Raw genomic sequence first — 57,472 nt, 5'->3', positions numbered from 1 at the left:
AATCTCGCATCGGTCTGGCGCGCATTGCATGGACTGGGCTACCGCTGCCGGATCAGCCGGGACCGGGACGTGCTCGCCGCGACCGACGTCCTGCTGCTACCGGGCGTCGGCGCATTTCCGGCGGCGATGCAAGCCTTGCATCATCACGACATGGCCGATTTCGTGCAGGTCAACGCCCGCGCCGGAAAACCGGTAGTCGGCATCTGCCTGGGCATGCAATTGCTAGCGGACACTTCCGACGAAATCCGGCCGACCGCCGGCCTGGGCCTGATCCCCGGCACCGTAGGGGAACTGTCCGATCCTGCCACCAAATGGCATATAGGCTGGAACAGCATGGAAGTCACCAGTGATGACCCGGCGTTTACGTCCAGCGACGGATTGTCGTTCTACTTCAACCATTCATTCGTATTCCATGCGCCAGCCGAATACGTCTCGGGTGTTGCGCGCATTACCCAGGGCCAGGACGCCTTCCCTGTCGCCGTACGCCGCAACAATATCGTCGGCCTGCAGTTCCACCCCGAGAAAAGCCAAACGCCAGGCAGGCAATTGCTTGGACACGTCATTGAAGGGGTCTGCCGTGCTTAAGAAACGTTTGATCGGCGTCATCACCGTCAAATCTGGATGGGCCGTACAATCCTTCGGCTATCAACGCTACCTGCCGCTGGGCCGCCCTGAAATCCTGGCCGAAAACCTCGACCGCTGGGGCGCCGATGAAATCATCGTGCAGTGCATCGACCGCAGCAAAGAACAAGCAGGCCCGGATCTGCAGCTTTTGGAGAAACTCTCCTCGATCGGGCTCTCGACTCCGCTCATCTATGCCGGCGGCATCCGCAACGAGGAAGACGGCATCCGCGTCATTCAGGGCGGCGCCGACCGCATCGGCCTTGACGCGCTACTGCATGACGCTCCGGCAGAGGTCGAGCGGCTTTCATCCAAATTGGGGGCCCAGGCGCTCATTGCCGCTTTGCCCATGGCCGCAACCGGCAATGGCCATCCGCAGTGGTACGACTACCGCGCCGCCAGGCAGACTGGCCCGCTGGACGACAAGGTGGCGGGCATGCTGCGCTCCGGGACCGTTTCCGAGGCCATGATCATCGATTACAGCAATGAGGGAAAGGACGGCGGCTTCAACCCGCAACTGGCTGAGCAACTGGATCTTGGCGCCACGCCGCTGATCGTCTTCGGCGGCATCAGCCGCGCCTCGCAGATGGAAACGCTGCTGTCCCATCCGAAAGTGGTCGGGGTTGCCATCGGCAACTTCCTGAGCTATCGCGAACATGCGATCCGCTATTTCAAGCAACAGTTGGGCAGCGCCCCGCTGCGCGCCATCAGCTGATGAATACCGCAGAGAAAAATATGAAATACGTTCCGACTTGCAAACGCTGCCTCTATCCGGCCACCCACCCGCTGGGATTGATGCTGGACGACGAAGGCATCTGTTCGGGTTGCCGTATCCATGAGGAAAAGGATAGGCTCGATTGGGAAAGCCGCTGGAAAAAACTCGAAGACCTCGTCGCCCCCTATCGCAGCCCGTCGGGAAAGAGCTACGACTGCATCGTTCCGGTGACCGGTGCCAACGATTCGTACTACATCGTTCATCTCGTCAAGGAGCGCCTGAAGCTCAATCCCTTGCTGGTGACGTACAACAAGTATTTCAATACCCCGTTGGGGATATGGAACCTGGCCAATCTGCGCATCCGTTTCGATTGCGACATTCTGGTTCAGAACGTCAACCCGATCTCCGTCAAAAAGATCACCCGGACGACCTTGCGCGAGATCGGCAGCCTTTACTGGCCTTGCCTGGCGGGGCAAACCGTCTTCCCGGTCCAGACCGCCGTGCGTTATGGCGTCCCGCTGATCATCTGGGGAGCACACCAAGGCCTGGAACAGGTCGGGATGTTCTCCCATGAACACGAAGTCGAGATGGCCAGGCGGTACCGCAAGGACCACGACTTGATGGGCAAGGAAGCGGACGATCTGCTTTCCATCTTCGATACGCTCAACGAAGACGATGTCTGGCAGTACCGCTATCCGGACGATCCCGACCTGCAACGGGTCGGTGTACGCGGCATCTACCTCGGCAATTTCGTCCGCTGGGACCCCAAGGCGCAGCACGAGCAGATGATGGCCATGCATGGCTACCGGACCACGGTATTCGATCGCACGTTCGATTGCTACGACCATGGCGATTGCTATAACTACATGGGCCTGCACGACCAGCTCAAGCTATACAAGCACGGTTATTCCAAAGCAACCGACCATGCCAGCCGCGAAATCCGGCATGGGCGCATCACGCGCGAACAAGGCCTAGCCCTGGTGCGAAGTCGCGAAACGGCAGTGCCGCCGAGCGCAGACAAGTTCTGCGAATGGCTGGGACTGGATCGCCGCGGGCTACAGTTCGTCATGGACCAACATCGCAACCCGGCATTCTGGACGCAAACCGCCCCCAACACTTGGGAATTTCATTCGCCTCAAGGCCGGCCGGCCGCAGAAGCCGTCGCCGCCACGCCTGGCAAACCGGCATTTTCCGCCACTCATTCGTTTACGATGGGCGAACAAGACCGCTACATCACCATCGGCAAGGGCTACCCCTGAACATGTCCACGAAAAAACAACTGCTGTGCCTCTCCCGCTCCTACTTGTCGCACCTGTTACCGACATTGGGACAGAAGCACGCTGACGCAGCCGAGTATCACCACATCGTCCAGACCGACAAGGAGGAGGCGCAAGTGCGCAGCCTGGGCGGCAACGTCGTCCTGAACATGCAAGCGGTGGTGCGCGATGCCCTTGCCACGCCTGGCGGCCCGGTCTGGGAAGAGCCGGCGGATATGCGCAAGGTCACCGGCTTCGGCTGGTCCGCCATCCAGTCCGACCGCTATCTTCCGACGTTCGATGCGGCGACCCGGGCGCGCATTGCGGGCGCGCTGCAGCGGGCCGTGCAACGGCTGTTCGAACAGCAGCATTTCGACGGGTTCCTGAGCGAGCCGGTAGCGCTGTTCATCACGCACCTGATTTTCTACCACTGCAGAAAAAGCGGCACCAAGCCCCTGCTTTGGTGCAATACCTATTTCTCAGGTTATTTCTATTTTGCGGATCAGGCGGAAATTTCCCGCCCGGTTCGGCTGCGCCCCATCTCCGCAAGCGAAACCCAGCAATTGCGGGAAAGCATCGCGTCGTACGCGCATGGGGTGGCGGGAGACAGGACAGGTCCGGTCTACCACCATGCCTTCATGGGAACCAAGTCCACCCGGCTCGGTTATTTCAAGCAACGCAGCGGACGCTCTCCGCTGGTGCTAAGGCCGGGCCTGGTCAGCCGCCTGATCCAGGCCGGGCGGCTTGGGCGCGCGATACTGAGCCGCCTCGCTTTCCCGCGCGGCAGCAATTTCATGACGGCAGGTTCAGTTGCAGAACACCGTTTCTATCTGCGCTGCCTGTTCGCCCCGGCATCGATTTACGATGCCCCGCCGCAGCAATTCTTGGCCGACAACGTCGTCTATCCGCTGCAATATGAACCGGAAGCCTCGTTGCTCTATTTCGCTCCGCATCATGTCGACCAGGTATCGTTCGTGGAAACCATTCTGCGCGCCCTGCCTCACGGCAAGATACTCTGGGTGAAGGAACACCCAAATCAGTTCGGCGCACTTAGCGAAGCGCCATGGCGCGCGTTGAAGAAGCGCTATGACAATCTTCGGTTCGTCCATGGCCGCCAGAACGGCCGCGAGCTGATCAAGAAGTCGACGCTGCTGGTCACCATCAGCAGCACCATGGGCCTGGACGGCTTGCTACTGGGCCGCCGCGTCCTCGTCGGCGGGAACGTGTTCTACAGTTCATTCACGGGCGCCATTCGCGTAGGCTCCTATCTGGAACTGGCGGACCAACTCAACAACGAAGCCAACTACAAGATTGCCGAACATCTCGAAGCCAACATCGATGAGCTCGTCGAATTCGGCCGCCATGCCTATCCCGGCGATCCCCAGCCTTCCCATTACCTCTTCTCCGACGAAAACCTGGGATACCTGATCACCGCAATCGGCACGGAACTGGATAGCGCGGGCTGCGAACGGAAGTCGGCATGAGAGGCCTGAAACTGATTGCGTTGAAGTTATGGTCAGTCGAAGGGCATATCCGCGCGCACATCCGTATCGCCAGATGGCTCCGGCGCAATGTGCCCGTATTGGGAAAAGCGCTCTCCATGCTGCTGGACAGGGCGCTGCTTTGCCTGTACGGGATCGACCTCACTTCGAACTCGATCAACATCGCCGCTCTGTCCATATCGCACCCGGTCGGCGTCTTACTGGGAGGAAACGGCATGTCATCCCCCGGACGCGTTGCGATCATGGCCGGAGTCAAATTCGTCGCGCATTCCCCGTCGCATGAAGAGTATCTGCGCAGGCACAAGGAACAACGCGTCTTCGAATTCGGCGACAACGTCGTCATCGGCGCAAATTCGGTTGTAATCGGCCCCGTACGCATCTGCGACAACGTCATAATCGGCGCCATGAGCCTGGTCAACCGCGACATCGACGAACCCGGCATTTACGTAGGTTCTCCGGCAAGGAAAATCTCAGACGCGATTTCCGAGGAATGGGTCAGTCATCTGCAAGGAAATCTTAAAGGATAATCATGAGCACTGTTCGCAAGATTGCTAGTTTCGCCAGATGGCGCATCGTCCCCATACGCTATGCAACAATGGTCGGCGGCATGAAATGGGGCAAGCTGTTCGCCCATCCCCCCGCCAAGTCGGCGACCACTGAAAAAATCCGGATGCGCGGATATGCGCCGGGACCGGTTATGCCCGCTGCGCTGCTGCAGCAAGCCCGCGAAATCTACGAACCGCGCGGCAGCCTGGTCAAGCCGAAAGAAAGCGGACACCCTTTCATCAACCTGTTCCAGGCGGAAGATATCTCCGCCGACAATCCGGTGTTTTCCTTTGCCTTTTCCGCCCCGGTCCTGGAAGCGGCGTCCGATTACTTCGGCGGGAAACTGATCCTGGATAGTATCCAGGTACTTTACTCCTGGCCGACCGACGGGCCGCTGCGGGAAAGCCAATATTGGCATCTCGACTATGGCGACCGCAAATCCTTCCATTGCGTCGGCTATCTCAAAGACGTTCTCACTCCCGAGGACGGACCGTTTGTCCATGTCAGCAAGGAGGCCACTCAAAAGATCGGCCGCTCGATGATCATTCGACGTATCGGCGACGAGCAATTCGATCGCGAGCTGGGTGACGGAAAAATCGAAAAGTTCTATGGCAAGGCCGGAAGCTCGGTACTGGTGGATCCATCGACTTGCTACCATTACGGCAGCCGCTGCAAAATACCGCGGCTGGCGGTCTTCGTCACGTTCAGCACCTGGTTTCCCTTTGTCCAGCCGATTCCGCTCATCACTCAGAATGCGGAAAAAATCCTGGCCGAAGCACGCAAGGTTCGCCCTGACCTGAGCCTGCCCTTCCTGCAGGCCCTGCTGCAATTGAACTAAGATCGTACAGGGCTACACGTGACCCGTTTCGTCTTCTGGATGCTGCTTGCATCGGCGCTGGGCTTCATCAAGCTCATCGCGCTGGCCTATGCCATGCCGCCGCATGACTATGGGCAGTATGTGGCGCATTTCGGCATTGCCACCTTGTCCGGCTCGCTGATGAGCGCCGGCCTGATCGAAAAGACGATCAAGGCCTACCCGAGGCAATGGGTGACCGGACAACGCCGCGTAGTGCTTGCCGATGCACTGCAAATCGCACGCACTCTGGGGTTGCGCTTCCTGATCGCAGGCGCCCTGGGCGCTTTGGCCTCCGTCGCGGGCTGGGTTCCCTTTACGCTGGGCGAAGTGGTATGGACCACCGGTCTTGGCGCTTGTACCGCCTGGCTCGCACTCCTAGCTTCGCTGTACCGGGCCGTCGGATCGCAAAAAGCACTGCAGAATTTCACCTGGTGGCGTAGCGCCGCGACCTTGGCGTTTTCCCTTCCGGCCGGCTGGCTGCTCGGATGGCAAGGAGCCATGGGAGGGGACATTATCGCCAACCTGCTGGGCGTCGTGATTGGGCTGTGCCAATTGCCGCGCCTGTACCATGACGAACCGGCGCCCGCTCAGCAAGCGAGCGAATCTTCCGAGCCGGAGAAGGGACGCGACATCGGTCATCATCAGCTTTACCTAGCCAATCTTGCCGTTTCCGCCGTCACCATGGCCGACAAAGCATGGGTCAGCGCCGCCATCGGCGCCACACTGGCGGGCACTTATGGCGTGGTAATGCTGATCCCTCAAATCGCACAGTTACTGGTGAACGTGGTGGTACAGCATATCGGCCCGCTGGTGATCAAGTTCGCCCACCTCAAGCAGCGCGACACCGGCCGCGTCAGCGCAGTCGGTCTGCAAGCCTCGCTGCTGGCGCTGTTCTCACTGTTGTTAACTGCCGGTGTATTGGCGGCCAAGCACTTGCCCTATCTGGATCATCTCTTTGCCAAATTCGACATATCCGATCTGTCATTGATCCTGGCAGGGATGATCGCTGCCGGGCAAATCTATAGCGTCATCGAATTCCATCTGATTGCGCGGGACCGCGAACGCGACGTACTGGCAGCCAGCGCAATATCAGGGCTCATTTTCGTCTGCTTGTTCAGCATGGCGGCACTGCTTCATGCAAAGACCGAATGGTTCATCGCCGCGGCCGGAATCTCCAGGTGGAGCCAAGTATGGATACTAAGAAGAGCCTATCTACGCCATGACTGAGCACGTGACATCCCTCAAGAAATTGCTCCGCGATCCGTCGGGCCTGCTCGGCGCCGCCCTGCTATTGCTGATCGCGTTTCCTTACGTGCAATTTGTCCCGTCCCCCAGCTATACGCAGCCTTTTTCCTTGCTGCTTGGCTCGGCTCTTTTCCTGATGCAGTTCACGCTACTCTGGAGATTGCCGTTTACAGACCGTGCTGCATTAATCGGACTGGCGATGCTTGGAACCGTTCTCTTTCTGGTGACGTGCATCCCCTATACCGATGTTCAAGAATACAAATACCTGCTTAACTACATCACCCCGCTTTTTGTGACGGTGACTGCGCTACGGTATATTGAAAGCAACCCGCGCATGGCATTGCGTCTGCTCAGATTGGCGATCTTGGCATGGATTGCAGTGGCCGCCCTTCAAAAATTCTGGAATCCTGGTTTTGCTACCTTCCTGCTTGGCGAATGGGGTACACATTCGCTGGATATCGTTCAATCTGGCAGAGGCGTTATCAGCCTCGCCCCCGAACCGACCCATCATGCCTTTCACATCCTGCTGCTGGCGGCTTGCGTAGCATTGCTGGACTTCGGCGGGCGCAGCCGATGGCTACTGTTACTGTGCATCGCCGATGCCGTGCTCCTAGCGGCATCAAGCAGCGCAATACTCGTTCTTGGCATAGCGGGCTTAGTATGGCTGGTCGCTTGTCGACCGCGCTGGATCATACTGGCTGCGATAATGGCGGCGTTGGCTTGGTCATCGGGAGTCTCGGTGGACTGGTTCCTCGCCAGCGGTACTCGGGCACACACGCTCATCAGCGAGGTTCTCGCCGATCCAGCCAACCTGATGAACATCGACTACAGCCTCAACATACGCTTGGGCGGCATGTCTTCCGTATTGATAGACACGGTACAGAACGCCTTCGCTCCGCACGGCATATCGAAAGATGCCTGGAACGACGCACGTGGCGAATTGCTAAACCAGATGACATGGCTGAAGGATTTGAGCGCATCCGGACCGCCATCAGGAATCGGACTGCTTCTGTTTCAGACAGGCCTCTTCGGCATCCCGTTCATCTGGCTCATTTTCAGACGTATCGTAACGCCGCGTACCGGCATGATAGAACGAGTTCTATTACTGGCTACGCCTTTCATCTTTCTTAGCCAATACTATATTTCCGCGCCAAGCTTCTCATTGCTGTATGCATGCGCCCTTTTCCGTTTAGGAATGGCGGCAAACACGCAAAAATGCCAGATGGAAGCAAGACAAGAACCTCAGCCACATGAGCGGCTGTGTTGATATAAACACAAAAAAGACAAGATTTATTGCAAAGAGATTTACGCAAGGATCCCAGGTTCCCTAGGATCACGCCGCATCAAAACATATAAATATGCGTGTCTTCAAGACATCCACAAATTAATACTGAAAGGATATTGAACGATGAGAATCGTCATCACAGGTGGTATGGGATTCATTGGCATTACGCTTGCCAGGAGACTGGTGGCGGATGGCCATGACGTGGCGCTGCTGGACAATCTGACCGTGCAGATCCATGGCGAACTCCCCTGGGTCGACGTCCCTGAGGGCGTTACCATCCATCGTATGGATGTACGGCAACTAACCGATCATCCTGAGATTCTTGAAGGCGTGGATGCGGTATTCCATCTTGCAGCCGAAACGGGCACTGCGCAATCGATGTATCGCATTGCCGAATATGTCAGCGTCAACGAGCTCGGTACGGCGACCTTGCTGCAAGCCATTGCAAAATGCACAGTAAAACCACGCCAGGTCATTCTTGCCTCCAGCAGAAGCGTCTATGGCGAAGGCGCCTATGTTTCCGAAAGCAATCCTGAACACATCCTGCAACCCGCTCCTCGCACCAAAGAGCAAATGCTCAAGGGAATCTGGGAGCCAACGGATAATCGCGGCGCTAACCTGAAGGCGGTAGCGACCCCGGAGTCACTTGCATTCGCGCCGGGCTCCGTCTACGCGGCGACCAAGGCGTCGCAGGAACTCCTGCTGAATTCAGCCGCGCTCGCGCTCGGTTTCCGCTCGACGATTTTCCGCTTCCAGAATGTCTACGGAGAAGGACAATCGCTGCAGAACCCGTACACGGGGATCATTTCGATTTTCTTCAACCGCGCGCGGCAAGGCCGCGACATCCCTATTTACGAAGATGGCCTGGAATCCCGCGACTTCATCCACATCAGCGACATCGTCGATGGCCTGGTCGCATCCCTGGAAGCCGATCTGCCCCCGGGAGCGGTAATGAACCTGGGAGCCGGCGAACCGACCTCCGTGAAGGACTTGGCGAGCGCATTGCTGAATGCGGCCGGGCTGGACGTCGCGACGCGGGTAACCGGGCAATTCCGTGTGGGCGACATCCGCCATTGCTATGCCGATCTCGCCCGCGCGCGCGCTTTGATCGGGTTCCAGCCGAAGATCAGTCTGGCGGCAGGGCTAAAGCGCTTCTGCGACTGGGCGGCCGGCCAACCGATCCATGTCGACAAGCTCGACAGCGCCACAGAAGAACTGCGAAAAAAAGGATTGACCAATTGAAAGGCCAGCTTCGTCCGCTGCTGGATGCCGATTGGGCCCGGCTCATGTCGGCTTGCGGCACACCGCAGCGCAAGCGCCCGGTCACGAGCTATCTGTCACCCAGATTCGCGCCCGTCGCCCTGATCCGCATCGCTGCGGCATTGGCTGCGAACGGATGGAAGAGGAGCGCCAAGCTGTTTAGCCTCCTCAACTTCCTCCTCTTCGGCATTGAAGTGCCCGCTCATCTGGATATCGGGCCGGGACTGATCATCGCGCATACCCAAGGCACGGTGCTTGGAGCCGCCAGGATCGGCGCCAATCTGACCTTGTTCCATCAGGTCACGCTGGGAGCGAAACTCGCCGACTATGGCTATAACCTGGAACTGCGCCCGACGGTTGGCGACAATGTCACGCTTTGCGTCGGGGCAAAGGTGCTCGGCCCTGTCAGCATAGGCGACGGCGCCGTGGTCGGCGCCAACGCCGTCGTGCTCAACGACGTTCCCCCCGGGATGTTGGCGGTCGGCGTGCCGGCAAAAAACATAACCGCCTGATCCTGGCGGCTGCAGACAAGATCATGAAAACAAAAATCGCATTGGTAGGACCGAATTTCTTTTCCTATATCCAGGCCATTCGCCAAAGCCTGATGAAGAAGGGATATGAATCGCAATTCTTTGACGAACGTCACAAGAACACCATCATCGTCAAGATACTTTACCGTCTCGGCTTCTATGAATGGTTTCCTGCCGTCAAGCGCAGGTATCTCGACGGCGTGGCGCAAGCCATCCTGGCGCAGAAATGCACGGATGCACTGTTGATCGGCGTGGAAGTATGCGATGAGGATTTCGTGCAAAAGCTGAAGAAAGCAGGAGTACGAGTTCACCTCTACATGTGGGACAGTGCGCGCAACAAGCCGCGTTACCTCAAATATTTGCCTTGGCTCGATGGCAAGAGCAGCTTCGACCCGATCGATTGTGCCGAGCATGGTTTGACCTATATCCCACTGTTTTCAGAGAGTGTCTTCAGTCAGGCCATACAGGTCGAGAAGGCCGATAAGGACGTTGATATTTCCTTCTGCGGCACTTTACACTCGAATCGTGCGGATTGGCTCAATGCCATCCGCCGTTTTGGCAACAAGTACAAGCTCAAGGTGGTGTTCTATATATTTTTCCACTCCCGCCCCCTGCTATTCATTAAATCAATAGCGCGGCCTAGCAACGCAAACTTCCTCCGTTCGATGTCGACTGCTGGTTTTTCAAAGCAGGAAATCGCGGCACTTTTCCGGCGTTCCAAATTTGTCTTCGACATCCAGCATCCTGGGCAAATCGGACTGACGGCCCGCACATTCGAGGTGCTACGCAGTGGTACCAAGCTAATCACCTCCAACCGATTTTCTTCCGAGCTGCCGCTTGACCTTGCCGAGCGAGTGATTGTCATCGATAACGTACAGCAGTTGGAATCGGTTGATTTCTCCTGTGGCTTCAGCGTGCCTCCACTGACTGAGGAGCAGGACTATTTCCTTTCGATCGAGCGTTTCACCGACCAATTAATCGACATCATGGGAGTAGACCGCGAACATCATGCAACCAGCACCCAAGAGGTCGCTTAACCATGAATGTCCAACCTACTCAAATGTGACCGCAAAAAACGCTCCTCAAAGCACACCGACATCCAAGGTTACAGTAATGAAACGACTGATGGATCTGATTTTGGCAATAGCTGCCGGGATCATACTGATTGTTCCCATACTACTGGTGACGCTGCTGGTACGACTCACCTCGTCCGGCCCCGCGCTATACTGGAGCGATCGGATAGGCAAGGGCAACAAGATTTTCCGCATGCCAAAGTTCCGCAGCATGCGTACGGACACGCCAGCAGTAGCCACACATTTGCTTGCCGACCCGAAATCCTTCCTGACACCGATAGGCTCTTTCCTGCGCAAAAGCAGCCTGGATGAGCTCCCCCAATTGTGGAGCATACTAAAAGGCGACATGAGTTTTGTCGGCCCACGCCCTGCGCTTTTCAACCAGGACGATCTGATTGAGCTACGCACCCAGCAAGGTGTACACGAACTTGTGCCAGGACTTACTGGCTGGGCGCAGATCAATGGGCGCGACGAGCTTCCCATCCCCGACAAGGTAAAACTAGACGTGGAATATTTGCGACGCAAGTCCATTGCTTTAGATATACAAATTCTCTGGTTGACCTTTATCAAAGTTATTCGCCGAGACGGCGTCTCGCATTAATCATCAGGCACAAAATCAATCAGACTGGAGTAATCCAATGCAAGACAAAAATGGCATGGCCTATCCCTCGGACGATATCGACTTTTTCGATATCGTCTCATTCGTTGTCGACTACTGGAAAATCATCGCAGCATGCCTCATCGCTGGCTTGGCAATAGCGGCCGGCTACCTTACGTGGACGCCAAAGCAGTTCGAGGCCCGGGCATTGGTAAAAGTCGCTCAAGTATTGAGCATGCCTTTCATCGCCAGACAGAACAATGGAAATATCGGCGACTCAGGGAAACTCGCTAGTGTGAATTTAGAAGCACCATCGACTGTTGCTGAGCAATTCCGCCAGCCAACGGCATTTTCTTCCGACACGGTCAAAGCTTGCGGCGTCGATAGTGGTGAAACGCTTGTGTCAAAGGTGCTGTTGCTTCCATCCAAAACAGCCTCGGAAATACTTGAAATATCAACCCGTGCCGACACACCTCAGACTGCAGAACACTGCGCTACTGCTGTGTTTCAGCAAATTCTCCTGCAACAGCAGCAGCAACTGCTTCCTTATAAAGCCGAACTGATTCGCATCCAGAAAGATCTGGAATTACGCTATCTGGACAATCAAGAACTGCTCGAAAAAATGGAGAAAGTCGGCGCCTTCCATAACATGTATTTTTCCCGCAAAGACACTGCGCAAATGCTGCACAATCAGCTAGATATGATCAAACAGAGTATGAAATTCAATGCAGACCCGCATCTACTGGCGCCTGTCTACGCACCGAAACATCCGGTCTCCCCTGTTCGTTCAAAAACGATTGTATTTGGAGCAATGTCTGGTCTGCTACTCGGATTATTCTTGGCACTTTCTCGCCTTGCCTACGGAAAATGGCGCACACGCATCCGATCTGCCTGAAAAACTAATATGTTTTCCAATGCCAAATTTCTGGCCGAACCCGTTCTGGGACTGCCCAGAGCCGCCAAACGGCTGATCGTACTCATGGTCGATGCCAGCCTTTGCATACTTACAGTATGGCTATCTTTCTATCTGCGTTTGGGCGAACTCATTGCCCTCTCTGACTCGGCACTACTGGCGGCGATAGTTTCCATCATCATCGCTTTACCCATCTTCATCACCTTCGGCTTTTACCGAGCCATTTTCCGTTATTCCGGATGGTCCGCCCTAATGACGGTCAGCAAGGCCATATCGATCTACGCACTGATTTATGCCTCTATCTATACGGCCGTAGGAATAGATGGTGTCCCACGCACTATAGGGCTGATCCAACCCATACTGCTGCTGCTTTTCGTCGGTGCCTCGCGCGCCGCTGCTCGTTATTGGCTGGGTGGAATCTACAAGAACAAGCTGAAGCTCGCGGCCTTACCGAAGGTACTGATCTATGGTGCGGGAACCGCTGGCAGACAACTCGCCGCGGCTATGTCCAATAACCACGAAATGCGCGTGGTAGGTTTCATTGATGATGATGACCGCTTGCATGGCCACATCCTTAATGGATATCCGATCTATGGAGCTGCAGACCTTCCTGGTCTGGTCGAATCAGTGAACGTAAGTGATGTACTGCTTGCTCTGCCATCAGCTAGCCGCAAGCGCCGCAATGAAATCCTAAATGAAATGCTTCATGCTAAGGTTTCGGTGCGCACCTTACCCAGCGTGACGGAACTAGCCCAAGGGAAAGTCAGTATTTCGCTGCTGAGAGAACTGGACATCGACGACTTGCTAGGGAGGGAACCGGTCAACCCAAACCATATCCTCCTTGGGAAAATCGTGTCGGAAAAGGTGGTGCTGGTCACCGGCGCTGGCGGGTCGATAGGCAGCGAACTGTGCCGGCAAATCCTGAAAATCGGTCCATCGGCGCTCTTGCTGATCGAACAAAGCGAATATGCCTTGTATCAGATTCATCAGGAACTGCAAAGCCTGCACAATGAGCATGTCCAACTCGTCCCCCTACTGGCTTCGGTAAGGGACGAGGGGCGCATGCGCGAGATCATGTCGACGTGGAAACCTGATACTGTCTACCACACCGCTGCTTATAAACATGTGCCATTGGTTGAACACAACCCGGCGGAAGGTATTAAAAACAACGTATTAGGAACCTTAACTGCGGCCAGAATGGCAGCCGAACAAGGTGTCACCGATTTTGTCCTGATCAGTACCGACAAGGCCGTTCGTCCAACAAACATTATGGGCGCAAGCAAACGCCTAGCCGAGATGGTACTGCAAGCACTTGCCGAAAATTCAAACGGAACCAAATTCACAATGGTCCGTTTCGGCAACGTACTGGGGTCATCCGGTTCAGTTGTCCCAAAGTTCCGCGAACAAATACGCAATGGTGGTCCAATCACCTTGACCCATCCGGAAATCACGCGCTATTTCATGACCATCCCAGAAGCTGCACAACTCGTCATCCAAGCCGGTGCAATGGCCCGCGGCGGCGAGGTGTTTGTTCTGGATATGGGGCAACCGGTGAAAATCATGAATTTGGCAGTGCGCATGATCGAACTAAGCGGATTGTCCGTCAGGAACGAAGACCATCCGGAAGGTGATATCGAAATACAAATCACATCGCTACGCCCAGGCGAAAAACTCTACGAGGAATTACTGATCGGAGACAATCCCAAGCCCACCTCGCATCCACGCATTATGAAAGCACATGAGGAATTCGTCCCGTGGAACTTGCTCGAAGAAAAGCTTGACGCTCTCAAGACTGCGCTCGACATCAATGATGTCGGCGTCATCCGATATATTCTGCAGCAACTGGTTTCCGGCTACGCTCCCAATGAAGAAATTGTAGACTGGGTGCATATGGCACAAGAAGCGGAAGCTGGTGCTCTCGAATGAGGCAAGGGGAAATATGCCATCCTGGGTAATAGGTGATGTACAAGGTTGCAGTGTCCAAATGGGACTCTTGATGCGCAGCATCGATGCCACCGCTCAGAGCAACAGTAAGATCATCCTCGCCGGCGACCTCATCAACCGCGGACCCCAATCCCTGCAAACCCTGCGCACCGTCATGGCCATGGGCGACCGGGCGCGAACGGTGCTGGGCAACCACGACCTGCACCTGCTGGCAGTGTCGCAGGGCATCCGCCCCCTGCACAAGGATGACACCCTGCACGACATCCTCGACGCGCCCGACCGCGAGGAATTGATCAACTGGCTACGCCACCGGCCGCTGGCGATCCATGAACAAAATCACCTGATCGTACATGCCGGCGTGTTGCCGCAATGGAATCTCGAACAAGCCCTGGCCTTGGCTGGCGAAGTGGAATCCATGCTGCAAAGCGACCGCTGGATAGACTTCCTCACGCACATGTACGGCAACCAGCCGGCGCGCTGGAGCGATGACCTGGCCGGTTATGACCGCCTGCGCTGCATCATCAATGCCTTCACGCGGGTGCGTTTCTGCCAAGCCGATGGGACGATGGATTTTTCAGTAAAGGAAGGGGCCGATGCGGCGCCGGAGGGGCTGATGCCCTGGTTTGAGGTGCCGGGCCGCCGCACCGAGGATGTGACCGTGGTGTTCGGCCACTGGTCGACGCTGGGGCTGGTGCTGCGCCCCAACCTGATCGCGCTGGATACCGGCTGCGTCTGGGGCGGCAAGCTTACTGCGGTGCGACTTGAGGATCGGGCGCTGTTCCAGGTGCAATGTCCGCAGGCGCAGAAACCGGGCTGAGCTCCTCCACCGCGTAACCCAGGCCGCCGGCGATGACGGCGTGCGAAACGCGCGCCAGGTCGCGGCGATGCGCGCCTTCAGTCGGGATGATCGGGAGCTGCTTCAGTTCGGCTGTCATGCCTCGCGACTTCAGGATGGCCAGGATACTCTCCACGATGCTCATGTCGCCAATGAAGTCGGCGGCCGGATGCAGCTTGCCCTGACTATCCACATAACGCAGCGCATACGGCTGCACCGGCGCCTTGGCGTCGATCGCCGCCTCGAACAGGTTGGCGTGGAACGGCAGCAGCGTACCCTGTGGCGCCGTCGTGCCTTCGGGGAAAAAGGCCACCACCTCACCCTTTTCGATGCTTTCCACCAGTCCCTTGAAGATGCGCCGCACATCGCTGGCCTTGCCGCGCGAGATGAAAATGGTGCCGGTCTTGGCGCATAGCCAGCCGATCAGCGGCCAGCCGCGAATATCGGACTTGGCCACGAAACGGCAAGGCTGCAGCGAATTGACCACGAAGATGTCCAGCCAGCTGATGTGGTTGGCCACCAGCAGCGCGCGCGGGATCGGTTGCGGGCTGTCGATCTTCACGGAGATGCCGCAGACGCTCAGCAGCTTGCGCGACCAGCGGCGGATATGCGCCTCCTGTCCCTTGGCCGAGGTGAACGGGAACAGGATGGCGCAGATCGCCATGCCGAGGAACAAATGCGCAATCAGGCGCAGCAGACGAAAGACGAACATGGCGATTCTGGCTGGCGTGGCTTCAGTGGCTGTGGCGGGGATCAGCGCTCGAACGCGATATGGCCGGAAACGATGGTGGCCTTGACCACACCGGGCAGTTCATAGCCGAGGAAAGGCGTGTGCTTGCCCTGGCTGGCCAGTGCCGCGCCTTCCACCTTCCACATCGCATTGGGGTCGAACAGGCACAGGTCGGCCGGGCTGCCCAACGCCAGGTTGCCGGCCTTCAGGCCAGCCACCTTGGCCGCGCGGTGGGTGATCTTGGCGATCGCCTTGGACAGCACGTCCTTGCCTTCGCCATCGGACTCCAGCGCCCATTTCAGCGACAGCGACAGCAGCAGTTCCAGACCGGTGGCGCCGGGCGAGGCTTCACCGAAAGGCAGCAGCTTCTCGTCATCATCAACCGGGGTGTGATCGGAGCAGACCGCATCGATGGTGCCGTCCAGCAGCGCCGCGCGGATTGCCTCGCGGTCGCGCTGCGAGCGCAGCGGCGGGGTCAGGCGGGCGTTGGAGTCGAAGAATCCGATGTCCAGGTCGCACAAGTGAATATGGTGCACGCCGACGTCGCAGGTGACCGGCAGGCCTTCGCTCTTGGCCTGGCGCACCAGCTCCAGGCCGGCAGCCGAGGAGATGCGACACAGGTGCACCCGCGCGCCGGTGGCGCGCATCAGCTCGAACAGCGTGTACAGCGCGATGGTTTCCGACATCACCGGCACGCCCGAGAGACCCAGGCGCGACGCTGCCGGGCCGCTGTGGGCAATACCGAAGCGGCCCAGGTGCGGATCCTGCGGGCGCAGCCAGACGGTGTAGTTGAAGGTCTTGGCGTATTGCAGCGCACTCATCAACACGGTGGTGTCGGTGATCGGTTCTTCAGCCTGCGAGAAGCCGATGCAACCGGCCTCGGTCAGCTCGGCCATTTCGGTCAGCGCATGGCCCTTGAGGCCGGCGGTCAACGCGCCCAACGGGTAGACGTGCGCCTGGTTGAGCGACTTGGCGCGATGTTTCAGCATCTCCACTAGGCCCGGCTCGTCCAGCACCGGATCGGTATCCGGCGGACACACCAGGCTGGTCACGCCGCCCTGCATCGCAGCCTGCATTTCGGATTCCAGCGTGGCCTTGTATTCGTAGCCCGGCTCGCGCAGGCGCGCCGAGAGGTCGACCAGGCCGGGCGAGACTACCAGGCCGGTGGCGTCGAGCGTCTTGTTGGCGGTGAAGTCGGCAGGCGCCTGGCCGATGCCGACGATCTTGCCGGCCGCCACATACACATCCTGTTGCGCATCGATGCCGTTGGCCGGGTCGATCAGCCGGCCGTTCTTGATATGCAGTTTCATCAGTTCAGTATTTTCTTAACGAGGTCGTCCAAAACATCGCTGTTATGTCGCTTGTGTTGCTGTGTCCGGTAATTCAGTTGCCCGCCACGATGCCCATCACCGCCATGCGCACCGCGATGCCGAAGGTCACCTGCGGCAGGATCACCGCCTGGGCGCCGTCGGCCACGGCCGAGTCGATTTCCACGCCGCGGTTCATCGGGCCCGGGTGCATTACGATCGCATCCGGCTTGGCCAGCGCCAGGCGCTCGGGCGTCAGGCCGTAGCTCTTGAAGAACTCTTGCGCCGAAGGCAGCAGGGCGCCGCTCATGCGCTCGTTCTGCAAGCGCAGCATGATGATCACGTCGACGTCCTTCAAGCCCTCTTCCATGTTGTGGAACACGCGCACGCCCATCTGCTCCAGGCCGCTGGGCAGCAAGGTGCGCGGGCCGATGGCGCGCACTTCGGGCACACCCAGCGTGGTCAGCGCATGGATGTCGGAACGCGCCACCCGGCTGTGCAGGATGTCGCCCACGATCGCCACGCGCAGGTTGGTGAAGTCCTTCTTGTAGTGGCGGATGGTGTACATGTCCAGCAGGCCCTGGGTCGGGTGCGCGTGGCGGCCGTCACCGGCGTTGACCACGTGGACGTGCGACTGCCTGGTGTCGATCAGGTGCTTGGCGATCAGGAACGGCGCGCCGGACTGCGCGTGGCGCACCACGAACATGTCGGCATGCATCGCCGCCAGGTTGTCGATGGTGTCCAACAGCGACTCGCCCTTGCTGGTGCTCGATGCCTGGATGTTCAGGTTGATCACGTCGGCCGACAGGCGCTTGGAGGCGATCTCGAAGGTGGTGCGGGTGCGCGTGGAGTTCTCGAAGAACAGGTTGAACACGCTTTTTCCCCGCATCAGCGGCACCTTCTTCACTTCGCGGTCGCCGATGCTGACGAAGGACGAGGCGGTGTCGAGGATGTGGTTCAGGATCGCTTTGGGCAGACCTTCAATGGTCAACAGGTGTTGCAGTTCGCCGTTTTTGTTCAGTTGTGGATTAAGCATGGACCACCGTCAGGGAGAATCGGCCATCGTCGGCGCGTTGCAATTGCAGGTTTTCTTGTTTGGAAAGGGTGACCGTCTCGGCCAGGAAATCGGCGGCGATCGGCAGCTCGCGCCCGCCGCGGTCGACCAGCGCTGCCAGCAGCACGCGCGCCGGACGGCCGTAGTCGAACAGTTCGTTGACCGCCGCGCGCGTGGTGCGCCCGGTATAGAGCACATCGTCGATCAGCACGATGGTCGCGCCTTCGACATCGAACGGGATCTGGCTGGGCTTGACGTCGGAGCGCAGGCCCTTCTCGGCGAAATCGTCACGGTAGAAGGAAACGTCGATGAAGCCCAGGCGTTCGCCCAGCTTCAGCTCATCGGCCAGGCGCTCGGCCAGCCAGGCGCCGCCGGAATGGATGCCGACCAGCGCGACATTGGGTGCGCCCTGCAAGCCGGCTTTGACCTGCTGTGCCAGCTTCCGGTACAGCGCTTCTGCGTCGAGCGCAGAGGGCGTAGGGGTTGTTGTACTCATGAGTCGGACTCGTCAAAGTATTGCTGCAAAATGATGGCGGCCGCCTGGTCGTCGATCTGCTCGCCGCGCTGCTGCGCGATCACGGCCGACGAGTAGCGCTCATCGACCAACGCCACCTCGACGCCGAAGCGGCCATGCAATTGGTTCGCGAAACGCCGGCAGCGCACGCTCATCTCATGCTCGGCGCCGTCCGGATGCAGCGGCAGGCCGACCACGCAGCGGCTGGGCTGCCATTCTGCGATCAGCCGGCCGACAGCGGCAAACTTGCCGTCGTTGGTCGGCTCGCTGATCACCGCCAGCGGCTGCGCCTGTTTCAAACCGGTGTTGCCCACGGCCACGCCGATGCGTTTCAGGCCGAAATCGAAGGCAAGCAAAGTCTCCAAGTAGCGCGCTCCGAACCTAGGCGCGCCCGGCATCGCCGGACAGCATCACCGGGTCGATGCCCAGCAAGGCCAGCGCGGCAGTGAAACGCTCTTCCACCGGCATCTCGAAGATGATGGCCGGGTCGGCCTTCACCGTCAGCCAGCCGTTGCGGCCGAGTTCATCTTCCAGTTGGCCGGCGCTCCAGCCCGAGCACCCCAGGCTGACCAGCACCTGCGTCGGGCCGTTGCCATGCGCCACCGCTTCCAGCACGTCCTTGGACGTGGTCAGGGCGATGTCGTCGGTCACCTGCAGCGTGGAAGAAAACTGGTCCGGCGTCGAATGCTGCACGGAATGCAGTACAAAGCCGCGCTCCACCTGCACCGGGCCGCCGAACATCACCGGGCGCCGGTATACCTCGGGCATGGCGTCAGGCGTGTCGGGCTTGATTTCGAGCTTGAGGTTGATGCGGTCCAACAGCACGTCCATGGTCATGTCGGTCGGCTTGTTGATGACCACGCCGAGCGCGCCGTTATGGTTGTGTTCGCACAGGTAGACCACGGTGCCGCCGAAGATCGGGTCCAGCATGGACGGCATGGCGATCAGGAAATGGTTGGTCAGGTCCAGGTCCAACGGAGCCTTGGCCTCTTCGTCGGCGGCGCTGTCGCCTGCCGCATCGTCTTCACTTGCCGCTGCTGCAGCGGCGGCCGCGCGACGGGCCTGGATGCGGCCGAAAGGATCGAAACCGCCAAAGGAATCCGCGGATTCGTCGAAATCCTCGGCAGAGAAGCTAAAGGGAACGTTACGTCTCTTGATCATCCCCGCATTTTAGCAGTTTTGGCCGCTGCCCCGCGTGGGCAAGCCGGTAAAACGGCGCAACCGGGAATGGCGGCAGCAATATCAAACCGTCAAGATTGGTCCGCAGTTTCCACGCAGCATCGCGCGGTTGCCGTCCCGGCGTTGCCTGCTCGACGCCGGCAATAGCGTCGTCGAGCACCCATACAGAGGTCAGATCACGCCGTGGCTCTTGAACCAGGCCACCACATGCGCCCAGGCATCCTTGGCGTCAGCCTCGACATAACTCGGCCGGTAGTCGGCATTGAAGGCGTGGCCGGAATTCGGGTAGACGTGGAATTCCGACTTGTTGCCGGCCTTCTGCAGCGCTTCCTTCATCTGCTCGACGGTAGACACCGGAATACCCTGGTCCTTGCCGCCGTACAAACCGATCACCGGCACCTTTAGCGAGGGAGCGATGTCGATCGGGTTCTGCGGGAACAGCGCGCTCTTGTCGCCGACGATGCGGCCGTACCAGGCCGCACCGGCCTTGACCTTGGGGTTGTGCGCACTGTACAGCCAGACGATGCGGCCGCCCCAGCAAAAACCGTTGATGCCCAGGCGGCTGATGTCGCCGCCGTTTTCGCCGGCCCATTTCACGTAGGCGTCAATGTCGCCCATGACTTGCTCGTCGGGCACCTTGGAGATGATGTCCTTCTGCAGCTCGGCGATCGAGGTGTAGGCCATCGGGTTGCCCTGGCGGATGAAGAAGTCCGGCGCGATGGCGAGATAGCCGAGCTTGGCGAAACGGCGGGCGATATCGGCGATATGCTCATGCACGCCGAAGATCTCCGACACCACGATCACCACCGGCAGGTTGGTCTTGCCTTCAGGCTGGGCGCGATAGGCCGGCACGCGCTGGCCGTTGACGGTGATCGCCACCTCGCCCGCGGTCAGGCCGGCGGTGTCGGTCTTGATCATGGTCTGCGCGCACACCGGCAGCACCGCGGCGGCAAATCCCGTGCCCAGGGCGGTCTTGAGGAAAGTACGGCGATCTGGGGTGCCGGACAGGCGGCTCTCGCCAAGCAGGCTGTCGAGGTCTTTACGAAGGTCGTTCATCGGATTCTCCATTGTTCGGGCTGAGTTGAGTCGGTTGTCCTGAAGCCTGCTGAAAATCGACAATACCGGAAATGCTGGCGGGCGGCGCATGCCAGCCGCTCCAATGAAAAAGCGGCCTGCATGCAGGCCGCTTTGATGGAATAAAGACGTCTTTGCTACAGCGCCTCACATCCCTTGCTGACCGGCTTGCATCCCAAGCCGGATACTACCCGCAAACGGGCGCACGATGTCAACCTCAGCCCTGCACCGCCAACACCTTGCCGCCAACCGCCAGTTCCGGCGCCGCCGGCGTGATGTCGATGGTGCGCTCATCGCTGGCGTAGGCCTGCGTCGCCAGGCCCTGATTGGCGTCCAGGCGGAACACGCTGACCAGTTGCTGCAGACCGGAAGCCTGTTCCTGCAGCGAGCGTGCGGCTGCCGCGGCCTGCTCCACCAGCGCCGCGTTCTGCTGGGTCATGTCGTCGATCTGGATGATCGCTTCATTGACCTGCTCGATGCCGCTGCTCTGTTCGCGGTTGGCGTGGGTGATCTCGGTCATCACATCGGTCACGCGCTTGATACTGGTAACGATGTCGTTCATGGTGCTGCCGGCCTGCTCAACCAGCTTGCTGCCGTTCTCGACCTTGCCCACCGAGTCGCCGATCAATACCTTGATCTCCTTGGCGGCGGCAGCCGAACGTTGCGCCAGCGAGCGCACTTCGGAAGCCACCACGGCGAAGCCGCGGCCCTGCTCGCCGGCGCGGGCCGCTTCCACCGCGGCATTGAGCGCCAGGATGTTGGTCTGGAAGGCGATGCCGTCGATCACGCTGACGATGTCGGCCACCTTTTGCGAAGAGGCATTGATCGATTGCATGGTCTCCACCACCTGCGACACGATGGAACCGCCTTGCACCGCCACGTCGGACGCTGCCAGGGCCAGGCCATTGGCCTGATGCGCATTCTCGGCATTCTGCTTGACGGTGGAATTGAGCTGCTCCATCGAAGAGGCGGTCTCTTCCAGTGCGCCGGCCTGCTGCTCGGTGCGCGAAGACAAATCGAGGTTGCCGCGCGCGATTTCCGAGGAGGCGGTCGTGATGGTTTCCGACCCCACGCGCACCTCGGCGACGATGGCCGCCAGCTTGTCGCGCATGACGCGCATGGCCACCATCAGGCTGTCGGTGTCGCCGGGACGGGTGTTGATACGCACCGCCAGGTCACCCTCGGCGATCTGGCCGGCGATCTTCACCGCATAGTCAGGCTCGCCGCCCAGCTTGCGCAACAGGTGGCGGGTCAGCCAAATGGCAGCCAGGATGGCGGTCACCACACCGATGGCGCTGGTAATTAGCATCAACAGGCGCGCCTGGGCATAGGCTGCGGCGCTGGAGGCGGCAGCCTCCTTATTGAGCTTGTCTTCCAGCACGGCGAGCGACTTCAACTCGACTTGCCATGACTTCTGCACCGGCAGGTATTGCTCCTTCAGGAACTGCGCCAGCTCATAGGCTTCGCGGCGCTGGCCGAACTCTACCGCCTGGACGATCAGTTTTTCAGCATTGTCGGCGTGGACCTTGATTTTAGGCAGCGCGGCCTTTTCCTCGTCAGTGGTGCCGGGTGATTCCTCAAACAGCTTCTGCAGCTTTTGCGCCGACATCTTGTACTTGAGGGTCTGTGCGTCGATGTATTGCGCTTCGATATCGACATCCTCGGGCGCGGCCGGCAGCATCAGGTTGCGCAGCGAGATGGAACGCTCGGCCACGGTGTCCATCATGTCCTTGACCAGCGCACTTTCGGGGTTCTTGATCTCCACCACATTATTGAAACGCGCCTGCACCTGATGCATGTTGTAGATGCCGAAAGCAGTCACCAGCACCAGCAGCAACACCACCCACGCAAACCCGAGCCCCAGGCGCGTACCCACTTTGATCCCTGACTTCATCACGTCTCCTCCTAGTGTCATCACCGGGGGCATTGAACGAAAAGCCGGGGAGAATCGGCACACGCTGCGCGCTATCCCTGCGCGCATGCCCGCCTTGATGAATCCTGATCCCCTGCCGGCGCCTTCGCCGCAGCCTCCTTCCTGTGCCGGACGCGGTCCGGCCTTCCCTCCATCCGTACGCGCCGTCTTGTGGTTGTTGGGCGGTCGCGGCGGATGTTTCTTGATTTATTGTTATTGATGCTGCGGTACTACGGCCCTGCGGTGTCTTGCCGTTTGTTCTGGCCGGTATGCCATGTGTACTTGCAGGGCCGGCTTATTCGAATGGCATGATTCTTTTGTTATACAACTTATGCCAGATGGAAATTAATGCGCCTCGTCCCAATTCTTACCGATTCCGACCTCTGCTAGCAAGGGGACTTTCAGTTCCGCAACATTTTTCATCAGTTCCGGCAGCTTTTCACGCACCCGTTCCAGTTCTTGTTGCGGGACTTCCAACACCAGTTCGTCGTGCACCTGCATGATCATGCGCGTGTCCAGCTTTTCCGATTCCAGCCAGCCCTGTACCGCAATCATCGCCAGCTTGATCAGATCGGCGGCGGTGCCCTGCATTGGTGCGTTGATCGCCGCACGTTCGGCGCCCTGGCGGCGCGGGCCGTTGGGCGAGTTGATTTCGGGCAGCCACAGGCGGCGGCCGAACACGGTTTCGACGTAACCGCGCGCCTTGGCCTGCATGCGCGTCTCGTCCATGTAGCGCTTCACGCCGGAGAACCGCTGAAAATATTTGTCGATGTACATCTGCGCAGCGGAACGCTCGATGCCGAGGTTGCCAGCCAGGCCGAAGGCGCTCATGCCGTAGATCAGGCCGAAGTTGATCACCTTGGCGTAGCGGCGCTGCTCGGACTCGACCTTGTCAGGCGCAATGCCGAAGATCTCGGCGGCGGTGGCGCGGTGGATGTCTTCGCCGTCGGCGAAGGCCTTGAGCATGTTTTCGTCTTCCGAGATGTGCGCCATGATGCGCAGTTCGATCTGCGAATAGTCGGCCGAGACGATCACGCTGCCCTCCGGCGCCACGAAGGCTTCGCGGATACGGCGGCCTTCGGCGGTGCGGGTGGGGATGTTCTGCAGGGTGGGATCGTTGGAGGCCAGACGGCCGGTCACCGCCACTGCCTGCGCATAGTTGGTATGCACGCGGCCGGTGTCCGGGTTGACCATCTTGGGCAGCTTGTCGGTATAGGTCGACTTCAGCTTGGCCAGGCCGCGGTAATCGAGCAGCACCTTGGGCAACGGATAATCCTCGGCCAGCTTTTGCAGCACTTCCTCGTCGGTCGACGGCGCGCCGGAGGCGGTCTTCTTCACGGGCGGCAGCTCCAGCTTGCCGAACAGGATCTCGCCGAGCTGCTTGGGCGAGTTCAGGTTGAACGGCTGGCCGGCCAGGTCGTAGGCCTGCTGCTCGATCTCCAGCATGCGCTTGCCAAGGTCGTTCGATTGCTGCGCCAGGCGTTCGCTGTCGATCAGCACGCCGTTGCGCTCGATCTTCTGCAGCACCACCGAGGTCGGCACTTCGATCTTCTCGTAGATGAAACGCAGCTTGTCGTCGTGCTCGATCTGCGGCCACATGGCGTGATGCAACGCCAGCGTGACATCGGCGTCTTCGGCCGCGTATTCGGTGGCGCGGTCGATCGCCACTTCATTGAAGCCGATCTGCGATGCGCCCTTCCCGCACACTTCGGTATAGGTGATGGTCTTGCGGTCGAGGTGGCGCGCGGCGAGGCTGTCCATGTCATGCGTGCGGTGCGACTCGAACACATAGGACTCCAGCAGCGTGTCGTGCTTGATCCCGGCGACCTGGATGCCGTAGTTGGCAAAGATGTGGCTGTCGTATTTCAGGTTCTGGCCGAGCTTGGGCTTGGAAGGATCTTCCAGCCAGGGCTTGAGCTTTGCGAGCACGTGGTCGCGCGCCAGTTGCGGCGGCGCATCCTGGTAGTTGTGGCCGACCGGGATGTAAGCCGCGCGGCCCACCTCGCAGCACAGCGAGATGCCGACCATCTCGGCCCGCATCGCTTCCAGCGAGGTGGTTTCGGTATCGACCGCGGTCAGCGCGGCGGCATCGATGACGGCGATCCATTTGTCCAACTGCTCGTCGGTCAGCACGGTCTCGTACTCGGTGGGCGCAGCCGGCGCAAACAGGCCGCTTTGGGCCGGTCCATCGGCCGCAGCGGAAGCACCGGCAGCAGGCGCCGCGGCCGTTGGCGCAGCGCCGGACGAACTGGCGTCTTCACTGATTTCGCGCAGCCAGGTACGGAAGTTGTAGCGGGTGAACAGATCCTTGAGCACGGCCTTGTCCTGCGGCGCCATGGTCAGCGACTCCAGGATGGACACCATGTGCGCAGACAGGTCGCAGTCGGTCTTCACCGTCACAAGCACCCGGCCCTGCGGCAGCCAGTCCATGGCACGGCGCAAGTTGTCGCCGACCACGCCGGTGATCTTGTCGGCATTGGCCATCACGCCATCCAGCGAACCGTAGGCGGTCAGCCATTTGACCGCCGTCTTCGGTCCGCATTTTTCGACGCCGGGGACATTATCGACGGTGTCGCCGATGAGGCTGAGATAATCCACGATACGATCCGGCGGCACGCCGAATTTCTCGGTCACGCCTTTGATGTCCAATATCTCGTTGCTCATGGTGTTGACCAGCGTGACATGCTCGTTGACCAGCTGCGCCATGTCCTTGTCGCCGGTGGAGACGATGATGTCGAGCCCGGCGGCGGTGGCCTGCACCGACAGCGTACCGATGACATCGTCGGCCTCGATGCCTTCGACCATCAGGATCGGCCAGCCCAGCGCGCGCACCGCGGCATGGATGGGTTCGATCTGCAGCACCAGGTCTTCCGGCATCGACTTGCGGGTGGCCTTGTAATCGGGATAGAGATCGTCGCGGAAGGTCTTCCCCTTGGCATCGAACACACAGGCGACGTAACTTGCGGGATAATCGTTACGCAGTCGGCGCAGCATATTGATGATGCCGTACAGCGCACCGGTGGGCGCGCCTTCCGCGTTACGCATATCGGGCAGGGCATGGAACGCGCGATACAAGTAACTGGAACCATCAACTAACAACAAGGTTTTTTGCATATGGAACAAAGAGGAAAAAAAGTACCGCGACTGCGGGAAGTGAACGACATTGAACGCGCGACGGCAAAGAAGGCGCGTGAGTCGTGGCATGTACTCACGATTATGGCAGAATTCATTGAATCGACCGAACGCCTGTCTGAGCTGCGTCCCGCCGTTTCCATCTTCGGTTCCGCCCGCACCAAGCCCGAAGATCCGCACTACGCGCTGTGCATCGACATCGCACGCCGCCTGTCCGATGCGGGCTACGCGGTCATCTCCGGTGGCGGCCCCGGCATCATGGAAGCGGCCAACAAGGGCGCCTTCGACGGCGCCTCGCCTTCGGTGGGCCTGAACATCGAACTGCCCCATGAGCAGCACGGCAACGGCTGGCAGGACATCTCGCTGTCCTTCCGCCACTTCTTCGCCCGCAAGGTGGCCTTCGTCAAGTACGCCGACGCCTATGTGGTGCTGCCGGGCGGCTTCGGCACGCTGGATGAGCTGACCGAAGCCCTGACCCTGATGCAGACCGGCAAGTCGCGCCTGATGCCGGTGATCCTGGTGGGCAGCCAGTTCTGGGCCGGCCTGATCGACTGGATCAAGACCCGCCTGGTCGATGACGGCATGATCTCGCCCAAGGACCTGAACCTGCTGCAGGTCATCGACGATCCGGCCGAGGTCGTCAAGGCCATCCAGAAATTCCATGAAGAGAAGGAAAAACCGGCTGACAGCCACGTCGAAATCGAGCGGCAAAGCGGTATGTTCCTGTAATTCCGGAACAATCCGGCAGCCAGCCCACGCCCCCAAGCGTGGGCTTTTTCACGACTGGTGTTGCAACAAAGGCTTTTTCCGCATTGAAACGCGGCAAGCCCGGAACGATGGTTTGCTACAATGGCCTAAAACAAACACCACTCCTTTCCTAAAAGATCATGAAACCAACCAACGTCTGGTCCAAAGAGTCCCTGGCTGCCGCCTTGCTGTGCGCCGTTGCCGGCCTGGCTGCCCCGCTGGCCGTGGCGCAGCAGCCCCAGCAGGCGCCTTCCGCCCAGCCGGCTCCGCCGCCTCCCGAGCTGGAAAAGCTGGAAGAAGGCGAACCGCCAGCCGTGACCATCCGCAAGCCGGGCGATGACGGCAACAGCAGCGGTAACAGCATCAAGGAACACCGCGACCACGGCCAGACCAAGGAAATCGAAGTCAAGTCCGGCCCCAGCACCTATTACCTGCGCCCCAACCAGAACGTTGGCAGCTCGACCCCGGGCGACGCCCAGAGCGGTCCGCCGACCAGCGCGCAATGGAAGGTGGGCGAGTTCGACTGGGGCGTCAAGAAGCAGCCCCAGCAGGACGGCACCGGCACCGACAACGGCGGCAACAAGTAATATCGACCGGCAACACCTGGCCAGCGGCCGTTGTTCCGGCCGGCTGGACTCCAAAGGCACGCCCGGCGCAGCAATACATGGCCGGATTCAGGGATAAGGGAAACCCGGCTGCATGGCCCGGTTTCCCGGTGTTCGCAAGGCCGCTCCAACGACGGCCAACGCGGCACATCAGCAAGCACCACTTCATTCACTTTCGTCATGGCAGTCTTTACACCGGTCAGTCTGGAACAGCTCTCCGACTGGATCAAACAATTCCCGCTTGGCAAAGCCACCTCGATCAAGGGCATTTCTTCCGGCATCGAGAACAGCAATTTCTTCATCGGCACGGAGCGCGGCGAGTACGTGCTGACCCTGTTTGAAAAACTGCATATCGAGCAATTGCCGTTCTACCTGGAACTGATGCGCCACCTGGCGCAGCGCGGTATCCCGGTGCCGGCGCCGGTGCCCAACGACCGCGGCGCCATCGCCAACCTGCTCAATGACAAGCCGGCGGCCATCGTCAGCAAACTGGAAGGCGAATCGCAACTCGATCCGCAGCCGGTGCACTGCGCCTCGCTGGGCGGCATGCTGGCGCGCATGCACATGGCAGCCCAGGACTTCAAGATCATGCAGCCCAACCTGCGCGGCCTGGCATGGTGGCTAGAGACCACGCCGGCGGTGCTGCCCTTCCTGCCGGTCGAACTGGGACGCCTGCTGGCCGATGAAGTGCAATACCAAAAGGATTTCGCCGCGACCGCGACTTACCGCGCCCTGCCGCGCGGGCCGGTGCACGCCGACCTGTTCCGCAACAATGCCATGTTCACCGGCGACCAGCTCTCCGGCATCTTCGACTTTTACTTCGCCGGCTGCGACACCTGGCTGTTCGACCTGGCGGTAACGGTCAACGATTGGTGCGTGGACCTGGACAGCGGTGTGCTCGATATCGAACGCACCGAGGCGATGCTGGCGGCCTACCGCGCGGTACGGCCGTTTTCGGACGCCGAGAACCAGGCCTGGCAGCCCATGCTGCGTGCGGCCGCGCTGCGCTTCTGGCTGTCGCGCCTGTTTGATTACTACATGCCGCGCGAGGCCGAGATGCTCACGCCGCATGATCCTACGCATTTCGAACGCATCCTGCGGCTGCGCATCGGGGAGGCGCCGCCGGCGCTGTCGCCGGTTTCGCCGCAGCTCCCCTCATAATCGAGCGATATGGAAAAAATTCCCGCAAAAGACGGCTGGCTCTGGGTCAAGCAAGGCTTTTCGCTGTTTCGCAAGCAACCGGCCGAGATGTCCACGCTGTTCCTGTCCTACATGTTCCTGATGCTGGCGCTGGGGCTCATCCCGGTGCTCGGCCAGATAATGCCGCTGATCCTGATCCCGGTGTTTGCGATGTCATTCATGCAAGCCTGCGCACAGATCGAAAAGGGCCAGCGCGTCTATCCGAACCTGCTCCTCATCGCTTTCCGCGACCCGGCCCGCAACACCCTGCTCAAGCTGGGCCTGCTCTACCTGCTGGCCGCCACGCTGGTGGTCGCCATCTCTGCGCTGGCCGACGGCGGGATATTCTGGAAAGCCATGATGGGCGGCGGACTGGAGGCCAAGGACCTGGAGAGCGCCGCCGGCAGCATGCGCATGGCCATGCTGGTCGCCGCCGCGCTGTACGTGCCGGCAGCCATGGCCTTCTGGTATGCGGCGCCGCTGATCATGTGGCAAAAAATGCCGCTGGGGAAAGCGCTGTTCTACAGCTTCTTCACCGTACGCCGCGCCGGTGCTGCCTTCCTGCTGTATGCGCTGGCCTGGATCGTGATTGCAGTCATGGTGCCGACACTGATCAGCCTGGCCATCAGCTTGCTGACCGGCAGCATCAATGCCGTCATCTTCATTCTGCTGCCAATCTCAATAATATTGACGGTAGTCATGTACTGCTCTTTTTACCCGACATACACTGCAGTCTTCGGAAAACCCCAGAACGGGTCAGGCGATCCGGCACAGGCAAGCGACCAACCCTACTGATGATGCGGTAAGGCGCCCGTGCCGGTTCGCCGGCACCATGGCTGGCGCCTGAGCATCTGGCGTTCACACCGGGAAATGTGAACGCCGCCGCCCGCATGCGCAACTCGCGCTTGCCGGCCGCCAGGCAGTTTTCATTCAGATTCAGAGCTTCTCTATACGGGAGTAACAGATGCGCATGAACATGCCGGTCAGCGGCGTGGAACGCCTGCTTGTCGATGGCAAGGCGATCGTTTCAAAGACCGACCTCAAGGGCAATATCACCTACGTCAATCCTTACTTCATCGAAATCAGCGGTTTCGATGAAGGCGACTTGCTGGGTGCGCCGCAAAACATCATCCGCCATCCCGATATGCCCGGCGAAGCCTTTGCCGACATGTGGGCCACCATCAAGGGCGGCACGCCCTGGACCGGGCTGGTCAAGAACCGCAGCAAGAACGGCGACCACTATTGGGTATGCGCCAACGTCACCCCCATCCGTGAAAATGGACAGGTGGTCGGCTACATGTCGGTACGCACCAAGCCCGACCGCGCCTCGGTCGCCGCCGCCGAAAAACTCTATGCCTCGATCCGCCGCGGCAAAGCCAAGGGCATCGCCTTGCATCGCGGGGAAGTCGTGCGTACCGGCCTGGCCGGCTGGATCGGCAAACTGGCGCACATCCAGCTCGGCACACGCATCAACCTGTGCATGGGTTCCATGCTGGCCATCCAGCTGGCGGTGATGTTCGTCAGCTTCGCCACACTGCACCAATGGTGGATCGGCGGCCTGGCCGCCGCGTCCGGCCTGATCAGCATATTGCTGTGGGTGGCCCTGCGCAGCGCACTGATCAAGCCGCTGCGCCAGGCGCTCGAGGTTACCCACTCCATCACCGGCGGCGACCTCTCTTCCCGCATCGAGACCGTCCGGCATGATGAGCTGGGCCATCTGCTGGGTGCGCTGCGCCAGATGAATGTCAACCTCACGGCCATCATCGGAGACGTACGCGCCAACGTGGAAAGCATCAATATCGCCACGCGCGAAATCGCGTCCGGCAACCTGGACCTGTCGCGCCGCACCGAAGCGCAAGCGGCCAACATCGAGGAAACCGCATCGAGCATGCAGCAACTGGCGTCAACGGTGAAACAAAACGCCGAACACGCGCTGCAGGCCAACCAGCTGGCCGGCTCCGCCTCATCGATCGCGACCAAGGGCGGCGATGTGGTAGCCAGCACCGGGGCCACGATGAATGAGATCAGCGACTCCTCCAACAAGATCGTCGACATCATCAGCCTGATCGACAGCATCGCCTTCCAGACCAACATCCTGGCCTTGAACGCAGCAGTGGAAGCCGCACGCGCCGGGGAACAAGGACGCGGCTTTGCGGTGGTGGCCTCGGAAGTGCGCAGCTTGGCGCAGCGTTCGGCGGGCGCCGCCAAGGAGATCAAGAAACTGATCGATGACTCCGTGGAAAAGGTCGCGGTGGGCAACCGCCAGGTCGAGGACGCGGGCAACACCATGCGCGAGATCGTCAATTCGGTGCAGCGCGTGTGCGGCATCATGGGCGAAATCAGCGAAGCTACGCTGCAGCAAAGCGCGGGCATCGGCCAGGTGCACGAAGCGGTGACGCAGATGGATGCCGGCACCCAGCAAAACGCAGCGCTGGTGGAAGAAGCCGCAGCGGCTGCAGCCAGTCTGGAAGAGCAGACCATGCGGCTGCTGCAGGCTGTGTCGGTATTCAAGTTCAGCAAGAAGTAAACCGGCACGGCATCAAGACAAACGCCACTGGGCCCTGACGCAAGCCGGGACCCAGTGGCGTTTTCACATCCGTCGACGGATTTCAGCCGCCCTCTTCTCCCTGCAAGGGCGGATACGGCGCATAGATATCGCGATAACGCTGCAGCCTCACCAGCAACGCAGCATGCCGGCGCGCATCCGGCTCAAACGATGCCAACTGTTCCGGTTTGCGGCAGACTTCCGCCTCTGCGCCGCCATCGGCCAGCCAGGCCAGGCGCGCTGCCCCCAATGCTCCGCCGGCTTCGCTGCCGACATGGGTGACGATGCGCACGTTGAGCGCATCGGCAATCAATTGCGCCCAGTAGGCGCTGCGCGCGCCGCCGCCCACCAGCGAGAGCTGGCTGACACCGGTACCGGCCACACGCAGGGCATCCAGGCCATCGACCATGCCGAAGGCCACGCCTTCCAGCACCGCATAACCCAGCGCGGCGCGCTGGTGGTCCGGCGACAGGCCGTGGAACACGCCGAGCGCATAAGGATCGTTGTGCGGCGTGCGTTCGCCGGACAGGTACGGCAGGAACAAGGGCGCGTTGGCCAGTTGCTCCGCATCGAGCTGCTCGATTTCGGCCAGCAGGCTTTTCTCATCAACCGAACACAGGCGGCAGAACCAGCGCAGGCAACTGGCCGCCGACAGCATCACGCTCATCTGGTGCCAGCGTTGCGGCAGCGTATGGCAAAAGGCATGGATGGCGCGCGCCGGGTTGGGACGGAAGCGGTCGTTGACCACGAACAGCACGCCTGAGGTACCCAGCGAAAGAAAACCGTCACCCGGATTGACCGCGCCAATGCCCACCGCGCTGGCCGCACCGTCACCGGCGCCCCCGGCCACGATCACACCGTCCTTCAGCCCCCAGGCCCGCGCCACTGCCGGCAGCAGCGTGCCGGACGCAGCGCTGCCGTCCACCAGCGCCGGCATCTGGTCGCGCCGCATGCCGCTGGCGGCCAGCAGTTCGTCGGACCAGTTGCGCCCTTCCACATCCAGCCACAAGGTGCCGGCCGCATCCGACGGGTCGGACACCTTGCGTCCGGTCATCTGCAACCGCAACCAATCCTTGGGCAACAGCACGGTGGCGATGCGGGCGAACAGCGCCGGCTCGTGATGCGCCACCCACATCAGCTTGGGTGCGGTAAAACCGGGCATGGCCAGGTTGCCGGCGATGCCGTGCAGGAGCGGCGCGCGGCGCGTCAGCTCGGCGCACTCCGGCGCGCTGCGCGAATCGCTCCACAGGATGGCCGGGCGCAACACATCGTTGTGTTCGTCCAGCAGTACGGCGCCGTGCATCTGGCCCGAAAGGCCGATGGCGCGCACGCCGGCAAAACGTTCCTCCCCCAGCTGCGTGCGCAGCTTGGCCACGGTGTCGCAGGTAGCTTGCCACCAATCGGCCGGCGCCTGCTCCGACCAGCGCGGGTGCGGACGCGACACGTTCAGCGCGCTGCCGGCCAGCGCCAGCAATGCGCCGTCGCCGCCGATCACCACCGCTTTGACTTCCGACGTACCCAGGTCGATACCGAGATACATGGCTCTCCTCTTTTTTCATTGTTAGATGGCAATTCTATGATGCCTTGGGCCATATGACGGCCTATTTGTTTCCGCCCGCCAGCCATTGCCTGACATGGTCCACACCTTCACGCACAAGGGCAAGCAGACGCCCGTCGCCGGCCTGCTCGCCCCACAGTACCGCGTCGTCGCAGAAGGCCCTGACAGGATCGGCCGCCGACAGCATGGCGCGCGCAGCAGCCGGATCGAAAATGCCGTCCTGATACTCGTAAGGCAGCCCACCATCGTTCCAGCGCTGCAAGAACACGAAGAACAGCGCCGGCAACATGGCCGTGGCACGCGGTACGCGGCCGGCTTCCAGGCTCTCCTGCAGCGTCGGCCGGATGAAACCGGGGATCTTGGAATAGCCATCGGCCGCCACGCGCTGGTTGGTGTCCTGGATGGCCGGGTTGCCGAAGCGCGCCAGCGTGGTATCGCGATAGGCGGCCAGGTCGAGCGGGCTGGGCGTCAGGCACGGGATCACATCCTGCGTTACGTAATCGTAGGCCATCTGGCGGATGTCGTCGCGCTGCGTGCCCTCGTGGATGTACTGCAATCCGGCCAGCGTGCCGGCCCAGGCGATGCAGCTATGGCTGGCATTGAGGATGCGGATCTTGGCCTCCTCGTAGGGCAGCACCGATTCCACCATCTCGACGCCGGCCCGCTCCAGGCGCGGACGGCCGGCCTTGAAGTCGTCCTCGATTACCCACTGGATGAACGATTCACCCATCAGCGCGCAGGGGTCGTCCATACCGATGACGGCCTTGACGCGCTCGGCCACGGCCGGGGTCGGGCGCGGCGTGATGCGGTCGACCATGGCGTTGGGGCTGGTAGTGCAGCGCTCCACCCAATCGGCCAATTGCGTCTCCCCGCGCAGCGCCAGGAACTGCAGCAGGCCGTCGCGGAAGCGTTCGCCGTTGTGGCGCAGGTTGTCGCAGTTGAGCAGCGTCAGCCCGGCTTGCGGATAGGCCGCGCGGCGCGCCTGCAGGATCGCGGCGATGGCGCCATAGATGGTGCGCGGGCGGCCGCTGCCGTCGAGCGCGCAGCGCAGGTCGTCGGCCAGGTCGATGTTGGTGGTATCGAGCTTGTGATGGTGGTCGAGGTAGTAACCGCCCTCGGTCACGGTGAAGGAGATGATGCGTGTACGCTCTTCGGCGCCGACGGCAATCAACTGCGCGAGGTGCTCATCCCAGGGGATGATGCGGCCGATGGCATTGATCGTCTGGTAGCTGCGCTCGCCCTGCGGGGTGACGGTCTCCAGCGTGTAGCGGCCGTGCTGACGCGCCAGTGCATCCAGCAGCGGCCTCATATCAGCGCGGATGTTGGCCAGCGCCAGTTGCCAGCGGCGGTCGGCGCCGCTCTCGCGCAGGGCGTTGAGGTAGACCGCCTGGTGGGCGCGGTGGAAGGAGCCGGCGCCGATGTGCAGCCAGGTCATGCTGTCCTCGGCGTCCTTGATCTGGGTGGAGGTGGCTGTGCTTGTCATGCCGTTTCCTTGTTCGTTGCTGCGATGGTTCAGTGCTGCACTGCGGACGCCGCGGATGCTGCGGCCAGGCGCGGCAACGCACGGCCGTCCTCGCGGAACAGGTGGCAGCGCGCCGGATCGGCGGCCAGGCCGAGCATGCTGCCATGCGCCAGGTTGAGGCTGTCGGGTACGCGCAGGATCAGCGCTTCATCGGCGCCTTCATAGGCCGCGTAAAGGTAGGAGAAATCGCCCAGCAATTCCAGCGCCGTGAAGCGTGCCAGCAGCGCCGCCTGCCCTTGGGCAATGTTGAGGTGTTCGGGGCGCACACCCAGCGTCACCTTCTCGCCGGATTGCAGGCCGGTGCCGTCAACCATCGCCAGTTGCTGAGCGCCGCCGTACAACTGCACCAGTACGCCACCGGCCTGCACCGACACTACCGTGCCATCGATGAAGTTCATCTTGGGCGAACCGATGAAGCTTGCGACGAAACGGTTGGCCGGATGATGGTACAGCTGCTGGGGCGAACCGACCTGCTCGATGCGCCCCTCGGACAGCACCACGATCTTGTCGGCCAGCGTCATCGCCTCGATCTGGTCGTGGGTGACGTAGATCATGGTGGTCTTGAGGTCGTCGTGCAGCTTGGCGAACTCCAGGCGCATCTTCACGCGCAGCGCGGCGTCGAGGTTGGACAGCGGTTCGTCGAACAGGAACACGCTCGGCTGGCGCGTGATGGCGCGGCCGATCGCCACACGCTGGCGCTGGCCGCCGGACAGCGCACGCGGCTTGCGGTCGAGCAGGTGGTCGATGTGCAAGATCTTGGCGGCGTGCTGCACGGCCGCGTCGATCTCGGCCTTGGACTTGCCCGCGATCTTCAGGCCGAAGGCCATGTTGTCGTACAGGCTCATGTGCGGATACAGCGCATACGACTGGAACACCATCGCCACGCCGCGCTTGGAGGCAGGCACATCGTTCATGCGGCGTGTGCCGATGTCGAGGTCGCCGTCGCTGATGTCTTCCAGGCCGGCGATCATGCGCAGCAAGGTCGACTTGCCGCAGCCCGATGGCCCGACGAAGACCACGAACTCGCCGTCCTCGATCTCCAGGTTGATGTCGCGCATGACTTCGTTGTCTTCGTAGCGCTTGGCCAGATTTCTGATGCTTACGGCTGCCATGTGTTTCTCCTCTTTCTCTTCAATCATCTCAATCGTCGATGCGCCTTTAGCGCAGCCAGACCAGTTCGCAGATCAACTGCGGAAACTGCTTCATGTCGTCGAACACCTTACTGGCGCCGGCCGCCAGCAACTGGCGCGCCATCGCCTTGCGGTCGTGCGCCACGCCGGCGAACCCCAGCACATGCATGCCGGCTGCGGCCGCCGCACGCACGCCGGTAACGCTGTCGTCGACCGCCACGCAGCGCGCCGGATCGATGCCGAAACCGGCTGCGGCCGCCAGGTAGACATCGGGCGCCGGCTTGGGCTTGCCTACATCGTGCGCGCTGTAGATGCGTCCCTCGAACTGCGCGTACAAACCGCAGCGGCGCAGCCCGCTCTCGATGCGCGGGGCATCGCTGTTGCTGGCCACCGCGCGCGGCAGGCGGATCGCTTGCAGGGCTTCGGCGATGCCCGGCACCGGCTGCGCTTCCTCGCCGCAGGCGCGGCCGACGCTTTCATGCAGGTGTTCGACCTGCTGCACGCTCAAACCCAATTCGAATTCGGCATCGACCTCATCGAGCAGCAGGTCGGTATACATGCCAAGACGGTTGGCGATGGCCGCATGCAAGGCGGCGCTGCGGCTTTCCTCATCGGAATAGGCGGCATCGCCGGCAGCCAGCGCCGGCAGCAGCGGCAACAGTTCGCGGTGCAGTACGCGCAGCGCGATGCTTTCGCTGTCGAGCAGCACGCCGTCGCAGTCGCACACCAGATGGGTGATGGATTGCCGCGTCATCATCACTTCACCGCGCCGAAGGTGAGGCCGCGCACCAGTTGTTTCTGCGCCAGCCAGCCGAGCGCCATGATGGGTGCGATCGCCAATAGCGAAGCGGCCGACAGCTTGGCCCAGAACAACCCTTCCGGATTGGAGTAAGAAGCGATGAATACCGTCAGCGGCGCGGCATTGACGCTGGTCAGGTTGAGGCTCCAGAAGGCCTCGTTCCAGGACAGGATGATCAGCAGCAGCGCCGTCGAGGCCAGGCCCGGCATGGCAGTGGGCAGCAGCAGGTAGACCATCTCCTGCCAGGCGTTGGCGCCGTCGATGCGCGCCGCTTCCAGGATTTCCTTGGGCACGTCGTTGAAGTAGGTGAAGGCCATCCACACCGCGATGGGCAGGTTGATCAGCGTGTAGATCAGGGTCAGGCCGGAGACGGTGTCGAGCATGCCGCTGTTCTTGGCCAGCAGGTAGATCGGGATCAGCACGCCGACGGCCGGCATCATCTTGGTCGACAGCATCCACAGCAGCAGCTTCTGGGTGCGGCCGGTCGGAAAGAAGGCCATCGAGTACGCGGCCGGCACCGCCAGCAGCAGACTCAGGATGGTCGATCCCAGCGAGACGATCAGCGAGTTCTGCACGAAGGCAAGATAGTTGCTGCGCCCGAAGACCTCGCGGAAGGTATCCAGCGTGGGCAGGAAAAACAAGGTGGGTGTGTAGGCCTGGTGCTCGGTCTTGAAGGCAGTGATTGCCACCCAGAAGATCGGGAAGAACAGGATGATGGCGCAGGTCCATGCCAGTACGCCGACCCACCAGGGGCTTTTCTTTTGTTCGCTCATTTCTCGTTCGCTCCTTTGAGGTTCCTGGCCAGCATGCGCACCAGGAAGAAAGACACGATATTGGCCAGCACCACGGCGATGATGCCGCCGGCCGAGGCGATGCCGATGTCGAACTGCTGCAGGCCGATGGAGTAGACCAGGTAGGTCAGGTTGGTGGTGGCGGTGCCGGGGCCGCCGGCGGTAGTAGTGAAGATCTCGGCGAATACCGAAAGCAGGAAGATGGTCTCGATCATGATCACCACCGTGATGGCGCGCTTCAGGTGCGGCAGCACGATGTAGAAGAAGATGCGGATGGGGCCGGCGCCGTCGAGCTGGGCGGCTTCCTTCTGGTCGTTATCGAGCGACTGCAGCGCGGTCAGCAAGATCAGGAAGGCGAACGGGATCCACTGCCAGGCGACGATCATGATCACCGACAGCATCGGGTATTCGGCCAGCCAGTCGACCGGCTCCAACCCGAGGTGGCGCATGACGAAAGCCAGCATGCCGTAGACCGGATGCATGATCATGTTCTTCCAGATCAGCGCGGCGACTGTGGGCATCACGAAGAACGGGCCGATCACCAGCAGGCGCGCGATGCCGCGGCCGCGGAAAGGCTGGTCGAACAGCACCGCCAGCAGGGTGCCGCCGATCACGCTGATGGCCAGCACCGAACCGATCAGCAGCGCGGTGTTGCCGATCGAGGGCCAGAACGCCGGGTCTTCCAGCAGGAACTGATAGTTCTCCAGCCCGACGAAGCCGGTCTGGTCGGGCGCCATCAGGTTGTAGCGATTGACCGAGAACCAGATGGTCATGGCCAGCGGCACGATCATCCAGGCCAGCAGGATCAGCACCGATGGCGTTTGCAGCAGGCGGATCGGATTGAAGCGCTGCGGCGCGCTTGCCCGGCCGGCGGCCTTGATGGCGCGCGGCGGCGTGCGGGGGTCGGAGGTCGGTTGGCTCTGCATGGCAGGAGGATGGATGGGGTGGATCGATGACATGGCGGCCTCGGCGAATCGGGACAATCAGGGCAGTCTGACGCGGCGCATGCGCGCCAGGTCGGCCGGGGGGCAGTCGGCCGTTCCTTCAAGGTTCAGAAGGAACGGGCCGCGTTGCGAGGAACTGCGTTGATGACGCCTATTTGAATTACTTGATGTAGCGGCCCTGGCGCATCATGCGCACGGCCTGGGCTTGCGCTGCATCCAGCGCGGCATCCGAGGTGGTCTTGCCGGCCAGCGCACCGGCGATGGCCTGGCCGGTCACGGTGCCGATCGACTGGAACTCGGGGATGGTCGCGAACTGCACACCGGTATAAGGCACCGGCTTGACGGTCGGGTTATTGGCATCGGCGGTCTGGATCGCATCGAGCACGAAGTCGGAGAACGGCGACACTTTCTTGTACTCGGCAGAAGCATAGGTCGAGGTGCGGGTACCCGGCGGCACCAGTGCCCAACCGCTGTCCTTGGCGACCAGGTTGATGTATTCCTTGGAGGTGGCCCAGGCGGCGAACTTCCTGGCGGCATCCTGCGACTTGGAGGACTTCGGCACTGCCAGCGACCAGATCCACAACCAGTGCGAACCCTTGTCGGTCGCGGCGACCGGCGCCGGCGCGAAAGCGGTCTTGTCGGACACCTTGGAATCCTTGCCGTGGTACAGCATGCCGGCAGCCACGGTGGCGTCCACCCACATGCCGCACTTGCCGCTGGAGAACAGCACCAGGTTTTCGTTGAAGCCGTTGGAGCTGGCGCCCGGCGGACCGTACTTGCGCATCAGGTCGACATAGAAGGCGACCGATTTTTTCCATTCCGGCGAAGACAGCTGCGGCTGCCACTTCTCGTCGAACCAGCGTCCGCCCCAGGCATTGGCCATGGTGGTGATGATCGCCATGTTCTCGCCCCAGCCGGCGCGCCCGCGCAGGCAGATGCCGTAGATACCCTTGGCCGGGTCGTGCAGCTGTGCGGCCAGCTTGGCGACTTCGTCCCAGGTCGGGCGCTCGGGCATGGTCAGCTTCTTCTGCTCGAACAGGTCCTTGCGGTAGTAGGTCATCGAGCTTTCGGCATAGAACGGCAGCGCGTACAGCTTGCCGTCCACCGTCAGGCCCTCGCGCACCGGCTTGATCAGGTCGGCCTCGTCGTAGTCGGCCGGCAAGCCGGTCATCGGCGCCAGCCAGCCCTTCTTGGCCCAGATCGGCGCTTCATATGCACCGATGGTCATCAGGTCGAACTGGCCGCTGTTGGTGGCGATGTCGGTGGTCAGACGCTGGCGCAGCACGTTTTCTTCCATCGTGACCCAGCGCAGCTTGATGTCGGGATTGGCTTTTTCGAACTGCGGCGCCAGCTTCTGCAGTTCGATCATGTCAGGGTTGTTGATCGACGCAATGTTCAGGGTGACCGGTGCGGCCTGGGCCGCGGTGGACAGGAACAGTACGGAAATGACGGCGGCGGTCGCGCTAAGGCGAACGCTGGAACGGGTAATACAGCGGGCAATGCTGTGCATGTTTGTCTCCATGGTTTTATGGGCCGCCGGCTCACTTCCCCCGGGCGCCGGGCAAGGTTTCGCGCCTGGCTGTCGTGCGTATTCCGAACGGCTGGTTTTGAGCTTTTTATATTTTTATGAGCAAATAATCAGACATCCATCAACGCTTGTCAAGCATTTGTAATTTAATTGAGCAAATGCCCAAATTTGTGAATAATGGAATGGTAAGACTCGCCGTAAAATGGCGGCGCTGCAACACCAAAGAAGCTGTTCCAAGACCATCACCGCATTACCAACATAGCTGCCGCCCATGCCGCGGCACACGAGGAGAACATGTCATCTGGCGCATCCAAACTTGACCTGGCGGCACGCGCCGCCTGGATGTATTACGTGGCGGGCAACACCCAGAATGAAATCGCGGAACGGCTGGGCATCTCGCGCCAGATGGCGCAGCGCATGGTGGCCTACGCCGGCGCGTCCAACCTGGTGAAGGTGCAGATCACCCATCCGGTCTCGTCCTGCCTGGAACTGGCGCAAGGCCTGCAGGAGCGCTACGGCTTGCAGGTATGCCGCGTGGTGCCGGGCGCGGGCGGCAGCGACAATCCCAACGAATCGCAGGAAATACAGCAGATGCTGGCCGTGGCCGGGGCCGAGCTGATGGACCAATACCTCAGCTCGGCAACGCCGCTGGTGGTCAACGTCGGCTCCGGCCGCACGCTCAAGGCCGCTATCGAAAAGATCACCGAAATCGACCGCCCGCAGCACCAGATCGTGTCCATGATCGGCGCTTTCGCCTCGGACGGTTCGGCCAACCGCTATGACGTGGCGCTGCAGGCCGCGGAAAAGCTGCAGGCACGCTTTTATCTTCTGCCCGCGCCGCGCGTCGCGGAAAGCGAAAACGACCGCAAGCAATGGTGCAATCACCGCGCCTACAAGATCGTCGCCGGTCTGGCCGAACGTGCCGATGTCACCTTCCTCGGCATCGGCACCATCGCCCTGCAGGGTGCGATGCATGAAGACGGCTTTATCGACGACGCTGAAGTGGCGCAATTGCAAAAGCAAGGCGCGGTAGGCGAAATGATCTGCCACGCCTTCGACATCGAAGGCCGCATGCTGGCCACGACGCTGGCCTCGCGCATCACCACGCCGCCGCTGGCGGCCCGCCCGGCGCATCCGGTGATCGCCTTCGCCGGCGGCAGCAAGAAGGCCGAGGCGGTACGGGCTGCGCTGCGCGGCGGACGGCTGACCGGACTGGTGACCGATGAGGTGTGCGCGCGCCATGCCTTGCAGGATGACTAAGAACTTACATTCCGGAGACCCCGCATGACCCAGCCCGCAGAATTCGTCGTATTCGGCGAAGCCCTGACCGACTTCATCCGCCAAAGCGATGGCCAATGGCGCGCCATGCCCGGCGGCGCCTGCTGGAATGTGGCGCGTGCGGCTTCGCGCCTGGGTGTGCCGACCGGCTATGCCGGCAGCGTCAGCGCCGATGTGTTCGGCCAGGAGCTGCACGCGCTCACGCGCGAAGCCGGGCTCGACATGCGCTTCACCCAGCAGTACGCCAAGGCGCCGCTGCTGGCGATGGTCACCTCCACTACCCCGCCCGATTATTTCTTCATCGGCGACGACAGCGCCGACCTGCACTTCGACCCCGAGCGCCTGCCGGCCGGGTGGATGGACCAGGCGCGCGTGCTGCACTTCGGCTGTATCAGCCTCACCCGCGAACCGCTGGCTTCGCGCCTGCTGCAAGTGGCCAAGGCCGGCGCCATGCGCAACAAGAAGATCGCCTTCGATCCCAACTGGCGCAAGCTGATGGATAACCCGTCCTACCGCATCCTGTTGCGCGAATTGCTGGCGCTGTCGGATTACGTCAAGGTCTCGGACGAGGATCTGGAAAGGCTATTCCCCGGCGACGGCAACGCGCTGGCCACGCTGCAAGGCATGGCGCCGAAGGCCGAGATCCTGCTCACGCTGGGCGCGCAGGGGATGCGATGGATCAAGGGAGAACAGGCGATCGAACAGCCCGCTTACAAAGTGGAAGTAATCGACACCGTGGGCTGCGGCGATGCCTCCATGGGCGGCTGGATCGCCAGCCAGCTGCGCCAGCCGGATGCGCCGGCGCAGACCCACTTGCAGTGTGCAGCGGCTGGGGCGGCTATTGCAGCATCCAAGGCCGGGGCTTATGCGGCGACCTGGGATGAGGTGCAGGCGATGATCGGGCGCGGCTGAGCGGCACGCCGCCCAACCGTCGACCAGCTCAAACCTTCTCCAGCTTCGCCACCGACAAATCCAGCAGCTTCATGCCGAACTTGCCGAAGTTGATGTGCGCACGGGTGGCCCCGCCACCGCCTTCGATGTTGACGATCACGCCCTCGCCGAACTTGGCATGCGCCACATTCTGGCCGATGCGCCAGCCCGAATCGGAACGCGAAAAATTCTGCGCGATCCTGTTGTTGCCGGACTCCGGCGCATCATCCCAGGCCGACTTCGGATGTGCGAACCAGTTGTTCTTCTGCACCTTCGGCGAGAGCCACTTGATGGCATCCTCAGGCAACTCGTCGAAGAAGCGCGAGCGCATGTTGTAGCGCGTCTGGCCGTGCAGCATGCGGGTCTGCGAGAAGGTCATGAACAGGCGCTTGCGCGCACGCGTGATGGCCACGTACATCAGGCGGCGTTCCTCTTCCACGCCGCCGTCTTCCTTGGCGCTGTTCTCGTGCGGGAACAGGCCCTCTTCCAGCCCGGTGATGAACACCGCATCGAACTCCAGGCCCTTGGCCGAGTGCACCGTCATCAGCTGCAGCGCATCCTGGCCGGCTTGCGCCTGGTTGTCGCCGGCTTCCAGTGAAGCATGCGAAAGGAAAGCCGACAGCGGCGACATGATGGTCACCAGCGGCGCATCGGCATCGATCACTTCGACGCCGTCGGCGGTAGTGATCGCCGTGCCGGCGGTGGCTTGCGCCTGCGGGCCGAGGAAGGCCGGGGCATCCAGGCCGTATCCTTCTTCCGAGACGAACAACGTCGCCGCGCTGACCAACTGCTCCAGGTTTTCGATGCGGTCGGCGCCTTCCTTCTCGTTGCGGTAATGCGTAATCAGGCCCGACAGCTCCAGCACCACCTTGACCGTTTCCGGCAGGGGCAGGTGCTGGGTTTCGAAGCGGGCGCCCTCGATCAACTTGACGAAGGCATTGAGCGACGAGCCGGCCTTGCCGGCGACATACGGCACGGCCGCATACAGCGAGCAGTTGTACTGGCGCGCCGCATCCTGCAACGACTCCATCGCCTTGGCGCCGATACCGCGGGTGGGAAAATTCACCACGCGCAAGAAAGCCGAGTCGTTGTGCAGGTTGTCCATCAGCTGCAGGTAGGCGATCGCGTGCTTGATTTCGGCGCGCTCGAAGAAGCGCTGGCCGCCGTAGACGCGGTAAGGAATCGCCGAGGAAAACAGCGCATGCTCCAGCACGCGCGACTGCGCGTTGGAACGGTAGAGGATCGCGATCTCGCTGCGGCCCCAGCCTTCGGCGATCAGGTCCTTGACCTGTTCGATGATCCATTGCGCTTCCTGCAGGTCGCTGCTGGCCTCGTACACGCGCACCTGCTCGCCGTGGCCGGCATCGGTGCGCAGGTTCTTGCCCAGGCGCTTGCTGTTGTTGGAGATCAGTTCGTTGGCGGTATCCAGGATGTGGCCGTGCGAGCGGTAGTTCTGCTCCAGCTTGATCAGGTTCTGCACGCGGAATTCGCGCTCGAAGGCCGACATGTTGCCCACGTTGGCGCCGCGGAAAGCGTAGATGCTCTGGTCGTCGTCGCCCACTGCGAACACTGCGCCATGCGGGCCGGCCATCAGCTTGAGCCACTTGTATTGCAGATCGTTGGTGTCCTGGAACTCGTCCACCAGGATGTGGCGGAAGCGCGCCTGGTAATGCTCGCGCAGCGGCTGGTTGCGCATGAGCAGTTCATAGGTGCGCAGCAGCAGTTCGGCGAAATCGACCACGCCCTCGCGCTGGCACTGCTGGTCGTACAGTTCGTAGAGTTCGACGAACTTGCGGTTGTAGTCGTCGTGCGCTTCCACGTCCTTCGCGCGCAGGCCCTGGTCCTTGGCGCTGTTGATGAAGTACATCAGGTTGCGCGGCGGGTACTTCTCGTCATCCACGTTCATCTGCTTGAGCAGGCGCTTGATGGCCGAGAGCTGGTCTTGCGAATCGAGGATCTGGAACGTCTGCGGCAGCCCGGCGTCCTTGTGGTGCGCCCGCAGCAGGCGGTTGCACAGGCCGTGGAAGGTGCCGATCCACATGCCGCGAGTATTGATGGGCAGCATGGCCGACAGGCGCGCGGTCATTTCCTTGGCGGCCTTGTTGGTGAAGGTCACCGCCAGGATGCCGGCCGGCGACACCTGCCCGGTCTGGACCAGCCAGGCGATGCGGGTGGTCAGCACGCGGGTCTTGCCGGAACCGGCGCCGGCCAGGATCAGCGCGGACTGCGCCGGCAGGGTCACGGCGGCCAATTGTTCTTCGTTGAGATTGTGGAGAAGATTTTGCATCCCGAGATTATAAGGCGGCGCGCTCCCCGGCGCGGCGCAAAGCTGGCTGGCGGACGCCGCGCTATACTTCCGTGCTCGTCCGCCGGCCGCGCCTGCGAACCTTTCTTAACCAGTTCTCCATAGCGTCCCATGCTTCGTTTGCGACTGATTTCCGCCCTGGCGGCAACCTTGCTGGTGGCCTGCAGCTCCGTCCCCACTGCACCGGCGTTCTCGACCCGTACCGACGTCAGCCAACTGCTGTCGCTGCAAAAGACCCGCCTCGATGTCGCCGCCCCGGTGGCGCGCAGCAAGTGGAATTCGCACGCACCGATCGACGATCCGGCGCGCGAGCAGGCAATTCTCGACAATGTCGGCGCACAGGCGCAAAAACTCGGGATAGACGCGCAATGGGCACGCAGTTTCTTCCAGGACCAGTTCGACGCAGGCAAGATCGTGCAGCGCGACCTGCATCGGCAATGGAAACTGGAGCATCGCCCGCCCTTCGCCAATCCGCCCGATCTCGCACATGAGGTAAGGCCGGTGCTGGACCGGCTGACGCCGGAGCTGCTGGCGGTGCTGGCGCGCCTGAACGGCCGCTGGTGCGAGCCTGATGTGGCGGGCGCCCTGGATGAGCTGGCGCCGGAAATCCTGGGTGCCGACTATGCGCCGCCGGTGCAGGAAAAGGCAACGCAGGCGCTGCGCTGCAGGTAATCAATCGCCTGCATCACACCTTGCCAGATTGCCATCGTCGCGCAAAAGCGACTAAAAATCCGAAAAGTCTTTGCTGTCCTGCAGCATTTTTCCCGGAGGAGTAAAATTCGGGACAGCTGTTCACGCGCACATCCGTGCCTGCAGCGTCCACATTCCGAACTCCCCCCATCATGTCCGACGATTCATGTAGTCCCAGTCCTGTGCCGGCGCGTCCGCTGACGCCGGCCAAGGTCACCACGCAGATCCTTTCCACCGCCTTCTTCACGTTCCTGGTATATCTGGCCATCGGCATCCCGATGGCGGTGCTGCCGGGCTACATCCACCTCGACCTCGGCTACAGCTCGGTGATCGCCGGGCTGGGCATCAGCGTCCAGTATTTCGCCACCTTCATCAGCCGCGCCAACGCCGGCCGCATGATCGACACCGTCGGCGCCAAGCAGACCGTGATGCGCGGCATGCTGCTGTGTACCGCCAGCGGCGGCCTGCTGTTCCTGGCGGCGCTGGCGCAATCGCTGCCCTTCCTCAGCCTGATGCTGTTGTTCGCCAGTCGCGCCTTGCTGGGCCTGGGCGAGAGCCTGGTCGGCACCGGCGCTATCATGTGGGGCATCGGCCGCGTCGGCGCCGACAATACTGCCAAGATGATTTCCTGGAACGGCATCGCCACCTACGCTGCGCTGGCCATCGGCGCGCCGCTGGGCGTGGTGCTGGACCGCTCGCTGGGATTCGCCGTCATCGGCCTGGTGGGCGCGGCGCTGACCGTGACCGGCTACGTGCTGGCGCGCGGCGGCCCGAACGTGCCGGTGGTACTCGGCGAAAAACTGTCGTTCAAGCTGGTGCTGCGCCGCGTGTTTGCCTACGGCCTCGGCCTGGCGTTCGGCACCATCGGCTTCGGTTCCATCGCCACCTTCATCACGCTGTACTACGCCGACCACCAATGGGGCAACGCGGCCTTCGCACTGACCGCCTTCTCCACGGCCTTCGTCGGCGCGCGCCTGCTGTTCGCCAATGCCATCAACCGTTTCGGCGGCTACCGTGTGGCCATCGTCTGCTTCCTCACCGAAGCGGTCGGCCTGTTGCTGCTGTGGGTCGCCAGCGCGCCGGAAGTGGCGATGCTGGGCGCGGCGCTGACCGGCTTCGGCTTCGCGCTGGTGTTCCCTTCGCTGGGCGTGGAAGCGGTCAACCTGGTGCCGGCCGCCAACCGCGGCGCGGCGCTGGCGGCCTACTCGGTGTTCCTCGACCTGGCGCTGGGCTTCACCGGGCCGCTGGCCGGCCTGATCGTGGGCCAGCTCGGCTATCCGCAAGTGTTCCTGTTCGCCGCCATTGCCGCCATCGGTGCGGTGGCCTTGTCGCTGTCGCTCTACCGCAGCGCGCAGCAGCGCAACGGATAACGGTCCAAGCCTGATCCAGCACAAGCCGCACGGATACAGGCGGGCAAAACGATGGGGCCGATAGCAAGCTTGCTATCGGCCCCATTGTCATTTTCATCCACTATTTTTATTGAAATACGGAACACTTGCCCCATCTCTTCTATCAATACAATCGCATCGAAAACTGTCCGCGTGCGTGATTTGCAATAAAATCGCCATGTTGTTTTCACCTGCTGACGAAAAACCAAACACCTGAAGGAGCGAAAAATGGCAAAGAAGAATGTTGCTGCAACATCGATCAACATCGGCATCAGCGATAAAGACCGCAAGAAGATCGCCGACGGCCTGTCGAAGCTGCTGGCCGACAGCTACACGCTCTACCTGAAGACCCACAACTTCCACTGGAACGTTACCGGCCCGATGTTCAACACCCTGCACCTGATGTTCGAAGGCCAGTACACCGAACTGGCTGCCGCGGTCGACCTGATTGCCGAACGCATTCGCGCACTGGGCTATCCGGCCCCGGGTTCGTACAAGGATTTCGCCAAGCTGTCGTCCATCCCTGAAGCCGAGGGCGTGCCGTCCGCGCAAGAGATGATCGCCCAACTGGTAGCCGGCCAGGAAGCCGTGACCCGCACTGCGCGTTCGATCTTCCCGGCCGTCGATGCCGCCGCCGACGAACCGACCGCCGACCTGCTGACCCAGCGCATGCAACTGCACGAAAAGAACGCATGGATGCTGCGCAGCCTGCTGGAAGGCTGATCACTGCTGCACCATGAAAAAATGCCGCCCGGTTCGCCGGGCGGCATTTTTTTCTGCCTGTCATTTCTGCGCAAACTTAGCGATACAAGTCGGCCAGCTGGCGCGTCTTGCGCTCGCCCTGCGGCACCAGGTAGACACTGCTGATCACCGCCACCATATCCGCCCCCTGCGCCACCAGCGGCGGCGCATTCTCCAGCGTGATGCCACCGATCACCACCACCGGCAACGGGATCTCGCGCTTGGACTGGGCAATGATGTCGGGCGCGGTACGAAAGTCATATTTCTTCACCCGCGAAGGATAGAAGCCGCCGAAGGCCACATAGCTGGCGCCGTCGCGGTATGCCGCATGCGCCAGTTCCAGCGTGCCGTAGCAGGAAGCGCCGACGATCTTGTCCGGCCCTACTGCTTTGCGCACCTCGGCGATGGATGAGTCGGTGCCGCCGACGTGGATGCCGTCGGCATCGATCTCCAGGCACAAGTCGACGTGATCGTTGATGATCAGCGGCGCCTTGTATTGCCGGCATAGCCCCAGGAGCGCCTCGGCCTGCTCGCGCCGGCGCTGCGGGGCGGCCGTCTTGTGGCGGTACTGCACCAGCGCCGTACCGTTCTGCAGCGCCAGCTCGGTGGCGGCCAGCAGTTGCGCGGTATCGTCCCAGTCGGGGGTGACGATGTAGAGGCCGCGCAGATGGTTGGAATACTCGGGTTTCATGTCGTGCTCCTGCCGCTCAATGCGCGGTGTCGAATAAGGCGATGCGGTTCGGGATACGCTGCCCGGCCGCGATAGCATAAGAGGTGGATAAGGCGTGCTGCGTGTAGCGCTGGGCCAGGTCGATCGCTTCGCGCATGGCCAATCCGCGCGCCAGGCAGGCCGACAGCGCTGCAGCCAGCGTGCAGCCGCTGCCGTGGAATTCATCCGGCAGGCGAGTCCAGCGCCAATTGGCGCTTTCCCCCGCATCCGGCTGGCCGGCATACCAGCGGTTGACCACATCCTCCTGCTGCGCACCGTGGCCTCCCTTGAGCAGCACGTGCTGGCATCCCCGGCGCATCAATTCCCGGGCCTGCTGCAGCGCCGGCACGTCGCCGCACAGGCGCTGCGCCTCGTTGAGGTTGGGCGTGATGACGGTGGCCAGCGCATACAAGGGCTCGATCACGCGCGCGGCATCGTCCTTCGAAAGATTGTCCCCTTTGCCGTTGGCCAGCACCGGATCGAGCACGACCGGCAGCGCCGGATTCTTCGCACGCAACTGGCCGATCAGCGCCGCGATCGTTTCGGCGTTTTCGCGGCTGCCGGCGATGCCGAGCTTGACCGCGGCGATGTCAAAACGGTCGATCAGCACCTGGGCCTGGTGGCGCACCAGTTCCGGATCGAGCGCATGCACCGCGAACACGCTGACGTTGTCCTGCACCGTCAGCGCGGTCGGCACCGACAGCGGATGGCAGCCGAGCGCGCTGATGGCGGGGATATCCGCCTGCATGCCGGCGCCGCCGCTGGGGTCGGAACCGGAAAACACCAGCACGCAGGGTGGCGCAAGACGATAGCTGGCCGCCATATCAGGCCACGCGTCCGGCCATCGGCGAGGATGGCGATGCGTTGAACTTTCGCGGGATGCGGCCCGAGAGGAAGGCTTCACGTCCCGCCTCCACCGCCAGCTTCATCGCGCGCGCCATGCGGATGGGGTCGCGCGCGCCGGCAATCGCGCTGTTCATCAGCACGCCGTCGCAGCCCAACTCCATTGCGATGGCCGCGTCCGATGCCGTGCCCACACCGGCATCGACCAGTACCGGCACCCTGGCCTGCTCGATGATCAGCGACAGGTTCCACGGGTTGAGGATGCCCATGCCGGAACCGATCAGCGAGGCCAGCGGCATCACCGCCGCCACGCCCAGGTCTTCCAGCATGCGCGCCTGGATCGGGTCGTCGCTGCAATACACCATCACGTCGAAGCCGTCCTTGACCAGGGCCTCGGCTGCCTTGAGCGTCTCCGGCATGTTGGGGAACAGCGTCTTCTCGTCGCCCAGCACTTCCAGCTTCACCAGCTTGTGCCCGCCCAGCAGTTCGCGCGCCAGTTGCAGCGTGTAGACCGCATCCTGTGCGTTATAACAGCCGGCGGTGTTGGGCAGGATGGTGAATTCCGAGGGCGGCACCACGTCCAGCAGGCTGGGGGCGTTGGGGTCCTGGCCGATGTTGACGCGGCGGATCGCCACGGTGATGATCTCGGCGCCGCTGGCGATGGTTGCCTCGCTCGTCTCGTTCAGGTCCTTGTACTTGCCGCTGCCTACCAGAAGACGCGAGCGGTAGGTTTTTCCGGCGATGGTCAGGCCCGCGTCCTGTGCCAGCGCGGGCGTGTCGTTCATGTTCATTTCAAATCCTTTCTTGTGGGGCGATGAATGCCGCCGGGTCCCGGCTTTCGTCAGGACGACGCGGTAGCTCAGCCGCCTCCGATTGCCCTTACCACATCGACCTTGTCGGTCTCCGCCAGCAAACGCTGCGCCCATTGCTGCGCAGGCACCACTTGCCGGTTGACCGCCACCGCCACCGCCTTCCCGGAAAGCTCCAGCGAAGCAACCAACTGCTCCAGCGTAAAGCCATCCGGCAAGGGATGCGGCTTGCCGTTCAGTTCGATCTGCATGGCAAGGCTCATTGCTTCGAATAGATCTCGGCGCCCATCTTCACGAACTCGACCGACTTCACTTCCATGCCCTGCTTGAGCGCGGCAATCTCGGAGATGCCTTCCTTGGCGGCGTAATCGCGTACCTCCTGCGTGATCTTCATCGAGCAGAAATGCGGGCCACACATCGAGCAGAAGTGCGCCACCTTGGCCGAGTCCTTGGGCAGGGTCTCGTCGTGGAATTCGCGCGCCTTGTCCGGGTCCAGGCCGATGTTGAACTGGTCTTCCCAGCGGAACTCGAAACGCGCCTTCGACAAGGCGTTGTCGCGGATCTGCGCGCCCGGATGGCCCTTGGCCAGGTCGGCGGCATGCGCGGCGATCTTGTAGGTGATGATGCCGTCCTTCACGTCCACCTTGTTGGGCAAGCCCAGGTGTTCCTTCGGTGTGACGTAGCACAGCATGGCAGTGCCGTACCAGCCGATCTGCGCGGCGCCGATGCCGGAGGTGATGTGGTCGTAGCCGGGTGCGATGTCGGTAGTCAAAGGCCCCAGCGTGTAGAACGGCGCCTCGTGGCACTGTTCAAGCTGCAGGTCCATGTTTTCCTTGATCAGGTGCATCGGCACGTGGCCGGGGCCTTCGATCATCACCTGCACGTCATGCTTCCACGCAATTTGGGTCAGTTCGCCAAGCGTCTTGAGTTCGCCCAGTTGCGCTTCATCGTTGGCATCGTAGATCGAACCCGGACGCAAACCGTCGCCGAGGCTGAAGCTGACATCGTAGGCCTTCATGATCTCGCAGATGTCTTCGAAGTGTTCGTACAGGAAGGATTCCTTGTGATGCGCCAGGCACCACTTGGCCATGATGGAGCCGCCGCGCGAGACGATGCCGGTCATGCGCTTGGCGGTCAGCGGCACGTATTGCAGGCGCACGCCGGCGTGGATGGTGAAATAGTCCACGCCCTGCTCGGCCTGTTCGATCAGCGTGTCGCGGAAGATTTCCCATGTCAGGTCTTCAGCCTTGCCGTTGACCTTTTCCAATGCCTGGTAGATCGGCACGGTACCGATCGGCACCGGCGAATTGCGGATGATCCACTCGCGCGTCTCGTGGATGTTCTTGCCGGTGGACAGGTCCATCACATTGTCGCCGCCCCAGCGGATGGCCCAGGTCATCTTCTCGACTTCTTCCCCGATGGATGAGGTCACCGCCGAGTTGCCGATGTTGGCGTTGATCTTCACCAGGAAGTTGCGGCCGATGATCATCGGCTCGACCTCGGGGTGGTTGATGTTGGCGGGGATGATGGCGCGGCCGCGCGCCACTTCGTCGCGCACGAACTCGGGTGTGATCTCGGCGGGAATCGAAGCGCCGAAGGACTGGCCGGGATGCTGGCGCCCCATCAGGTCGGACAGCTTGGCGCCCATCGGGCCGGAGGCCCGCAACTGTTCCAGGTATTCCTTGCGGCGCAGGTTTTCACGGATGGAGATGAATTCCATCTCGGGCGTGATGATGCCTTTGCGCGCGTAGTGCATTTGGGAGACGTTGCCACCGGCCTTGGCGCGGCGCGGCTTGCGGTGCAGGTTGAAGCGCAGCTCCGCCAGCGCCGGATCGTTCAGGCGCTGCTGGCCGTATTCGGAGGTCGGGCCGTCCAGCTCTTCGGTATCGTTGCGCTCGAGAATCCAGGGCAGGCGCGGCGTGGAAAGGCCGGTGCGGATGTCGATCTTGACGTCCGGGTCGGTGTAGGGACCGGAGGTGTCGTAGACGTAGATCGGTGGGTTCTTTTCCGAACCGAACATGGCCGGCGTGTCGGCCTGGCTGATCTCGCGCATGGGCACGCGGATGTCCGGGCGAGAGCCGGTCACGTAGATCTTGCGGGAATTCGGAAGAGGTTGAATCGCTGCCTCGTCGACGGTTGCAGTCGCGGACAGAAACTTCGGGTTGGCATTCATTTTGGCTCCTTTGCGGTTGGCTTGGAGCCAGCAAAGGAGGATTCGGAAAGGGACGTACTGCGTGGTGAAGTGCAATACGGGTAGTTCCGGCGCTTCCCTTCGCTGGCATTACCCAGATCAGGTTCAAGGGTATTTCTCACCCGTTTGCCATTCGATGGCATTCAGGACCCCTAGCATTTGTTTCTCTTACTTCGTTCGGTTTCAAACGTCGTGGGCCGGATTCTACACCCATAATCGGCACGCGAACGCATCATCCTTCATCAAAATGATGCGTTGCATCGCGTCATTCCGTATTTGCAACATAGGCAAAAAAGGCCGGCAAATGCCGGCCTCTGCATGCTGTTGCCGCCTACAGTCTCAAGGTCAATGCCGGGATATAGCTCATCAGGCCGAGTACGATCAAGGCCACCGCATAGAACGGCAACAATTCACGCACGGTCCCGCCGATGCTGGTTTTCGCCAGCATGCTGCCGATGAACAGCGTGGTGCCGACCGGTGGCGTATATAAGCCAATGGCCAGGTTGACCACCATGATGATGCCCAGTTGCGTCAGGTCGATGCCGTAGGTTTGCGCCAGCGGCACGAACAGCGGCGCCAGCAACAAAATCGCCGCCGGCAGGTCGATGAACATGCCGACCACCAGCATCACGCCGTTCATCAACAGCAGCACCGTTGTCGCCGTATGGAAATTGCCCTTGGCCCAATCGATGAAACGCTCCGGTATCTGCTCCAGCGTCAGCACCCAGCCAGCCGCCGTGGAGGCCATGATCAGCAGCATCACCACACCGGTTGCCACGCCGGCAAAAATCATCGCACGCTTGACCCGGTCCCAGGACAGGTCGCGGTAAATGAAAGCCGACGCCAGCAAGGAATAGGTCACTGCAATCGTGCTGATTTCAGTCGGCGTGGCCACGCCGAAACGCAAGGCGATCAGGATGAACACCGGCAGCATCAGGGCCGGTGCGGCATAGATGCCGCGCCTGAACATCAGGCCCCATGCCACCGGTTTCTTCTCGTAGGGAAACCCGCGCAGCCTGGCGCTGATATTGCAGACCATCAGGAAACCCACTGCCAGCAGCAAGCCCGGCAAGATACCGGCGAAGAACAATCCGCCGATCGACGCGTTCGACATCAAGGCATACAGGATCAAGGGAATCGACGGCGGTATCAGGATATCGATGGTCGATGCCGCGGCGATCGTGGCACCGCAAAAGGCTGGGGGATACCCCATCTTCTTTTGCCAGGGCACCAGTACCGAACCCAGCGCCGTGGCGTCGGCCACGGCCGAGCCGGACACGCCGCCGAACAGCGTCGAACCCAGCACGCTGACCTGCGCATGCCCGCCGCGAAAACGCCCCACCAGATCGGTCGCGAAGTCGATCAGGTATTGCCCCAGCTTGCCGTTCATCATCAGGTCCCCGGCCATCACGAAGAACGGAATCGCGATCAGCGGAAAACTCTGCGTCGGCGCGAACAATTGCTGGATGATGGCAAACAGCGGCAAATGATCGGACGACATGATGCCCAGCGTGGAGCCGACCACCAGTGCATGCGCCACCGGAAACGACAATGCCAGCAGCAAGGCGAAAATCAAGGCCATGATCAGGCTCATACCACCCCCGGGCCAGCTTCGGCCAGATTGACATGCACCGCTTCACCGGCCAGCAAATGGCGCACGATAGCCGCCACGCTGCAGACGCCGACCAGCCCCAGGCCCACTGCCAGCGCGCCATAGCCGACACTGCCCGGCACATGCAGGATGGTGCTTAGCTCATCGTGGGCGATGACGGCGCTCTGGAACGCGTACCACGCCAGCCAGAGATACGTACTCGCGGTCACGGCATGGATCAGCAGGGTCAAGCGGATGCGCCATTCGGCATTGAGCGAATTGAGCAGCAACTGCGTGGCAACGTGCGCGCCTTGCAAGGCCGCCTGTGCGATACCGGCCATGACGAATACCGGGAACAGCAGCGCCACCAGTTCGGAAGAGGCATTGACGCTGGTTTCCATGCCATAGCGCAAAATTACCGTGAGGGTCAGGATGGCCAGCAGGCACAGGCCGGTGCTCAGCAACATGAAGTGGCAGAGCCGTTCGATATTTTTTTCCGTCGCATTGGCGGCGGATATGCAGAGTTCTTTCCAGCTCATGATCGATCCTCCCTTACCGGACGGTGCTGCGCAGCGTCCGGACGAAATCGCCAAATGGTTTTTTCTCCCAGTTGTCCCAGACTACCTTGGTGGCAGCCTTGAACGGCGCCAGGTCGGGGCTGTTGACTTGCACGGAAGGATTGCTCTTGTATTCGGCCAGCAGCTTCTCGTCCGAATCGGCCACCAGCTTGCGCTGGAACACAGTCGCTTCCGCCGCGGCCTCGCGCACCAGTTTGCGGTCGGCATCGGACAGGCGCTTCCAGGTGATCGCGCTCATCAGCACCGGCGTCGACTCGTACTTGTGGTTGGTCATCGACATATATTTCTGCACCTCATGCAGCTTGGACGAATGGATATTGGCCAGCGGATTTTCCTGCCCGTCGACCACGCCCTGCTGCAAGGCGATATACAGTTCGGAAAAATTGATCTGCTGCGTGCTGGCGCCCATGGCCTGGAACATATCGACCGTCACCGGATCGGCGGGCGTGCGTATCTTCAGGCCCTTGAGGTCGTCAGGCTTGGCGATCGGATGCTTGCTGTTGGTGGTCTGGCGAATGCCGTTGTCGAACCAGGCGATCAGAACCATGTTCTTGGCCTCGAACCGTTTGGCCAGGTCCTGGCCTATCGGTCCATCCAGCAGCGCCCATGCCTGCTGCAGATTGGCAAACAGGAACGGCATGCCCAACGCCGCCAGCTCCGGCACCACCGACGACATCGGCCCCTGGGAGTTGGCGCTCATGTCCAGCGTTCCGGTTCTGAGCGCGGAAATCATGGTCAGGTCCTCGCCCAGCTGCGCGGCGCCGGCGACTTGCACCGTGATGCGGCCGTTGCTTTTGGCTTTCACCAACTCGGCGAATTTGAGCGTGCCTTCGGCTTTCGGATTGCCGGGCGCGGCATTGTGGCCGAGCGTCAGCTTGATTGGTGTTTGCGCGGCTGCCTGCGCGGCCAAGCCGAAGGTCAGCGCGGCCAGCATTGCCGAAATGCATGGGAATAATTTTTTCATGTCTGTCTCCTCTGGGTGTATGCGGCTTTGCACCGGACGACGCGATGGCCCTGACCGGCTTGCCGCTTTTTTGAAATCAACGCCGCGCTGTCACGCAGGCGATTGTCTGCCGTCCTCCTTTCCTGTCGATGCCATCATCATTGGACTCACAACCAAGACTTGATATCGCCCGCCATCACCGCCGCCGAAATGCGATAGCGATCGTGCAGCGTCGGCAAGGCGCCGGCATCGAGGAAGGCATCCGGCAAACCGATCTGGCGGAAAGCCAGCGGCCGCACGTTGGCGCGCATCAGCACGCCGGCCACGGCCTCGCCGAGACCGCCGACGACCGAATGGTTTTCCGCGACGACGACCATGCGGCCGCTCTTTGCCGCTTCCCTGCGGATGGTTTCCTCATCGAGCGGCTTGATGGTCGGCACGTGCAGCACACCGACGTCGACGCTGTCCTTTTGCAGCAGCTTGGCCGCTTCCAGCGCGCGCATGGTCATCAGGCCGGTGGAGATGATCAGCACGTCGCGGCCGTCGCGAATCATCTTGGCACGGCCCAGTTCGAACTTGTAGTTGTATTCATCCAGCACCGCCGGCACGTTGCCGCGCAGCAGGCGCATGTAAACCGGCCCCTGATGCGCGGCAATCTGCGGCACCGCCTGTTCGATGTCGAGTGCGTCGCAGGGATCGACCACGGTCAGGTTGGGCATGGCGCGGAAAATCGCTAGGTCGTCGGTGGCCTGGTGGCTCGGGCCGTAACCGGTGGTCAGCCCCGGCAAGGCGGCGACGATCTTGACGTTGAGGCTTTCTTCCGCAATCGCCATGCAGATAAAGTCATAGGCGCGGCGCGAGGCGAACACTGCATAGGTGGTGGCAAACGGCACCATGCCTTCGCGCGCCATGCCGGCTGCCGCGCCCATCAGCAACTGCTCGGCCATGCCCATTTCATAGAAACGGTCAGGGTGTTCCTTGGCGAAGATGTGCAGGTCGGTGTATTTGGCCAGATCGGCGGTCATGCCGACGATGTCGGCGCGCACGTTGGCCAGCTCGGCCAGCGCATGACCGAACGGCGCCGGGCGCGTGGCCTGCCCTTCCGCCGCCAGCGAAGCGATCATGGCCGAGGTGGTCAGGCGCGGCTTGGCCGGCGCATCTGTTTTTGCTTCAATGGCTGCACTGGATTTTTTCACGGCTTGATTCATGCTTCGCTCCCGACATAAAGCGTATCGAGCGCCAGTTGCCACTCATCGGGGTCGACACGGATAAAGTGATTCTTCTCTCGCCCTTCGAGGAAAGGCACGCCCTTGCACATCTTGGTGTCGCAAATAATCACGCGCGGCTTGTCTTCTGCCAGTACGCGCGCACGGTCAAATGCCGCAACCACTTCCTTGAGATTGTTGCCGTCCACACGCTGCACATACCAGCCGAAGGCTTCCCATTTGTCCGCCAGCGGTTCGAAGTTGAGCACGCTCCTGGACGGGCCGTCGGCCTGCTGGTTATTGACATCGACGATGGCGATCAGGTTGCCCAGCTTCCAGTGTGCTGCCGACATCGCCGCTTCCCAGGTTGCTCCTTCGTCGAGTTCGCCGTCCGACAGCAGGTTGTAGACGAAAGAAGAAGATTTCTTGCGCTTCAATCCAAGCGACATGCCGACCGCGACCGTCAAGCCTTGCCCGAGCGAGCCGCCGGTGATTTCCATGCCGGGCGTATAGGCCGCCATGCCCGACATCGGCAGGCGGCTGTCGTCGCCGCCGTAGGTTTCCAGTTCCTCTTCCGGCAAGACGCCGGCCTCGATCAGCACCGCGTACAGGGCGATGGCGTAATGCCCGATCGACAGCAGGAAACGGTCGCGTTCTTCCCAATGCGGATCGTCCGGCTTGTAACGCAGCGCACGGAAGTAAGCCACTGCGAGGACATCGGCAATGCCGAGCGCCTGCGCGATGTAGCCCTGGCCTTGTACCTCGCCCATGCGCAGCGCTTTCTTGCGGATGCGGTAGGCGCGTTCGGCGAGGGTCAGATTTTTTTCAGTTGTGCTCATGATGGGCTCCTAGTGGATCAGCATGCCGCCGTTCACATCCAGCGTGACGCCGGTGAGATACGACGACAGGTCGCTGGCCAGGAACAGGCAGCTGTTGGCCACGTCCTGCGCCTCGCCCAGGCGATTGAGCGGGATGCCTTTGAGGATCTCGGTCTTCATCTGCTCGGTCAGCTTGCCGCCGGTGATGTCGGTCAGGATCAGGCCGGGCGTGAGCGAGTTGACGCGGATGTTGTCCGGCCCCAGCTCGCGCGCCATCGCACGCGCCAGCCCCAGCACCCCGGCCTTGGCGGCCGAATAGTGCGGGCCGCCGAAGATGCCGCCGCCACGCTGCGCCGAGACCGACGACAGGCAAACGATCGAGCCGCTCCTGCGCGAGCGCATATGCGGGATCAGCGCCTGGCTCATGTACAGCGTGCCGCGCAACGAGACGTCGGTGACGGCCTCGTAGTTTTCCGGGCCGATATCCATGATCTTCAGCGGCTGCGTGATGCCGGCATTGTTGACGAGGATGTCGACATGGCCGAGGCGCTTGATCACTTCCTTCGCCGCGCGTTCGCAGTCGCCCCTGGCGGTGACGTTGCAGGCCAGGCCGATGTGGCCCGGGCCGATGTCGGCGGCTGCCGCTGCAGCTGCGCCTTCGTCGAGGTCGAGGATGGCGACGCGGCCGCCCTGCTGCGCGAACAGGCGCGCCACCGCTTTGCCGATGCCGCGCGCGGAAGCCGCGCCGGTGATCACGGCGATCTTGTCTTTGAGTAACACGGTTGTCTCCTGGTGTTGTTTTATTCGGCCTCTCCAGTTAGGCAGCGCTGAATAAGTCCCCCGCGCGTGTCGCATCCCCGGATTGGGCGGTCTGCGGCGTTGCAAATCCTCGCCGGGCCGCCAGCCCGGCTGTGGTTTGCGCCTTGCAGCCCATCCCAATCCGGGGCGCGCCACATCGCGGGGGACTTATTCAGCGCTGCCTTAGATTTCTTCGATGGCTGGAGCAGCGGAGGCAGTATTTCAT

52 protein-coding genes, 1 pseudogene and 1 riboswitch (1 of these 54 cut by a window edge) are annotated in these 57,472 nt (G+C 61.5%); of the genes and pseudogenes, 25 read left to right on the top strand and 28 right to left on the bottom strand.

The annotated features are described in order from the left end of the window. The 15 genes from hisH to AKL28_RS06565 all read left to right on the top strand — a co-directional run. A protein-coding gene (hisH, locus tag AKL28_RS06635) for an imidazole glycerol phosphate synthase subunit HisH (protein WP_050467319.1) crosses the window boundary here: on the top strand, positions 1–585 show its 3' portion. It extends 42 nt beyond the left edge of the window; the window shows 585 of its 627 coding nt (coding positions 43–627); the start codon falls outside the window, past its left edge; it ends in the stop codon at positions 583–585. Next, on the top strand, positions 578–1,336 hold the full coding sequence (locus tag AKL28_RS06630; protein WP_169801832.1) for a HisA/HisF-related TIM barrel protein: 759 nt from the start codon (positions 578–580) through the stop codon (positions 1,334–1,336). The genes hisH and AKL28_RS06630 overlap by 8 nt, the downstream gene beginning before the upstream one ends. Before the next feature lie 20 nt (positions 1,337–1,356). After that, on the top strand, positions 1,357–2,595 hold the full coding sequence (locus AKL28_RS06625; RefSeq protein WP_169801831.1) for an N-acetyl sugar amidotransferase: 1,239 nt from the start codon (positions 1,357–1,359) through the stop codon (positions 2,593–2,595). Between the two features lie 2 nt (positions 2,596–2,597). After that, positions 2,598–4,076, top strand: a complete 1,479-nt coding sequence (locus AKL28_RS06620) for a capsular polysaccharide export protein, LipB/KpsS family (protein WP_050467315.1) — start codon at positions 2,598–2,600, stop codon at positions 4,074–4,076. Further along, on the top strand, positions 4,073–4,621 hold the full coding sequence (locus tag AKL28_RS06615; RefSeq protein ID WP_050467314.1) for an LbetaH domain-containing protein: 549 nt from the start codon (positions 4,073–4,075) through the stop codon (positions 4,619–4,621). The genes AKL28_RS06620 and AKL28_RS06615 overlap by 4 nt, the downstream gene beginning before the upstream one ends. Positions 4,622–4,623: 2 nt before the next feature. After that, positions 4,624–5,478 (top strand): hypothetical protein, encoded by an 855-nt coding sequence (locus tag AKL28_RS06610; RefSeq protein ID WP_156226250.1) that lies wholly within the window; start codon positions 4,624–4,626, stop codon positions 5,476–5,478. 18 nt (positions 5,479–5,496) lie between these two features. Continuing rightward, entirely contained in the window at positions 5,497–6,723 is a 1,227-nt protein-coding gene (locus AKL28_RS06605; RefSeq protein ID WP_050467312.1) for a hypothetical protein, read from the top strand. Continuing rightward, entirely contained in the window at positions 6,716–8,008 is a 1,293-nt protein-coding gene (locus tag AKL28_RS06600; RefSeq protein ID WP_050467311.1) for a hypothetical protein, read from the top strand. Before AKL28_RS06605 ends, AKL28_RS06600 begins: the two co-directional genes overlap by 8 nt. Before the next feature lie 141 nt (positions 8,009–8,149). Further along, positions 8,150–9,268, top strand: a complete 1,119-nt coding sequence (locus AKL28_RS06595; RefSeq protein WP_082221394.1) for an NAD-dependent epimerase/dehydratase family protein — start codon at positions 8,150–8,152, stop codon at positions 9,266–9,268. Further along, positions 9,265–9,798, top strand: a complete 534-nt coding sequence (locus AKL28_RS25295) for a serine O-acetyltransferase (RefSeq protein ID WP_269432174.1) — start codon at positions 9,265–9,267, stop codon at positions 9,796–9,798. The genes AKL28_RS06595 and AKL28_RS25295 overlap by 4 nt, the downstream gene beginning before the upstream one ends. A gap of 23 nt (positions 9,799–9,821) precedes the next feature. Next, complete coding sequence (locus tag AKL28_RS06585; protein WP_050467309.1) at positions 9,822–10,853, top strand: CgeB family protein; 1,032 nt, start codon at positions 9,822–9,824, stop codon at positions 10,851–10,853. A 76-nt stretch (positions 10,854–10,929) separates the two neighbouring features. Then, positions 10,930–11,490, top strand: coding sequence for a sugar transferase (locus tag AKL28_RS06580; protein ID WP_050467308.1), 561 nt, complete (start codon positions 10,930–10,932; stop codon positions 11,488–11,490). A gap of 37 nt (positions 11,491–11,527) precedes the next feature. Next, positions 11,528–12,382 carry a Wzz/FepE/Etk N-terminal domain-containing protein gene (locus AKL28_RS06575; RefSeq protein WP_050467307.1) on the top strand — a complete coding sequence of 285 codons (855 nt, stop codon included), beginning with the start codon at positions 11,528–11,530 and terminating at the stop codon, positions 12,380–12,382. Between the two features lie 9 nt (positions 12,383–12,391). Next, positions 12,392–14,326, top strand: coding sequence for a polysaccharide biosynthesis protein (locus AKL28_RS06570; RefSeq protein ID WP_050467306.1), 1,935 nt, complete (start codon positions 12,392–12,394; stop codon positions 14,324–14,326). A 13-nt stretch (positions 14,327–14,339) separates the two neighbouring features. Beyond that, on the top strand, positions 14,340–15,161 hold the full coding sequence (locus tag AKL28_RS06565) for a symmetrical bis(5'-nucleosyl)-tetraphosphatase (protein ID WP_050467305.1): 822 nt from the start codon (positions 14,340–14,342) through the stop codon (positions 15,159–15,161). Here AKL28_RS06565 and AKL28_RS06560 read toward each other — a convergent pair. The 9 genes from AKL28_RS06560 to polA all read right to left on the bottom strand — a co-directional run bounded on the left by AKL28_RS06560 (position 15,091) and on the right by polA (position 26,063). Next, positions 15,091–15,891: a lysophospholipid acyltransferase family protein gene (locus AKL28_RS06560; RefSeq protein WP_050467304.1), complete on the bottom strand. Its 801-nt coding sequence runs from the start codon at positions 15,889–15,891 to the stop codon at positions 15,091–15,093. The genes AKL28_RS06565 and AKL28_RS06560 overlap by 71 nt on opposite strands. A gap of 41 nt (positions 15,892–15,932) precedes the next feature. After that, the gene (locus AKL28_RS06555; RefSeq protein WP_050467303.1) at positions 15,933–17,219 is read right to left on the bottom strand and encodes a dihydroorotase; all 1,287 of its coding nucleotides are present in this window, start codon (positions 17,217–17,219) and stop codon (positions 15,933–15,935) included. A 73-nt stretch (positions 17,220–17,292) separates the two neighbouring features. Then, positions 17,293–18,252, bottom strand: coding sequence for an aspartate carbamoyltransferase catalytic subunit (locus tag AKL28_RS06550; protein ID WP_050467302.1), 960 nt, complete (start codon positions 18,250–18,252; stop codon positions 17,293–17,295). After that, positions 18,245–18,766 (bottom strand): bifunctional pyr operon transcriptional regulator/uracil phosphoribosyltransferase PyrR, encoded by a 522-nt coding sequence (gene pyrR / locus AKL28_RS06545; protein WP_050467301.1) that lies wholly within the window; start codon positions 18,764–18,766, stop codon positions 18,245–18,247. The genes AKL28_RS06550 and pyrR overlap by 8 nt, the downstream gene beginning before the upstream one ends. Next, positions 18,763–19,149, bottom strand: coding sequence for a Holliday junction resolvase RuvX (ruvX, locus tag AKL28_RS06540; RefSeq protein ID WP_050467300.1), 387 nt, complete (start codon positions 19,147–19,149; stop codon positions 18,763–18,765). Before ruvX ends, pyrR begins: the two co-directional genes overlap by 4 nt. A 16-nt stretch (positions 19,150–19,165) precedes the next feature. Next, a complete protein-coding gene (locus tag AKL28_RS06535; RefSeq protein ID WP_082221393.1) occupies positions 19,166–19,945 on the bottom strand; it encodes a YqgE/AlgH family protein in 780 nt (259 codons plus the stop codon). Positions 19,946–20,134: 189 nt separating this feature from the next. Beyond that, positions 20,135–21,019, bottom strand: a complete 885-nt coding sequence (locus AKL28_RS06530; protein WP_050467299.1) for a dienelactone hydrolase family protein — start codon at positions 21,017–21,019, stop codon at positions 20,135–20,137. A 235-nt stretch (positions 21,020–21,254) separates the two neighbouring features. Then, positions 21,255–22,931, bottom strand: a complete 1,677-nt coding sequence (locus tag AKL28_RS06525; protein WP_050467298.1) for a methyl-accepting chemotaxis protein — start codon at positions 22,929–22,931, stop codon at positions 21,255–21,257. A 363-nt stretch (positions 22,932–23,294) separates the two neighbouring features. After that, the gene (gene polA / locus AKL28_RS06520; protein ID WP_050467297.1) at positions 23,295–26,063 is read right to left on the bottom strand and encodes a DNA polymerase I; all 2,769 of its coding nucleotides are present in this window, start codon (positions 26,061–26,063) and stop codon (positions 23,295–23,297) included. Here polA and AKL28_RS06515 point away from each other — a divergent pair, their 5' ends adjacent. The 5 genes from AKL28_RS06515 (at position 26,064) to AKL28_RS06495 (ending at position 31,139) form a co-directional block, all read left to right on the top strand. After that, positions 26,064–26,810 (top strand): LOG family protein, encoded by a 747-nt coding sequence (locus AKL28_RS06515; protein ID WP_050467296.1) that lies wholly within the window; start codon positions 26,064–26,066, stop codon positions 26,808–26,810. A 158-nt stretch (positions 26,811–26,968) separates the two neighbouring features. Next, positions 26,969–27,415: a hypothetical protein gene (locus tag AKL28_RS06510; protein WP_050467295.1), complete on the top strand. Its 447-nt coding sequence runs from the start codon at positions 26,969–26,971 to the stop codon at positions 27,413–27,415. A gap of 198 nt (positions 27,416–27,613) precedes the next feature. Next, positions 27,614–28,594 (top strand): homoserine kinase, encoded by a 981-nt coding sequence (locus AKL28_RS06505; RefSeq protein WP_050467294.1) that lies wholly within the window; start codon positions 27,614–27,616, stop codon positions 28,592–28,594. Between the two features lie 9 nt (positions 28,595–28,603). Next, a complete protein-coding gene (locus AKL28_RS06500) occupies positions 28,604–29,407 on the top strand; it encodes a BPSS1780 family membrane protein (protein ID WP_050467293.1) in 804 nt (267 codons plus the stop codon). 169 nt (positions 29,408–29,576) lie between these two features. Continuing rightward, the gene (locus tag AKL28_RS06495) at positions 29,577–31,139 is read left to right on the top strand and encodes a methyl-accepting chemotaxis protein (protein ID WP_050467292.1); all 1,563 of its coding nucleotides are present in this window, start codon (positions 29,577–29,579) and stop codon (positions 31,137–31,139) included. Between the two features lie 82 nt (positions 31,140–31,221). On the opposite strand, the gene xylB is transcribed toward AKL28_RS06495, so the two are convergent. The 7 genes and pseudogenes from xylB to AKL28_RS06460 form a co-directional block, all read right to left on the bottom strand. Then, a complete protein-coding gene (gene xylB, locus AKL28_RS06490; RefSeq protein ID WP_050467291.1) occupies positions 31,222–32,697 on the bottom strand; it encodes a xylulokinase in 1,476 nt (491 codons plus the stop codon). Between the two features lie 61 nt (positions 32,698–32,758). Next, positions 32,759–34,198, bottom strand: coding sequence for a D-arabinitol 4-dehydrogenase (gene dalD / locus AKL28_RS06485; RefSeq protein ID WP_050467290.1), 1,440 nt, complete (start codon positions 34,196–34,198; stop codon positions 32,759–32,761). Positions 34,199–34,227: 29 nt separating this feature from the next. After that, complete coding sequence (locus tag AKL28_RS06480) at positions 34,228–35,349, bottom strand: ABC transporter ATP-binding protein (protein WP_050467289.1); 1,122 nt, start codon at positions 35,347–35,349, stop codon at positions 34,228–34,230. Between the two features lie 46 nt (positions 35,350–35,395). Next, complete coding sequence (locus tag AKL28_RS06475; protein WP_050467288.1) at positions 35,396–36,124, bottom strand: HAD family hydrolase; 729 nt, start codon at positions 36,122–36,124, stop codon at positions 35,396–35,398. Next, positions 36,124–36,906: pseudogene (locus AKL28_RS06470) on the bottom strand (carbohydrate ABC transporter permease); the annotation flags it as partial. The gene AKL28_RS06475 and the pseudogene AKL28_RS06470, both read right to left, overlap by 1 nt. 29 nt (positions 36,907–36,935) lie before the next feature. Continuing rightward, positions 36,936–37,907 (bottom strand): carbohydrate ABC transporter permease, encoded by a 972-nt coding sequence (locus tag AKL28_RS06465; RefSeq protein ID WP_414735690.1) that lies wholly within the window; start codon positions 37,905–37,907, stop codon positions 36,936–36,938. Positions 37,908–38,061: 154 nt separating this feature from the next. Beyond that, complete coding sequence (locus tag AKL28_RS06460; RefSeq protein ID WP_050467286.1) at positions 38,062–39,411, bottom strand: ABC transporter substrate-binding protein; 1,350 nt, start codon at positions 39,409–39,411, stop codon at positions 38,062–38,064. A gap of 312 nt (positions 39,412–39,723) precedes the next feature. Here AKL28_RS06460 and AKL28_RS06455 point away from each other — a divergent pair, with 312 nt between their 5' ends. Together AKL28_RS06455 and AKL28_RS06450 are read left to right on the top strand one after the other, a co-directional pair. Continuing rightward, positions 39,724–40,689 carry a sugar-binding transcriptional regulator gene (locus AKL28_RS06455; protein WP_050467285.1) on the top strand — a complete coding sequence of 322 codons (966 nt, stop codon included), beginning with the start codon at positions 39,724–39,726 and terminating at the stop codon, positions 40,687–40,689. Between the two features lie 24 nt (positions 40,690–40,713). Beyond that, complete coding sequence (locus tag AKL28_RS06450; RefSeq protein WP_050467284.1) at positions 40,714–41,619, top strand: carbohydrate kinase family protein; 906 nt, start codon at positions 40,714–40,716, stop codon at positions 41,617–41,619. Between the two features lie 28 nt (positions 41,620–41,647). Here AKL28_RS06450 and AKL28_RS06445 read toward each other — a convergent pair whose 3' ends face one another. Beyond that, positions 41,648–43,924: a UvrD-helicase domain-containing protein gene (locus tag AKL28_RS06445; protein WP_050467283.1), complete on the bottom strand. Its 2,277-nt coding sequence runs from the start codon at positions 43,922–43,924 to the stop codon at positions 41,648–41,650. Positions 43,925–44,053: 129 nt separating this feature from the next. Here AKL28_RS06445 and aroQ point away from each other — a divergent pair, with 129 nt between their 5' ends. From aroQ to AKL28_RS06430, 3 genes are all read left to right on the top strand, one after another. After that, positions 44,054–44,614: a gamma subclass chorismate mutase AroQ gene (gene aroQ, locus AKL28_RS06440; protein ID WP_050467282.1), complete on the top strand. Its 561-nt coding sequence runs from the start codon at positions 44,054–44,056 to the stop codon at positions 44,612–44,614. Positions 44,615–44,784: 170 nt separating this feature from the next. Beyond that, the gene (locus AKL28_RS06435; RefSeq protein ID WP_050467281.1) at positions 44,785–46,002 is read left to right on the top strand and encodes an MFS transporter; all 1,218 of its coding nucleotides are present in this window, start codon (positions 44,785–44,787) and stop codon (positions 46,000–46,002) included. A 246-nt stretch (positions 46,003–46,248) separates the two neighbouring features. Beyond that, positions 46,249–46,743, top strand: a complete 495-nt coding sequence (locus AKL28_RS06430; protein ID WP_050467280.1) for a Dps family protein — start codon at positions 46,249–46,251, stop codon at positions 46,741–46,743. 76 nt (positions 46,744–46,819) lie between these two features. Here the strand turns inward: AKL28_RS06430 and thiE are convergent, their stop codons facing one another. The 11 genes from thiE to AKL28_RS06375 all read right to left on the bottom strand — a co-directional run bounded on the left by thiE (position 46,820) and on the right by AKL28_RS06375 (position 57,228). Further along, positions 46,820–47,452: a thiamine phosphate synthase gene (thiE, locus tag AKL28_RS06425; protein ID WP_050467279.1), complete on the bottom strand. Its 633-nt coding sequence runs from the start codon at positions 47,450–47,452 to the stop codon at positions 46,820–46,822. Between the two features lie 16 nt (positions 47,453–47,468). Further along, positions 47,469–48,293: a bifunctional hydroxymethylpyrimidine kinase/phosphomethylpyrimidine kinase gene (thiD, locus tag AKL28_RS06420; protein WP_050467278.1), complete on the bottom strand. Its 825-nt coding sequence runs from the start codon at positions 48,291–48,293 to the stop codon at positions 47,469–47,471. Between the two features lies 1 nt (position 48,294). Next, on the bottom strand, positions 48,295–49,104 hold the full coding sequence (locus tag AKL28_RS06415; RefSeq protein ID WP_050467277.1) for a thiazole synthase: 810 nt from the start codon (positions 49,102–49,104) through the stop codon (positions 48,295–48,297). A gap of 68 nt (positions 49,105–49,172) precedes the next feature. Further along, a complete protein-coding gene (thiS, locus tag AKL28_RS06410; RefSeq protein ID WP_050467276.1) occupies positions 49,173–49,373 on the bottom strand; it encodes a sulfur carrier protein ThiS in 201 nt (66 codons plus the stop codon). 8 nt (positions 49,374–49,381) lie between these two features. After that, on the bottom strand, positions 49,382–51,295 hold the full coding sequence (thiC, locus tag AKL28_RS06405) for a phosphomethylpyrimidine synthase ThiC (protein ID WP_050467275.1): 1,914 nt from the start codon (positions 51,293–51,295) through the stop codon (positions 49,382–49,384). A gap of 77 nt (positions 51,296–51,372) precedes the next feature. After that, positions 51,373–51,477: riboswitch (TPP riboswitch) on the bottom strand. Positions 51,478–51,644: 167 nt separating this feature from the next. Beyond that, positions 51,645–52,907 (bottom strand): TRAP transporter large permease, encoded by a 1,263-nt coding sequence (locus AKL28_RS06400; RefSeq protein WP_050467274.1) that lies wholly within the window; start codon positions 52,905–52,907, stop codon positions 51,645–51,647. Then, entirely contained in the window at positions 52,904–53,443 is a 540-nt protein-coding gene (locus tag AKL28_RS06395) for a TRAP transporter small permease (protein ID WP_050467273.1), read from the bottom strand. The genes AKL28_RS06400 and AKL28_RS06395 overlap by 4 nt, the downstream gene beginning before the upstream one ends. 13 nt (positions 53,444–53,456) lie before the next feature. Next, positions 53,457–54,446, bottom strand: coding sequence for a TRAP transporter substrate-binding protein (locus AKL28_RS06390; RefSeq protein WP_050467272.1), 990 nt, complete (start codon positions 54,444–54,446; stop codon positions 53,457–53,459). A 146-nt stretch (positions 54,447–54,592) separates the two neighbouring features. Next, positions 54,593–55,633, bottom strand: coding sequence for a transketolase family protein (locus tag AKL28_RS06385; RefSeq protein ID WP_050467271.1), 1,041 nt, complete (start codon positions 55,631–55,633; stop codon positions 54,593–54,595). Then, a complete protein-coding gene (locus tag AKL28_RS06380; protein WP_050467270.1) occupies positions 55,630–56,469 on the bottom strand; it encodes a transketolase in 840 nt (279 codons plus the stop codon). The genes AKL28_RS06385 and AKL28_RS06380 overlap by 4 nt, the downstream gene beginning before the upstream one ends. A 9-nt stretch (positions 56,470–56,478) precedes the next feature. Then, positions 56,479–57,228: an SDR family NAD(P)-dependent oxidoreductase gene (locus tag AKL28_RS06375; protein ID WP_050467269.1), complete on the bottom strand. Its 750-nt coding sequence runs from the start codon at positions 57,226–57,228 to the stop codon at positions 56,479–56,481. Positions 57,229–57,472: the final 244 nt, after the last annotated feature.

This window comes from Herbaspirillum chlorophenolicum, assembly GCF_001189955.1.
GTDB lineage: Bacteria > Pseudomonadota > Gammaproteobacteria > Burkholderiales > Burkholderiaceae_D > Herbaspirillum > Herbaspirillum chlorophenolicum.
Note: the sequence above shows the minus strand (reverse complement) of the source record. Positions and strands in the feature narration are given on the sequence as shown.

What these genes read in the sequence shown, in the direction of transcription:
- AKL28_RS06500 (WP_050467293.1), top strand. Translation starts at nt 28,604, where the DNA reads ATGGAAAAAATTCCCGCAAAAGACGGCTGGCTCTGGGTCAAGCAAGGC.
- AKL28_RS06615 (WP_050467314.1), top strand. Translation starts at nt 4,073, where the DNA reads ATGAGAGGCCTGAAACTGATTGCGTTGAAGTTATGGTCAGTCGAAGGG.
- AKL28_RS06580 (WP_050467308.1), top strand. Translation starts at nt 10,930, where the DNA reads ATGAAACGACTGATGGATCTGATTTTGGCAATAGCTGCCGGGATCATA.
- AKL28_RS06570 (WP_050467306.1), top strand. Translation starts at nt 12,392, where the DNA reads ATGTTTTCCAATGCCAAATTTCTGGCCGAACCCGTTCTGGGACTGCCC.
- AKL28_RS06515 (WP_050467296.1), top strand. Translation starts at nt 26,064, where the DNA reads ATGGAACAAAGAGGAAAAAAAGTACCGCGACTGCGGGAAGTGAACGAC.
- AKL28_RS06535 (WP_082221393.1), bottom strand. Translation starts at nt 19,945, where the DNA reads ATGATCAAGAGACGTAACGTTCCCTTTAGCTTCTCTGCCGAGGATTTC.
- polA (WP_050467297.1), bottom strand. Translation starts at nt 26,063, where the DNA reads ATGCAAAAAACCTTGTTGTTAGTTGATGGTTCCAGTTACTTGTATCGC.
- AKL28_RS06415 (WP_050467277.1), bottom strand. Translation starts at nt 49,104, where the DNA reads ATGAACATGAACGACACGCCCGCGCTGGCACAGGACGCGGGCCTGACC.
- AKL28_RS06385 (WP_050467271.1), bottom strand. Translation starts at nt 55,633, where the DNA reads ATGAATCAAGCCGTGAAAAAATCCAGTGCAGCCATTGAAGCAAAAACA.
- AKL28_RS06450 (WP_050467284.1), top strand. Translation starts at nt 40,714, where the DNA reads ATGACCCAGCCCGCAGAATTCGTCGTATTCGGCGAAGCCCTGACCGAC.
- AKL28_RS06620 (WP_050467315.1), top strand. Translation starts at nt 2,598, where the DNA reads ATGTCCACGAAAAAACAACTGCTGTGCCTCTCCCGCTCCTACTTGTCG.
- AKL28_RS06510 (WP_050467295.1), top strand. Translation starts at nt 26,969, where the DNA reads ATGAAACCAACCAACGTCTGGTCCAAAGAGTCCCTGGCTGCCGCCTTG.
- AKL28_RS06555 (WP_050467303.1), bottom strand. Translation starts at nt 17,219, where the DNA reads ATGAAACTGCATATCAAGAACGGCCGGCTGATCGACCCGGCCAACGGC.
- AKL28_RS06600 (WP_050467311.1), top strand. Translation starts at nt 6,716, where the DNA reads ATGACTGAGCACGTGACATCCCTCAAGAAATTGCTCCGCGATCCGTCG.
- AKL28_RS06475 (WP_050467288.1), bottom strand. Translation starts at nt 36,124, where the DNA reads ATGATGACGCGGCAATCCATCACCCATCTGGTGTGCGACTGCGACGGC.
- AKL28_RS06380 (WP_050467270.1), bottom strand. Translation starts at nt 56,469, where the DNA reads ATGAGCACAACTGAAAAAAATCTGACCCTCGCCGAACGCGCCTACCGC.
- thiE (WP_050467279.1), bottom strand. Translation starts at nt 47,452, where the DNA reads ATGAAACCCGAGTATTCCAACCATCTGCGCGGCCTCTACATCGTCACC.
- AKL28_RS06455 (WP_050467285.1), top strand. Translation starts at nt 39,724, where the DNA reads ATGTCATCTGGCGCATCCAAACTTGACCTGGCGGCACGCGCCGCCTGG.
- xylB (WP_050467291.1), bottom strand. Translation starts at nt 32,697, where the DNA reads ATGTATCTCGGTATCGACCTGGGTACGTCGGAAGTCAAAGCGGTGGTG.
- AKL28_RS06435 (WP_050467281.1), top strand. Translation starts at nt 44,785, where the DNA reads ATGTCCGACGATTCATGTAGTCCCAGTCCTGTGCCGGCGCGTCCGCTG.
- aroQ (WP_050467282.1), top strand. Translation starts at nt 44,054, where the DNA reads ATGCTTCGTTTGCGACTGATTTCCGCCCTGGCGGCAACCTTGCTGGTG.
- AKL28_RS06610 (WP_156226250.1), top strand. Translation starts at nt 4,624, where the DNA reads ATGAGCACTGTTCGCAAGATTGCTAGTTTCGCCAGATGGCGCATCGTC.
- AKL28_RS06460 (WP_050467286.1), bottom strand. Translation starts at nt 39,411, where the DNA reads ATGCACAGCATTGCCCGCTGTATTACCCGTTCCAGCGTTCGCCTTAGC.
- AKL28_RS06505 (WP_050467294.1), top strand. Translation starts at nt 27,614, where the DNA reads ATGGCAGTCTTTACACCGGTCAGTCTGGAACAGCTCTCCGACTGGATC.
- AKL28_RS06595 (WP_082221394.1), top strand. Translation starts at nt 8,150, where the DNA reads ATGAGAATCGTCATCACAGGTGGTATGGGATTCATTGGCATTACGCTT.
- AKL28_RS06550 (WP_050467302.1), bottom strand. Translation starts at nt 18,252, where the DNA reads ATGCTTAATCCACAACTGAACAAAAACGGCGAACTGCAACACCTGTTG.
- AKL28_RS06400 (WP_050467274.1), bottom strand. Translation starts at nt 52,907, where the DNA reads ATGAGCCTGATCATGGCCTTGATTTTCGCCTTGCTGCTGGCATTGTCG.
- AKL28_RS06565 (WP_050467305.1), top strand. Translation starts at nt 14,340, where the DNA reads ATGCCATCCTGGGTAATAGGTGATGTACAAGGTTGCAGTGTCCAAATG.
- AKL28_RS06395 (WP_050467273.1), bottom strand. Translation starts at nt 53,443, where the DNA reads ATGAGCTGGAAAGAACTCTGCATATCCGCCGCCAATGCGACGGAAAAA.
- AKL28_RS06530 (WP_050467299.1), bottom strand. Translation starts at nt 21,019, where the DNA reads ATGAACGACCTTCGTAAAGACCTCGACAGCCTGCTTGGCGAGAGCCGC.
- dalD (WP_050467290.1), bottom strand. Translation starts at nt 34,198, where the DNA reads ATGACAAGCACAGCCACCTCCACCCAGATCAAGGACGCCGAGGACAGC.
- AKL28_RS06585 (WP_050467309.1), top strand. Translation starts at nt 9,822, where the DNA reads ATGAAAACAAAAATCGCATTGGTAGGACCGAATTTCTTTTCCTATATC.
- thiS (WP_050467276.1), bottom strand. Translation starts at nt 49,373, where the DNA reads ATGCAGATCGAACTGAACGGCAAGCCGCATCCCTTGCCGGATGGCTTT.
- AKL28_RS06495 (WP_050467292.1), top strand. Translation starts at nt 29,577, where the DNA reads ATGCGCATGAACATGCCGGTCAGCGGCGTGGAACGCCTGCTTGTCGAT.
- AKL28_RS06430 (WP_050467280.1), top strand. Translation starts at nt 46,249, where the DNA reads ATGGCAAAGAAGAATGTTGCTGCAACATCGATCAACATCGGCATCAGC.
- AKL28_RS06525 (WP_050467298.1), bottom strand. Translation starts at nt 22,931, where the DNA reads ATGAAGTCAGGGATCAAAGTGGGTACGCGCCTGGGGCTCGGGTTTGCG.
- AKL28_RS06625 (WP_169801831.1), top strand. Translation starts at nt 1,357, where the DNA reads ATGAAATACGTTCCGACTTGCAAACGCTGCCTCTATCCGGCCACCCAC.
- thiD (WP_050467278.1), bottom strand. Translation starts at nt 48,293, where the DNA reads ATGGCGGCCAGCTATCGTCTTGCGCCACCCTGCGTGCTGGTGTTTTCC.
- thiC (WP_050467275.1), bottom strand. Translation starts at nt 51,295, where the DNA reads ATGAATGCCAACCCGAAGTTTCTGTCCGCGACTGCAACCGTCGACGAG.
- AKL28_RS06390 (WP_050467272.1), bottom strand. Translation starts at nt 54,446, where the DNA reads ATGAAAAAATTATTCCCATGCATTTCGGCAATGCTGGCCGCGCTGACC.
- AKL28_RS06480 (WP_050467289.1), bottom strand. Translation starts at nt 35,349, where the DNA reads ATGGCAGCCGTAAGCATCAGAAATCTGGCCAAGCGCTACGAAGACAAC.
- AKL28_RS06575 (WP_050467307.1), top strand. Translation starts at nt 11,528, where the DNA reads ATGCAAGACAAAAATGGCATGGCCTATCCCTCGGACGATATCGACTTT.
- AKL28_RS06445 (WP_050467283.1), bottom strand. Translation starts at nt 43,924, where the DNA reads ATGCAAAATCTTCTCCACAATCTCAACGAAGAACAATTGGCCGCCGTG.
- AKL28_RS06560 (WP_050467304.1), bottom strand. Translation starts at nt 15,891, where the DNA reads ATGTTCGTCTTTCGTCTGCTGCGCCTGATTGCGCATTTGTTCCTCGGC.
- pyrR (WP_050467301.1), bottom strand. Translation starts at nt 18,766, where the DNA reads ATGAGTACAACAACCCCTACGCCCTCTGCGCTCGACGCAGAAGCGCTG.